Below are 54760 nucleotides of genomic sequence, written 5' to 3' on the forward strand. Positions count from 1 at the left end.
GGGCGACGTAGCTGGCGACCGACTCAGCGGCGCCGTCGACGCCCCGCCCCCTCCCAGCCCGCCAGTGGCCCCAGGCGCGCTCGAGCTCGGCCGCCGCGCGCTGGGCGCAAGACACTAGTTCCGGATCACGCATGACTGTTCCCCCGGATCAGATCATGACCGGATCGGATCCGGTCACAAATAGCATGACCCTGACGAGTAAACAGCCGCGCGGCCACGTCTCCGCGCGGCTTGACCCAGCTTTGATGTTCTCTTAGGCGGGACCCGTGCTGCGCCGCACGATCAGTTCGGGGCGGATCTCACGCAGGCGCGAGACCTTGGCGGGGTCCCCGATCCGGTCGCTCAGCAGCGCCGCCGCCGACCTTCCCATGGTGCGGCGGGGCTGGTCGACCGAGGTGAGCGAGATGTGGTGGGAGGCCGACAGGTGCGTGTTGTCGTAGCCGACCACCGAGAGGTCTTGCGGGACTCGCAGGCCCAGGTCGCTGGCGGCCGAGAGCACGCCGAGCGCGACCACGTCGTTGGCGGCGAAGATCGCCGTGGGCCTGGGGTCGCGGGTGAGCAGCGCCGTTGCCGCCTCCCTGCCACCCTCCTCGGTCGAGTCCGCGGCCTCGACCATGATGTACGGCGCCAGCGAGTGCCTGCGCATGGCCACGAGGTAACCCTCGCAGCGCGACGAGCGCCGGCCCTCGATGTGCGCGATGCGCTTGTGGCCCAGCTCGACCAGGTGGTCGATGGCCAGGCGAGCGCCGAGCTGGTCGTCGTCGACCACGATGTCGACTCCGTCGAGCTCGATGTCACGTTCCCCTACGACGACGGTCGGGGTGTAGGCGGTGGCCTCGATCAGCGTCTCGCTGGTCGGCGCGATGCCCAGGAGGACCAGCCCGTCCACCCTGAGCTCGAGGAAGGCCTCGACGGCCTCGTCCTCGAACGCCGGGTCCCACTGGCTGTTCCCTATGAGCATGCGCAGGCCGTCGCCGTGCAGGCTCTCCTGCAGACCGTCGAGGAACTCTGCGTAGAACGGATTGTGCAGGTCGGCGACGAGCGCGCCCACCAGATGCGTACGGCCTTCGACCAGGCTCCGCGCAACCGCGTTCGGCCGGTAGCCGAGTTCGCGGGCGGCCTGCAGCACGGCCTGGCGCCGGTGCTCGCTCACGTGCGGGGATCCGCGCAGCACGAGAGAGACCAGCGATTTCGAGACGCCGGCTCGTTCGGCGACGTTGCGGATGGTCGGTCTGGGCCGAGGCAGCGTGTCTACCTCTCTGAGCTCGGTAATGGTTGAAGTGTTGACGGGCGGTCCTGACATGTGTCTCCCCCGCGATGCGGATATGGGCACCTGTCTGACCAAACGATCGAGTTCGCCGCAGGGTACGGCCTTCTCACCGTTTGACTCACGGAATCATCGCGAGTTGACCCGGGGAACCGGTGGCACGGCGTCGGCTACTGTGCAGGTGTGACACCCGGGAAGTCAGCCGAGACGGCACGTCCGGCGCGGCGCAGGCTCAGCGTCGACCGGCGTCGCGAGGAGCTGATGGCGGCCGCGCTCGAGCTGTTCAGCACCCGTGACGCGGAAGACGTCTCGATCGACGACGTGGCCTCGGCGGCGGGCGCTTCGCGGGCCCTGGTCTACCACTACTTCGGTGGCAAGCAGGAGCTCTATGTGGCCGCGCTGAAGAGCGCGGCGGAGCAACTGGAGTCCCGGCTTCGCCCTCATGAGGGCGGCAGGCCGCTCGAGGAGCTGGCCTCCGGGCTCAGGCGCTACTTCGACTTCGTCGAGGAGCACGCGGCCGGGTTCGCCGCGCTGCTGCGCGGGGGGCCCGCCAACAGGGTGGGCGAGGTCGGCGAGATCGTCGACGGCGTGCGCCGGCGACTCTTCCGCCTCATCCTGAAGCAGATGCGGGTCGACGAGGCCAGCCCGGTGCTGCGCACGACCCTGCGCTCGTGGATCGCCTCCGTGGAGACGGCCGGCCTCGACTGGCTCGAGCACCGTGACATAGAGCGACCGACGCTGGAAAAGATGCTCGTCGATCACATGGTCGCGCTGCTCGGCGTGGCCGCCGCCTACGACGGCGACGTGGCCACACTGCTGGAGCGCCTCAAGTAGAGAAGGATGGCGCCGGGCGGGCGGCGCCAACTCTCCCATGCGACGTTGTGCCGTCACAGCGGTGGACCAGGCCGTCGGCCTGGCTCACCCTCAACCCCCCTGAGGATTCGTGACGACCCTCACTTACTCCGAGCGCTGCTGCGGAATCCCCGCGAGCAGTGCCCGGACCTCGGTCTCCCGGTAACGCCGATGACCGCCGAGGGTGCGAATCGACGTCAACTTACCCGCCTTGGCCCACCGCGTAACGGTCTTGGGGTCGACCCTGAACATGGTCGCGACCTCAGCGGGCGTGAGCAGTGGCTCGGCCTCGGGTGTACGAGCTGACATTTGTGCGGCCTCTCCTCCGTGTGGACCGGCTTAGCGATCCTGTGACTGCCTTTGCGCGTGTCACGGATGTCCCCCTATGGCACAGAGCGTGCGGCTTTTCTGAGCCATATGCGGCATCACCCGATGTGACCATACCGCCACGCAGAGCGATTGGCGAGCCCTTCTTTGACCCAACTGCCCGCCCCCGCGGCGATGTCACGCTCGGTGATTCTAGCGACACGGTTCGTGGTATCGCAGTGAAAACGGCAAACTACTCAGTTCGCAGAAGAGAGCAGCCGTGAGACGTGACCTACTCATGCAGGTCAGACGGTCGTATTGAGCCTCAGTTGGCAGATTCCAGCTGTTGCATTGACTTCCACCGGAGGATCACCCTCTGGTACATGGCGTAGGCAAGTTCTTCTTGACCCGTGTCCAGGCCGGTCAGAGCGGCCGACAGCTCGGCGACCGACTGGTCGGCCTGCAGAGCGTCGTCGTCCATGAGGTGGACGAGGCCGCCGTAGTCGAGCTCGACCAGCGAGTGCGGGTGGAACTCCTCCAGCCACCTGGCGATGTCCTCCACGTCGAAGTTGGCCGCCACGTCGCCCAGGTGCCTGCGCAGCACGTTGAGCGCCCTGGCCGCCCGCCTCCTGGCCTGTGCCATGGAGGTGACGTAGATGAGGTTGCGTCCGGTAGCGGTCGTCACGTCCTGTCCCGGGTTGGCGGAGCCGAGCACCAGCCAGCGCTCGTTCCCATCAAACGGCACGAACCACGATGGCGGCACATGCCACGCCGTGGTGCGAATGTGCGTACGCAACGCGGACGAACCGGCCTGCCGCTTGTACCGGTCGAAGTCGTCCGCCACCTGGTCGGCGATCCCCTTGGGCACCAGGCGGTCCATCAGCTTCACAGGAGTGGCGCCACGCAGCCTTGAGAACGCCAGCCACGAGCGCAAACGGGTTTGCCAGGGGCAGACATAGAGACGGTCCTCAACACGCCGGAGATAGGCGTTGGGGCTCTCCTGGGCGGGAACGGGTTGAGGGGGCATACCGAGAAGGCGCATGACCGACTCGCCGTGCTCCGCATTGAGCGCGTTCGCGCGGCGCGGGCGGTCCCGTGAGTCGGCGTAGTCGGCCCACACCTTGCGCTCGGGTTCGGCGAACGCGGTCAGTGGCTCATAGACGCGGAGGTAGGCGGCATAGGGCAGCACGGAGGCATCGTGTCATGAAGCGAACCTGCGTGCACCGTTGTGGCTTACTACGCTGTGAGGTGATCTCCGTCGCAAAGGTGCGGCGGACCGGACAGGGAGTCACTACCGTGACCGACGTCTTCGGTTCGTCCCAAAAGGACGTCCACGAGCAGGTCGTGTTCTGCGCCGACGAGCAGAGCGGCCTGCGTGCCATCATCGCCATCCACAACACGGCCCTGGGCCCTGGGCTGGGTGGCACCCGCTTCTATCCGTACGAGAGCGAGAGCGCGGCCCTGGCCGACGTGCTCAACCTCGCCAAGGGCATGTCCTACAAGAACGCGCTGGCCGGGCTCGACCTGGGCGGCGGCAAGGCCGTCATCATCGGCGACCCGGCCCACGACAAGAACGAGGCGCTGCTGCGCGCGTACGGGAGGTTCGTGCAGTCGCTCGGCGGGCGCTACATCACGGCCTGCGACGTGGGCACCTACAGCGAGGACATGGACGTCATCGCCCGCGAGTCACGCTTCGTGACCGGCCGCTCGCCGGCCTACGGCGGGGCGGGGGATTCGTCCATCCTCACGGCGTTCGGCGTGTTCCAGGGCATGCGGGCCTCGGCCGAGCGCGTGTACGGCACCCCGTCGCTGCACGGCAGGCGCGTCGGCGTCGAGGGGGTCGGCAAGGTGGGCCACCGCCTCGTCGAGCTCCTGCGCGAGGACGGCGCCGAGGTCGTGATCTGCGACGTCGCCCCCAAGGCCGTCGAACGGGTACGCCTGCGCCACCCGGAGGTCGACGTGGTGGCCGACGCGGCCGAGCTGACCGGATCCGACATCGACGTGTTCGCGCCGTGCGCGCTGGGCGGCGCCCTCGACGACGCGACGGTCGCCCGGCTCCGGGCGAAAATCGTCTGCGGCGGCGCCAACAACCAGCTCGCCCACCCCGGGGTCGAGAAGCAGCTCGCCGAGCGCGGCATCCTCTACGCACCCGACTATGTCGTCAATTCGGGAGGCGTGATCCAGGTCGCGGACGAGATCGAAGGCTTCGACATGGAACGAGCCAGATCGAAGGCCACCCAGATCTACGACACGACCCTGAAGATCTTCCAAATCGCTGCCGATGAGGGCGTTCCTCCCGCTGTCGCAGCGGATAGGCTAGCCGAGCGCAGAATGTCGGAAGTCGGGCGTATTAGGGGCATTTGGCTGGGCGGCTGACGCCCCACGCCCATACGACGTACCGAGCTGGGCACAAAACAGGTACGGTAATAGGCGAACGATAGGCTGACGCCCAAAGAGAAGCGGCGTCAGTGTGTGGTGCGTTAGCGACGAGGGGTCGGGGACGACCCCACACGAGGGGGTCGAGCCAATGGGGCGCGGCCGAGCAAAGGCCAAGCAGGTCAAGGTTGCTCGCCAGCTGAAGTACAACAGCGGTGGCACGGATCTTGATCGTCTTCGCGATGAACTCGGGGTCGGAGACTCCAGCAGCAATGACGACGCCGACGACCTCAACGATGAGCTGGCGGATCGCTATGCCGATTACGCCGATGACTATGGCGCCGGAGACGACGAGGACGACCGCCCTTCCGGCCGTCGGTAGCCGTTCCTGGTTGACGTGACGGAGGTCGGCGTCCGCGCTGGATCCTCCTTCACGCTCGTCGGGCCCCACGGGCAACCGTGGGGCTTTCGTCACGTGGTCGTCTTTTCCAGGAAGCCCGCGATGACCGGCGCGATCTCCGGCAGCTTCTCCTCCAGCGCGAAGTGCCCGGTGTCGAACACGTGCACCTCCGCCTCGGGCACGTCCCGCCGGTACGCGTGGGCGCCCGCCTCCAGGAAGATCGCGTCTCCCCGTCCCCAGAGCACCAGGGTGGGCGGGCGGTGCAGGCGTAGCCATTCCTGCCAGGCCGGGTAGCGCGCGAGGTTCCCGGCGTAGTCGCGGGCGAGGGCCAGCTGCGCTTCCTTGCGTCCCGGCAGGTCCAGGAAGTGCTGGTCGAGCGTCCATCCGTCGGGCGCCACGAGCGCCGGGTCCGTCGTGCCGTCCTCGTACTGGCCGCGGGTGAACGGCAGCGTGAACAGCTCGCCGGACGGCGTCTTGACGGCCTGGCGCGCCATCTCGGACAGCCCCTCGTCGTACGCGTTGGCGTTCTGCACGATGAGCCCCGCGATCCACTCGGGATGCCGCTCGGCCACCCGGAACCCGACGGGCCCGCCGAAGTCGAACGCGTACAGCACGAACGGCCCGAGCCCGATCGCCTTCACGAACCCCTCTATGACGTCGGCCAGCCGGTCGAAGGAGTACTCGAACCCGTCGGGGGTCCGCGTGTGCCCGAATCCGGGGTAGTCGGGCGCGATGACCCGATAGCGGGTGCCCAGGGCGTCCATGAGCCGCCGGTACTGGTGCGACGCGGACGGGAACCCGTGCAGCAACAGCAGCGGGACGCCGCCCTCCGGCCCCGCCTCCCGATAGAAGACCTCGACCCCGTCGACGTCCACGAACCCGTGCCGCACGTATGGAATCTGCATCTCACATGCCTCTTTCTCTCGAAGACGCATTAGTTATAGACCGAAAGGTCCTAATGGGTCAACCCATGGATGTAGCATTAGCGGCATGGAGTTGCTGACGGGTGAGCCCCTGGCCCTGGACCTGGTCAACACGCGGACCCGCGACCACGACGCGCTGGCCCGGGCCGCCGACTTCGACGACTGGCTGGCCAGGCAGTCTGACCGCCTCACCCTGCCCGACGCACCCTTCCCCGCCGACGACCTGGCCGCCGTCCGCAGCCTGCGCGCTCATGTGGAGGCGGCCCTGGACGCCGCCCGCCAGGCCGTCCCCGCGCCACCCGAGTCGATCGCGGCGATCAACGAGGCCCTGCGGCTCTCCCCGCCGTATCCTCAGCTGGAGGCCCGGGGAGTCGTCTTCGCGAGCGTCACGCGGCGGGACGGCACGGGCGTGAGCCGGCTGCTCACGCAGCTCGCCGAGGCTGCCGTCGACCTGCTGACGGACCCCAACGTGGGCAAGGTCCGCTCCTGCGAGGCCCCCGACTGCCGGATGCTCTTCCTCCCGGCCCACCCCCGCCGCCGCTGGTGCTCACCGACGCTCTGCGGCAACCGGATCCGCGTCGCCCGCTACTACCAGCGACACAAGCCGGATCACTCCCAGACGTAGAGCGCGGCCCCCAGGAGGACGACGGTGAGCGCGCAGGCCCAGCCGCGCACGGCGTTGAAGCGGGTCCAGCGGGGCAAATAGTCCGCCCAGTCGGCCTCGCCCGCGTCGATCGCGTTGTTCAGCGGGATGTTGACCGCTCCCGTCACCATGATCGAGCCGGCGAAGGCGACGACGGCGCCCGCGACGGCCAGGATGCCCGGCAGGCTGCCGGGCCCGGCCACGAACAGCAGGATCCCGGCGATCAGCGCGAGGATCGGCGCCAGCGTGAACGTGGACAGGAACGCCGGATTGAGGATCTTCCGGTTGATGCTCCGCATGACGGCTGCCGCCTGCTCCTTGTCGACGGCGTCGAGGCCCGGCATCACCGACGTCGAGAACGCGAAGTAGACCCCTGCCATGAGGCCGTTGAGCACGAGGGCGAGGATCAACGCGACGGCCGCGAGTACGTCCATGCGGCAATGATCCCGCGCGGGTCAGATCTTTTCCACAGGGTTGTCGCCCGCGGTTGCTAGCCTGCCGGGCATGCTGGAGATCGGTGAGGTCGTGGCCATGCCGCTGCCGCTCGGCGGTTTCGGCGCCTGCCAGGTGACGGCGGCGGGCGGCGAGCTGACGGTGTGCGTGTTCGACTGGCACTCCGACGCGGTGCCCGCGCTCGACGACCTGCGCGGGGCCCACCCGCTGATCATCGACCACCACAGCTGGGAGGGCGTGCCCCAGATCCTGTCCGTCGACGCGTCCGCGCCGCTGCCCGCCGGTTTCGTCCGGCTCGGGTCGCTGCCCGTGGACGCCGCCATGCCGCGCTCGACCAACGCGTACGGCGGGTGGCCCGCCCTGGGTGTGCAGGTCGTCCTCCAGCGGCACTGGGACCTGCGGGTATCCGACGAGGTGAAGGCCGCCTACAAGGGCGCCGCTCCCGGGCAGATCGAGGCCGACTTCGGCGGCCTGCGCATCCGCAGGCCCGCCATGGTGTCCGGGCTCGACCTGCGGGAGCTCCACGGCGAGGTCCGCTGGGCCGGGCTGGACGCGCTGCCCCGGGTGACCTCGCTGACCTGGGCGGGGCCCGACCGCGGCCTGGCCGCCGCCCTCTCGTCCCGGCCGATCATCACCAGCCTGCACTGGGCCGACCCGCCCGCCGAGGTCGATCTGGGCGGGACGCATCTCAACGAGCTGACGTTCGCCGGAGCCTCGCCGCGCCGGCTCGTCCTGCCGCCCACCCTGACCCGCCTGCGCCTGGACGCGGCGCCGCCCGAGCTCGTCACGGCGGCCGCCGGCGGGCGGTGGATCCGCCTGACGACCCGCTCCGGCGTCCCCGCCGGGCTGAGCGGCGTGCGCGAGGTGGCGATGGAGGTGGCGGGCGACCTGCGGCTCTCGGCGCTCGACGGGCTCGCCGAGCTGGAGTCGCTGCGGATCCAGTGGCTGCGCTCCTACGGCGGGCTCGTCGGCGCGACCGCGTTCCCCCAGCTGCACACGCTGGAGCTGGTCGACGCGTACGGGGTCGACGCTTCGATGCTGCCCCCGCCCGGCGGCGCCCTGCGGCACCTCAGCGTCGCCTCGCTCAGGAGCAGCCAGAGCGGGCCGATCAAGCAGCGCTACCGGGGCTCGCAGGTGCAGGTCCGGCTGCGCGGGGCCAAGTCGGACAAGTGGCTGGCCGCCAACATCGACAATCCGCTGCGCAACTGGGTGGACGACGACCGGCGGGCCGGGGCGGCGGCGTGCCGGGCTTACACGACGGCCTCCGAGGCCATCGGGCGGCTCAGCGCCGACGACCCGGGCGGGGTGGCCGACGCCAGGCAGACGCTGCGGGAGTTCGTGGAGAGGCTCAACGACCTCGACGGACGGCACGGGATGATCGACACGTTGCGGCGGGAGGAGGCGGGCGACGCCTTCATGGCGCTGGCGGCGCGGGCCGGCGTGCCCTCGGGCGAGGCCGGGTCATGGTTCGACGAGTGGCGCGACTTCTGAGGCCAGCGTCTGGCCCGCCTCCACGGCCTCACGCAGGCTCCTGGCCAGCGTGTCCGCCTGCTCGGTCAGGTCGCGCAGGCCCTCGGCGTCGCCCGTCTGCGCCAGCAGGTCCCGATATCGGTCGTTGCTGCGCTGCAGCTCCTGGGCGCGCAGGGCCGAGTCGGCCGCCTTGACGAGGCCGGCGTACACCTCCAGCTCCCACACCCGCTCGGTGACCGCCGCCACGGAGCGCCGCAGGGCCTCCTGTTGGGGTTCGAGCACGGCGGCCAGCTCGGGTGTCATCATCTCGGCCCGCGCCTCGGCCTGCTCGGCCCGCAGCTCCGTCTGCGTACGCAGGAGGCGGGCGATGTGCCACAGCCGCTCGGGGAGCACGACGTCGTTGGCGACGGTGTCGAGGAGCCCCAGGCGATTCACCCGGGAGTCGGTCACCTCCATGATCGCCTGCCTGGCCCGGGCCAGCAGGGTGAGGGCCCGGGAGTCCAGCTCGGCGGGGTGGACGTGATGCGCGCCGCCCCTCGGCTCCGGCTCGGGCCGGGAGAGGCCGATGTAGAGCACGGTGACGAGGAAGACCATCAGGCCCGCCATCCCCGCCGACTCGTGGTCGGTCCTGAGGGCCGCGGCGCCGAACAGCGCGCCGCTCAGCCCCGTGACCCCCGCGGCGACGGCGAGCAGGCGTCTCATCCACGGCGGCGGCGCGGGCTCCCGGCGCCCGAGCAACAGCGTCCGGACACCGAAGATCCGCCGCCGCTCCCTCCGGGAGACGGCGGGGTCCACGATCGGTTCGTCCATGCGCGACGCCTCCCCCACTAGGCTGCTCTTCGAGCACACCGCGTGCGACCCCGCCGGATCCACCAGCCCCGTGTGCGGATGTGGTGCAGATGTCGTGCAGCTACGCTTTCAGCCGTGTCCCGACTTCCTGAGCTGTACGTCGCCGTGGACGTGGAGGCCGACGGGCCGATCCCGGGCCCCTACAGCATGATCTCCCTGGGGATGGCCGTGGCCGGGCGGCCCCACCTGACCTTCTACACGGAGCTGCGGCCGATCTCCGACGACTTCGTGCCCGAGGCGCTGGCCGTCTCGGGCCTGGACCGTGACCGGCTGCTGCGGGAGGCGCCCGCGCCCGAGGTGGCCATGGCGGCGGCCGCCCGCTGGGTCGACGGCCTGCGGAAGGTCGGCCGCCCGGTGTTCCTGGCCGCGCCCGCGGTGTGGGACGGGATGTTCGTGCACTGGTATTTCATGCGGTTCGTCGGCAAGAGCCCGTTCGGTGCGACCGGCTCAGGCGTCGACCTGCGGAGCTACTGGATGGGGCAGACCGGCTGCGAGTGGCGCGAGACGGGCAAGAGGACCATGAAGCGGCGGCTGGGGCTCGAGGGGCTGCCGCACACGCATCACGCCGGGGATGACGCGGCGGAGCTGGCGCAGATGTTCGAGGCGGTCATTCTCACGAGATCTTCAGAATCCGCACAGGAAGCTCTGAGGGAGTCCGGAGAGCGTTGAGGGGATCGGAGATTCCCCCTCGCTCGTATCGGACGGTGGTCCCGCATGACCTCGACCTCGGTGAAGCCCGCTGCCCTCTCGACGGGCCGCGCGGTGGTGCGTCTCGGCCTCCTGGGGCTGGTCGCGATCGGCATCATGGGCGCCGCTCTTGAGCTCGCCTTCGAACGCCACTGGCAGAGCCCGGTTCAGCTGATCCCGTGGGTGGCCCTGGTGCTGCTGGGGTTCGCGCTGGTGCTGCTCGCCCTGCGCGACACTCCCCGGGCGGTCACCGTGGTACGGGTGGTCGCGCTGGTGGTGCTGCTCGCGTCCGCGTACGGCGTCTTCATGCACGTGTCCGTCAACCACGGCGCGGGCGCGGCCGATCCCACGTGGGACACCCTTTCCCCGCTCACCCAATGGTGGTACGCGCTCACCAAGTCGGTCGGCCAGGCGCCGCCGCTCGCGCCCGGCATGCTCGCCCAGAGCGCGCTGCTGCTCACGCTGGCCACGCTGACGTCCAAGACCGATCGTCCGTGAACGGCGACTGAACGGCCCCGAATCGGAACCTTTCCCGCATCTTTCGCGTCACACCCACACAAAGCGCGTGTGACTCGTAAGGCTGGTGAGGTTCGAGTGGCGTTAGGTCGTACATTCATAGCGGCGGTCGCGGTGGCGGCCACCGTGTTCAGTGCTGACGGGGCGGCGGCGAAGACGGAGCCCGCGCCCAAGGCGGAGCCCCGGCCGGCCGTCCCGGCGGTGGCCGTGTCCACACCCGCCGCCGCGGTCGCGGCAGAGCCCGAGTGCGTCCGGGTCAAGGGCGCGGAGGCCTGCGTGGGGCCGGACGGGAGCGACCGTCCGGGCATCACGATCGAGGACACGGCGAACGACAAGCGCCACGCCACCGTGGAGTACTACCTCAACGGTTACCTGGGCACCATGTACGTCATCCACAACCTGGGGCGTAAGGGTGAAGTCCGGGGCAACCGAGAGATCGGGAAGATCGTGACGTTCCGGGCGGCGGTTTACGAGGGCAACCACCGGGTGCGGTTCGGGCGATGGAAGACCGTCCGCAACATCACGAAATATCCGATAAAGCGGGAAACGCGGGTCACGACGGCCGCCGCGCGGTCCCGGTCCAAGACGTGCACCTCCACGAAGGGCGCCTCCATCCTGTGCTTCAACGAGCGGAACACGGTCGTCTTCGCCTGTGACACGAGCGCCGACCAGTACCAGGCCCGCGCCGAATACTTCATCGCCGGCGACCCGACCGCCCGTTTCGAGATCCACCAGCTGGCCGGGGTGAACACCTGCGGCAAGGCCGAGCACGGGGACCTCGCCGTCAGCATGTACCGTGCCTCGCTCTTCGACCACAACCGGCGGGTTGCCACCAGGCTGTACAAGTACAACTAGGCGAAGGGCCGGATGATCTCCCGTACGGCCTCGGCGGACTCCCGGGGGTTGTCGTCGTGGGCGAGGCTGCTCAGCAGCTCGCGCAGATGGAACACCCGCATGCGGTCCCGCCAGCCGTCGGCCAGGTGCGCCGCGTCCGCGTACACCTCGAAGAAGCGGTTCGAGGCGACCGGGCGCGGCGAGCACCAGAGCATGCTGAGGTCGGCCTCGGCCCAGCTGTAGGAGACGGCCGGGTCGATCAGCGCCGGATCCCCCGCGCGGCCGGACAGGATGTTCTCGCGCCACAGGTCGCCGTGCGTCAGCACCGGCGGCCGTGGCGGGAGCAGGTCGGGCAGGGCGGCGCACAGGCGTTCGAGCGCCCGCCGCTCCTCGCGGCCGAACGCCGCCTCCACCAGCGGCTCCGGCAGCCAGCGCAGGATCCTGCGCTCGGCGAAGAACGCGTGGCCGTCGGCGTCCCAGGTGTTGTCCTGGCGCAGCCGGCCCAGCCAGCCGTCCCGGTGCCAGCCGAACCTGTCGGCCGCGGTCGTGGTGTGGAGAGTGGCGACGGTGCGGGCCAGGTCCTCCCAGAAGCGCTCCTCCTCGTCGCGGCGCGGTGGCAGGGGTTCGAGCACGAGCAGGTCAGGGGTGGCCGCCAGCACCTCGGGCGTGGTGACGCCGCCCAGCTCGCGCAGCGCCCGCAGCCCCTCGGCCTCCACCTCGAACAGGCCGGGCACGGGGGTGCGCAGGGTCTTCGCGAACACCCGCGAGCCGTCGCGCAGGGTCGCCAGGCCGGCCAGCGCCACCACTCCCCCGCCGGCCGCCTCCGCGGACACGGCGTCGAACCCGGCCTCCCTCAGGCGTGCGAGCAAGAGATCCACGATCGGCCCCCATGAAAGTTTCAACGGTGTTTGACGGGTGAGGCGGCGCACCTCATGATCATGATGCCTCCTGGTCAGGAGGAGGCGTCGAGTGAATTCCGCTATCCATGGCGAGGTACGCCGATGCCCAGACCGCTGTTACGAGCCGCGTCCGCCCTCCTGCTGACGCTGACCGCCCTCAACGCCCCCGCGGCGCACGCCGACGACGTCACCCCGGTAGCGGTGACCGTCAACGCGCGCGCCGCGCTCGCCACCGTCCCCGGAACCGGCATCGGGTCCAACCATGCGATCTGGGACACGAATCTCGGGACCGACGAGACCGCCGACCGGCTCAAGGACGCCGGCGTGAAGATGCTGCGCTATCCCGGCGGGTCGTACTCCGACATCTACCACTGGGCCACCCACACCGCCCCCGGCGGCTACGTGGCGCCCAACACCGACTTCGACACGTTCATGCGCGGCGTGCGGCGTACCGGGGCGCAGGCCATGGTGACCGCCAACTACGGCACCGGCACCGCCGACGAGGCCGCGGCCTGGGTCCGCCAGGCCAACGTCACCAAGGGCTACGGCATCAAATACTGGGAGATCGGCAACGAGAACTACGGCAACGGCCACTACGGCTCCGCCTGGGAGGCCGACGACCACGCCGACAAGAGCCCGGCCGAGTACGCCCGCAACGTCGTGGCCTACGCGGACGCCATGAAGGCGGTCGACCCGACCATCAAGATCGGCGCGGTGCTGACCACGGCGGCCAACTGGCCCGACGCCATCACCGCCGACGGCGACAGCGGCACCTGGAACAAGGTCGTCCTCTCGAACGCCGGATCGAAGATCGACTTCGTGATCCTGCACTGGTACCCCGGCGCCCTCGACAGGACCGGCCACGTGACCGACATGATCCAGCTCACCCGCCAGCAGCTCGCCAAGTACGTGGGCCCCGGCTCGGAGCGGATCGGCATCGCGATGACCGAGTTCAACACCGGGTCCAGCAGCAACGGCACCAACACCCAGCCCGGCGCGCTGGCCGCCGCCGACGCGTACGCGACGCTGCTGGCCAACGGGGTGTTCACGGTCGACTGGTGGAACGTCCACAACGGCATCGGCACGGTCACCCAGGTCGAGGGGCACACCGACTACGGCGACTTCGGCCTGCTGTCGAGCGGCACGTGCACCTCCGACAACAGCGTCTGCGAGCCGGCGCTCAACACGCCCTTCGCCCCCTATTACGCGCTGCAGATGGTGAGCAAGTTCGCCCGGCCGGGTGACCAGTTCGTCCGAGCCGCGACCGACCAGGCCAAGGTCGTCGCGCACGCCGCCCGCCGGCCCAACGGGGACCTGGCGGTCATGCTGATCAACACCTCGAACGACACGTCGTACCCCGTCGCGATCGACTACTCGGGCTACACTCCCGCGGCCGGCGCTCCCACCGTACTGACCCACACCAACGGCGCCACCAGTATCACCACCTCGACCGGCGGGACCGCGGCCAGTCAGACGCTGCCGCCCCTCTCCCTGACCACCCTCGTCCTGCACCCCGCGTCCCCGCAGACCGGCCTTCCCGGCGCCCCCGGCCAGCCGGCGGCCTCGCAGGTGACGGACACGACCGCCACGATCTCCTGGCCCGGCGCCGCCCCCGGCTCGCGCCCCATCGCCAAGTACGAGCTCTACCGCCAGCACGGAGCCGTCAGCGAGCAGCTCGGCGAGACCTCCGGCACCTCGTTCACCGTGAACAACCTCAAGCCGGGCACCCGCTACACGATCAACGTGATCGCCCGTGACAGCGGCGGCGGCCTGTCGTGGGCATCCCCGCCGCTGACGTTCACGACCGGCACACCCGCTTCCAGCTCCTGCTCGGTACGGCTGACCGTCACGACCGACTGGGCCAGCGGCTACGTCGGCGCCATCGACATCACCAACAACGGCGCCCCGGTCAGCGGCTGGACCCTGAACTTCAGCTGGCCCAGGTCGTGGCAGAGCCTGGGCAGCGGCTGGAGCGGCGTCTGGACGCAGACCGGGTCGGACGTGAAGGTCGTCAACGAGGCGGGCAACGGCGCGCTCGCCACGGGGGCCACCGCCACGGTCGGCTTCGTGGGCAACTACTCCGGCCCGAACGTCCTGCCCGCCGTCTTCACCCTCAACGGATCCGTCTGCACGACCCGGTGACAGCGCGTCCGGGGCCGCTTCGGCGGCCCCGGATCTCAGGAGGTCGCGGGGCGCCAGGTGAAGAGGACGAACACCACCAGGAGGGTGGTCATGAGGGCGTCTCCGACGTGCAGGAGGTACAGCCCCACGGGGTACGACTCGTGCAGGACGGAACCGGCGATCATCATGGCCTGGAACCCGAGCCACACCAGGAGTCCGAGCCCCAGGGCCTGGCGCCGCGTGCGGATCTGGAGCCGGTTCAGCAGCACGGCCATGACCAGCACCTCTATGAGATTCCTCCCGAACTGCCCCGCGAGCTCCCAGGGCTGCGGCGCGGCGGTGGGCACGCCGCGCAACGACGCCCACACCCCGCCGAAAACCATGTAGTAGACGGAGCTCGCGACGAGCGTCACCACCGCCGCGGCCCCTACGGCCCAGTAGTTGATTCTGTTCATGCCGGTCATTCTGAGCAGCCGCGCAGGAGGCGAACAAAGGCTGTCTCCGCATGCCAGCGATGAGTCTGGCTCATGGATGGGGTGAGCGGTCCGCCGTTGTTCCAGCGCGGGCATCGGCGAACGATGAAGGGCATGAGGCTCTCAGATCCCCCTTGCCGCCCCGGCCGGCTCTGGTTGACGAACGCCCGGCTGTTCGACGGGACCGGCGGCCCCGTCCGCCCGGCCGCCGGGATCCTCGTCGAGGACGGCGTGGTCGAGCTGGTCGGACGGGCCGGCGACGGCGTGCCCGACGGGGCGGAGGTCGTCGACATGGGGGGCCGTACCGTCCTGCCCGGCCTGATCGACGCCCACGCGCACGTGTTCGCGACGCCGCCCGCGCCCGCCGAAGGGGCCGAGCCGCTGTGGCCGGACGTGACCGCGCACTTCCTGGCCGCGCGGTTGCGGGAGACGTTGCGGATGGGGTTCACGACGCTGCGCGACGTCGGCTCGTACGGCGACGCGGTGGTCACGGCCAGGCAGGCGATGCGGTACGGGGCCTTCCGCGGGCCGCGGCTGCTGACCTGCGGCCGGATCGTGTCGGCCACCGCGCCCGGCGGCCGGTTCTTCGACGGGATGTACCGGGAGGCGGACGGCCCGGACGAGGTGCGCAAGGCCGTGCGCGAGCAGGTGCGGCGGGGCGCCGACTTCATCAAGATCATGTCCACCGGGGCGCGCTCGGTCGAGCTGGAGGACCCCCGGCCCGCGCAGGTGACCGAAGAGGAGATGGCCGCGCTGGTGGACGAGGCGCACCGGCTCGGCTACCGGGTGGCGGCGCACGCGGAGGGGCTGCCCGGCACGGAGCTGTCGATCAGGCACGGCGTGGACACCGTCGAGCACGGCATGTACCTCCACCGGCGTCCGGACCTCCTGGACATGATGGCCGCGGCCGGGCAGATCCTCGTGCCGACGCTGTCGTGCTACTACGGCGTCGCGGGTCTCTCCGAGGATGATTCGCATGGGGGGTGGACGCCGCCGCTGGTGGAGCTCGCCGAGCACAACCTGGCCGAGGCCGGCCGTACGCTCGCGGCTGCCCGTGCGGCCGGCGTGCCGATCGCGCTCGGCCACGACTGGCAGCCGTTCTCCGACGCCGCCGTCGAGGTCGTACGCATGGTCCGACACGGCATGAGCCCCGCCGGGACGCTGGTCGCGGCGACCGCCACGGCGGCCCGCGCCCTCGGGCTGGACGAGCGCCTGGGCACCGTCGAACCCGGCAAGCTCGCGGACCTGGTCGTGGTGGACGGCGACCCGCTGGCCGATCCGGCGGTGCTGTGTGACCGTACGCGGATCTGGCTGGTGCTTCAGCTTGGCGAGCCCGTGGCCGGCCAGGCGCTGGAGGCCCCGCTGAGCCGCCCGGCCACCTCGGCGAACGCGCGGACCGCCGTCGTCTCCCGCTCGGCCGCCCACACCAGCGCGCTCTCCAACGGCGGCAACCCGCGCAGCGGGATCACCGACACCCCGGGATGGGTGTAGTAGTCGGACAGCGAGGCCACCGTCGGATGGACGATCTCGCCGCGGGCCACCAGCGACAGCACCTCGATCATCCGGCCCTCCCGGTGGCGGCGGCCGATCGGGCGCCCCGCCGGGGTCAGCGGCGGGTAGAGCGCCTCCAGCGTCTCGGCCGGCACCATTCCCTCGGCGTCGATCACGTGGTGGTCGCCGAGGTCCTCCACGGTCGCGTAGCCGCGCTCGGCCAGCGGATGCCCGGCCCGCACCACCAGCGCGCGGTCGTCGCGCATGAGGACGGGGCCGACGACCAGGTCGGGGCGGCGGATCGGCAGCCAGTGGGCGACGGCGTCCAGTTCGGCGCGGCGCAGCCGGCCCAGCGCCTCGCCGGGGAACGCCTCGTACACCACGACGTCGCAGCCCGGGTGGGCCGTGGTGAACGCCCGTACGATCTCCGAGAACGCCGGGCCGCCCGCGGCGAAGTTGAGCAGGCTGACCCGCAGCTCACCGGTGATCCCCGACGCGATCTCCCGGGCCTCCGCCAGCGCCAGGTGGATCTGCTCGAACCCCGGCCGCAGCCGGTCGCGCAGCCGCTCGCCCAGCGGGGTCAGCCGCACGCGGCGGGAGGAGCGCTCGAACAGCCGGCCGCCCACGCGCGTCTCCATGGCGCGGATGGTCTGGCTCACGCGCGACTGGGACAGGTACATCCGCTCGGCGGCCCGGCCGAAATGCAGCTCCTCGGCCAGGGTCAGAAAGATCTCGATCTCCCGGAGCTCCACCGCTTCCCTCCGTCCTCCCAGGGAGGACCAGACTAGGGGTGCCCGGCATCCCCGCCTAGCGGCGGCTGTTGAGAGAGCGCGTTCTCATCATTTTCGACATTTACAAAGGGCTCCTCCCATGCCTGGAGGAGCCCTTTGCCGGTCTTGTCTAGGCGCGGGTCCACTTCTGGTTGGCGCTGCCCGCGCAGTCCCAGATCTGCAGCCGGGTGCCGTTGGCCGAGCTGGCGCCGGTCGCGTCGAGGCACCTGCCGGACTGGGGATTGACGATCCGGCCGGTGCCGGAGTCGTAGGTCCATCGCTGGGCGCCGGTGCCGTTGCAGTCGTACAGCTGCACCTTCGCGCCGTTGGCCGTGGCGCCGTCGGTGACGTCCATGCACTTGCCGAGCGCGCGTACCGAGCCGTCGGCGTTCCACGTCCAGCTCTGGGCCGCGGTGTCGTTGCAGTCGTACAGCTGGACGGCGGTGCCGTTGGCCGTGGCGGCGCCGGCCACGTCGACGCACTTGCCGCCGATGCCGGTGATCCGGCCGCCGGAGCCGCTGGTGGGCGGGGCGTAGACGCGGACGTAGTCCACGGACATGGTCTGCGGGAAGGTCGTGGTGCCGTCGGGGTAGCCGGGCCAGTAGCCGCCGACCGCCACGTTCATGATCATGAAGAACGGATGGTCGAAGACCCACCGGTTGCCGCCGAGGTCGGCGGGCGTCCGGCGCTGGTATTCGACGCCGTCGACGTACCAGATGATCAGGTTCGGGGACCAGTCGACGGCGAAGGTGTGGAACGCGTCGGCGAACGCGCCGCTGATCGAGTAGGGGGCGCCGATGCCTCCGGAGCCGAAGTAGCCGGGGCCGTGGATGGTGCCGTGCACGGTGCTGGGCTCGCGGCCGATGTTCTCCATGATGTCGATCTCGCCGCTGTCGGGCCAGCCGACCGGCCCGATGTTGTCGCCGAGCATCCAGAAGGCCGGCCAGATGCCCTGGCCGCGGGGCAGTTTCATGCGCGCCTCGAACCGCCCGTACGCCCTGGTGAAGGTGGCGGCGGTGAGCAGGCGGGCGGAGGTGTACTGGCAGGTGCCGTAGTGGCACTGGTAGTTGGCCGGGTTCTCGCGGCGGGCGGTGATCACGAGGTTGCCGGCGCCGTCCATGGCGGCGTTGCGGGTGCTGTTGGTGTAGTACTGCTGCTCGTTGTTGCCCCAGCCGCTGCCGCCGATGTCGAAGCGCCACTTCGACTGGTCGACGGCACTGCCTGCGGCCCCGTTGAACTCGTCGGACCAGACCAGCGGCCCGGGGGCGGGGGCGGCGCCGGCGGTGCCCGCCAGGGGGGCGAGCAGCGCGACGAGAACGGCGCCGACGGTGAATAACGCTCTGAAATGGGGGGTGCGGACCATACTGATTACCTCATCGGATCCACGGCTTTCGCTTTACGGAAACAATCCGGCAACATCACATCCATTGTCAAGAGAGCGCTCTCTCTTGTGGACAGGACTTTTGGTCAGCCGTTCTCGAGGGTGAGCAGGCCGCGCCGGAAGGCGACGGCGACCGCCGCCGCGCGGTCGTTGACGCCGAGCTTCGTGTAGATGTGCAGCACGTGGCTCTTCACCGTGGCCTCGCTGATGAACAGGCGCGTGGCGACCTCGCGGTTGGTGGCTCCGTCGGCGATGAGCTGGAGGACCTCCAGCTCACGGGCGCTCAGCGGGTCGGCGGGCGCGCGGACCTGGCCGAGGAGCCGGGTGGCGACCGACGGGGAGAGCACGGCCTCGCCCCGCGCCGCCGTACGGACCGCGCGGACGAGCTCGTCGCGGGCGGTGTCCTTGAGGAGATAGCCGGTGGCTCCGGCCTCGATGGCGGGCAGGACGTCCCGGTCGGTGTCGTAGGTGGTGAGCACGAGGACGCGGGCCGCGATGCCCAGCCTGGCGAGCTCCTTGATGGCCGCGACGCCGTCCATCCTGGGCATGCGGAGGTCCATGAGGATCACGTCGGGGTTCAGCGCCCGCGCCAGCTCGACGGCCTGGGCCCCGTCTCCGGCCTCGCCGAGCACCTCGAAGTCGGGGTCGCCGGCGAACATGCCGCGGATGCCGTCACGGACGATGGGATGATCGTCGGCGATCAGCAATCGGATCACAGTCTCAGCCATGCGCCACCGCCGGGACGCTCGCGGAGATCGCGGTGCCGGAGCCGGGCTCGGACTCGATCTCCAGCGTGCCCGCCACGCGGCTCACCCGCTTCCGCATCGAAGTCAGCCCGAAGCCGCCGCCGTCACTGACCCGCTCGGGATCGAACCCGGCGCCGTCGTCGCGCACGTCCAGGGTGACCACATCCTCCATGTACGACAGGGTCAGCCCGACCCGCGACGCGCCGGCGTGCTTGGCCGCGTTGGCCAGGGCCTCCTGCGCGGTGCGGAGCAGCGTCTCCTCGACCTCGGGATGCATGGGACGGACCGTACCAGTGATGGTGAGATCCGCCCGTACGCCATTCAGCTCACCCCACTGCGTGACGACCTCCGCCAGCGCGTCAGGCAGCGGCGCCGCCTCCAGCTGCCCCGGCCCCACCGCGTGCACGGAGCGCCGGGCCTCGGCCAGGCTCTCGCGCGCCAGCCGGATCGCGTTGTCCACGTGACGCCGCCAGTCCTCGGTCCGGTGCGCCGCCTGGAGCTGCGTGATGATGCCGGTGAGGCCCTGGGCGAGCGTGTCGTGGATCTCCGCCGCCATGCGCTGCCGTTCGTCGAGAACGCCTGCCTCGCGGGCCTGGACCAGCAACTGGGCGTGCAGCCCGGCGTTCTCCCTCATGGTCGCTTCGAGCTGCGCCACCATCCGCTTGCGCTCGGCGCTCCGCTCTGCCGTGATCTCGCCGACAAAGCTGAACAGGCCCACCAGGGCCACGATGGCGGCGGTGAAGAACAGATAGCTGAGGACCCCGGTCGGGGTGGGATCGGGCAGACCGCCATTGTAGGTCGCGACGCTGATCGCCGCCGTGGCGGTCACCCCGGCGAACCGCCACTTCCCTTTCAGGTACTGCCACGAGTGGATGTATCCAGCGAAACCGAAGAAGCTCGCGAACCACACCCCCTGCGTACAGAGCGCTCCGATCAGCACGACCAGCCCGGCCACGTACACCACGCCCCGGGGCACCAGCCACATCCAGACGGCCGCGAGCGCCGCCAGAGCGAGCATGACCCACGACGTGCCGTCCATGAGCGTGGAGAGCACCGCGGAGGTCCCGAGCAGAACGTACGGAGCGGCCGCCATCTGGCGCTCCAGCAGCCGCTCCCATCGATCGAGCCGCCCGGTCATACCTCACTACTCCCAGCGGAAGAACTTGGCCGCAGCGATGCTCACGACCACAGCGTACGCGGCCATCACGGCGAGCAGCAGCGGGCTGGGAGCGCCGCCTTCCCAGACGTCCCGCAGGCTCTGCCGGAACGCGCCCAAAGGGGTGTACTCGCCGATGCGGGCCACGAAAGCGGGCATCTGATCCGCGGGCTGGATGAGTCCGGCGAGGTAGGCCATCGGGAAGTACAGCAGGACCCCGATCCCGTTCGCGCTTCGGCCGTTCTTGGCCAGGGCCGCGATGAGCAGGCCGATGGCGAACATGGCCGCCGTACCGACCAGGAAGACCAGCACACCGGGCAGCACCTGGGCGGGCAGGTGGGCTTTCAGCACGGTGCCGGCGACCGTCACCAGCAGGGCGCACGCGGTCATCGCGAGAACGAGCTGCAGGAGCAGTTGCACCACCAGCATGTTCACCGGGCGTACCGGCGTGATGGAGAGCCTGCGCAGGATGCCCCGTTCGCGGTAGGTGGCCATGGTGGTGGGCAGCATGTACAGGCCCACGAGCCCCACGGCGATCGCCAGCGCCATCGGCAGGAGCACCGTGTCGCCCGGCTCGATCGAGCTCCCGAAGACCACCATGATGAACAGCGGGATGAGCAGCGAGAACATCGCTCCGGGCTCGCGGGTCAGCAGCTTCAGTTCGACGATGGCGAGCTTGGTCATGATCTTCCTCCGTCAGTGGATCGGACATTCAGTCGTCAGCGGGTCACGCGTTCAGCAGCCCGGACACTCAGCAACTCGGACGCCAGCTGACCGGACATCAGGGTGCAGACGTCCGCGGGCCGGACATCCGAGAGACGAACGCCGGCGTCGGATATCCGGGAAGCGGACGCCATAGGGCCGAGCCCGACAAAACGGACCGGTCAGGGGTCGAGTCGAAAGAACGGCCGGTCAGGGCCCGAGTCAAACGAGCGGCCGGTCAGGGCGACAAACGCATCATCAAGGGTGCGCTTGTCGATGCGCAGATCACTGACCAGCACGTGGTGGCGAGCGAGCTGCGCGGTAACCGCCGTGGCGAAGTCACCCCTGCCCGTCACGACCACCCGATCCCCCGTCCTGATCACGCCGGTCACCCCAGGCACCCCACCCAGCTCGACCATGTCCCCCGCCATCAGCGTGAACCGCATCTGGTGCTCGGCATCGACCCCGTCGACCAGCCCCGCCGGGGTGTCGAGCGCGACCACCCGACCACGGTCGAAGACGGCGACGCGATCGCAGAGCTCCTCCACCTCATCCATGAAGTGGCTGACCAGCACCACCGTCACGCCGCTCGCCCGCACCCGCTTGATCAGCTCCCAGGTGGTACGGCGAGCCTGCGGATCAAGCCCCGTCGTCAGCTCGTCGAGGAACGCCACCCGCGGATTGCCCACCAGAGCCAGCGCGATGAACAACCGCTGCCTCTGCCCACCCGACAACTTCCCGAACCGGCCGTTGCGCTTGTCCGCCAGCCCCCACTCCTCCAGCAGCTCCCGCCAGTCGCGCGGCTCGGCGTAGAAGGAGGCGTACAGGTCGAGGGCCTCCCACACCTTGATGTTCTCCGGAAGCTGCGTGTGCTGGAGCTGCACCCCGATCTGCTCACGCACCCTGGGCCCGTCCTTGACCGGGTCGAGCCCGAGCACCTCGACCGACCCGCTGTCGGCCCGCCTCAGCCCCTCCACGCACTCCACGGTGGTGGTCTTCCCGGCGCCGTTCGGACCCAGGATGCCGAAGATCTCGCCCTCCTCCACGGAGAACGACACCCCATCCAGAACCGTCAGATCCGCGTACTTCTTGCGGAGGTCTGTGACCTCGATGACTGCCATGGCCCAAGCATCGTTTTCCCGCCCCGGGACCGAATCGATCTGCCGGCCATACTCACCGATGAATGCTGCTGACCCGAAAATCCACCGAACGGTTGATGCGCCCCGCCAGCCGAAGTAGGCCTCCCTCGCAGTACGAGCGCCATAAACACGAGAACGGCTTGAAGACGTAGATAAGCCCTATCCGGCCACCTGCCATGATGAGCAGTCGGCAAGCTGCGCGATCATGTGGTCATGGTCTTTGCCGCCCCTTCCGAGCGCCTCCCCGCAGCACCAGACCTGATCAAGGTGTGGTTCCAGTTCGTGCCTCGGCAAGGCTGGCTTCCCTACGACACCGAAGGGCTCTGGGCCATGCGCTTGAGCGGGGACACCGCCCGTGTGGCCAACGTCCCCTTCCTGCAGGACGGGGTCGCCGAGGGCGACATAGTGCGCTTCATCACCGACGACAAGGGTCTTCACTGGGCCTGTGAGCGGGTGGAAGCATCGGGCAACTGCACGATCCGAGTCCTACCCGTACCTGATGGACCGCTGGGGCGCAGCGCACAGGCTGTGCACGAGCAGTTGGCCTCGTTCGGCCTGGGCGGGGAGTCCTTCAGCTCAGAGCTTCCCCTGGTCGCCTTCACCGTTCCCGCCAACGCGGACCTTGGGCAGATCAAGGCGCTGCTGACACGCGGCCAAATGGATGGCTGGTGGCACTTCGAGGAGTCCTGCATCACCGACGCCTGGCGAAGCGCCTAACGGCCGGTTTGCTCACGGGCCTTGTCCAGATAAGTCAACGTTCCACAGCGCAGGCAGTTCGCTCCCGCAGAAGACGCAGACGAAGTCGTCCTCTCGCACGATGTTGCGCTCGCGACAGGCCGGACAGCGCCGGAACACCACCTGGTTCGTGAAACCGGTCGGATACCTCAGGCCGGCACGGTCCAGGGCCTGAGCGACCGCCGGCCATGAGCTCGTGTCCGGGCAGTACCCGGTCGAGTGATTACTGACCTCGCCGACCACCCAGCAGCCGTCCTCACGGCTGAACCCGATCTCGCCGGCGCTCAGTACCGGGCCGCCGGCGGCACACGCGACATGCTCGCTGCGGCGTGGCGCCAGCCGCAGTACGCCATCCGTGCCGACCACGAAGGTGCACGGCTCGGCCAGTTCCGCAGCCGATCTCTCCGCGACCCAGCCGGCGAAGTCAGTCCCTGAACGAATCGGGCGGCCTTCGCTGCCCGACCGGACCGCTGCTTTCACGTCGGCCGGTCCCACGTACCGATAGCTCCGCCCCCCGTCGTTCATACGAGCCAACCTAGGACAGGCCAGAAGGTGACCAGGATGAAAGGTCTCCGAGCGCAAGCCCTGAAAGCAAGCCTGCCGACCGCTCGCTTTTCAGCCGGAGCAAACGTCCTGTTCGACTGTTGGGAACCGTGGTCAGGCGTGTGGAAGGCCGCGGCAGCGATTCCCAGCCGCGACTACGAGAACCGAGACCGGCGGTCGTCACCGCCTCGCCGCTCAGGGATCTTCCCGGAGAACACCGCCAGCCTCGCCGTGCACGCCAGGGCCGGGTCCCCTTGGCCGGCGCTCGCGAACATATCTGCCGTCACCGCCTGAACGGAGGTGGCCCGGTCAGGGGCGTGGCCATGACCAGCGCGGAGCGGCGGGGGCCCGATTCAGGAAATACCTGACATTTTTGCTGAGATGGCCGGCGACTATCGAGTAGCACTAACAAAGGGATATGCAGAGGGAAAAAGGTGTCAATCGCCGCTTGTGGCTCCAGTGGACGGAAACCGAACCCCCCGAAGAATAGTCTGCCGGGCGCACTCGAACGAGACTCGCCCGATTCGGAGAAATGCTCAAATTTCGGGACTGTAGTACGTTCCGGGGGAGAATATGCCTAAGTTTCCTAGTATTGTCTGGTTCCTTGCGGTCGGTGCCGCGCTGACTGGTGGGGTCATGCCTGCGGGCACTCCTGCCATCGCCGCATCCACCGTCACGAGCCACGCAACTCAGAATCCGGATCCGCTGGCCACCGTGCCGGCGCCGCGGGGTGATCGGACCGCCGCAGCGATGCGGGAGTACCTCGGGGACCTGGCCCGGAGGAAGCAGTTCACCGGCTCGGTGCTGGTGCTGCGGCGTGGGGAGGTGCTGGTGCGTACCGCTGCCGGCGCGGCCGACGCGGAGAGACACATCCCCAACCGGCCGGACACGATCTTCCGCATCGCCTCGGTCACCAAGGAGTTCACCTCGATGCTCGTCCTGAAGCTGCGCGACCGCGGGTTGCTCGGCCTGGACGACCCGATCTGCCGGTATCTCGTCCCGGCATACATCGAGACCTGCCCGCAGGCGTGGCGGCCCGTCACGATCCGCCAGATCCTCACGCACACCTCCGGCATCGTCAATATCCAGGACCTGCCGGGCTTCTATGCCATGCTCTCGCAACCGACCACGACCCGGGAGCTCATCCAGCGGTTCGTGCACAGGCCGCTGGACTTCAAGCCCGGGACCAACTGGAAGTACAGCAACGGCGGCTACGTCCTGGCAGGGGCGATCATCCAGGCGGTGGCCCGCAAGCCGTACGGCACCGTACTGCGTGAAGAGATCACCGGCCCGCTGCACCTCCGGCACACCGGCTACAGCAGGGGCAATCCGCCCCCCGGATACGCGAAGGGCTACTTCACGGTCGGATCGCCGGCCCCGCCCACCAACGGCTCCCAGGCGTTCTCCGCGACCGGCATCTACGCCACCGTCGACGACATCGCCCGCTGGGACCGGTCGTTCGGCGCGCATCTGGTGGCGCCGCCCGCCACCGTCAAGCAGGCGTTCACGCCGCAGGCGCCGTGTCCCCCCAACGGCTGCCTCAACCTGCCGTCGAAGGCGTACGCCTTCGGCTGGGCCGTCGACCGGCTCCACGGGCACCGGCTCCGCTACCACCACGGACTTCTCCAGGGCTACGCGGCGATGAACATGTACCTGCCCGATGACGACATCGAGGTAGTCGTGCTCAGCAACGTGCAGGACACCGACACTTACGGCATCGGCCGCCGGCTCGCCACGATGGCCCTCGAGTCTTCGAACGCGGGACGGTCCTCGTGACGATGGGAAGCCCGGCGATGGCGTGGGGGTGCTGATCGGACGCTGCGGTGCCGTTATCGCCTGAGCAAGAAACCTTGGAAACGAGCTGAGGCGCCGCCCTCTGAGGGTGGCGCCCATTCCGGAAGCTACCAACGCCTCTCCGGCACCGTCCACGATCGCCGGCGCCACAGTGGCCGACGTTGCTGTCAGCGGCTACTCGGGATGGTCCCGCAGCCATGCTTCGGCTTTGACGAAGGCGAAGTGCTCCGCCGAGACACCTGCGCCGCCGTGGGAGCGCCGTCGCGGATCGACTCCATCGGCGAGGAGGAGCGCCGTCAGGCCGACATGAAGACGATCACCTGCGTGCACGTGGCCGTCTCCTCATGAACACTCGCGCCTTCATCGAGAAGCTCCTGGAGTCTCCGCATCCTCCGACTCGACAGCGAGATGCGCGGGACTCATGTCCTGGTCCATCGCCCGACGACGTTGCTGTCGCCAACACAAAAACGCCCCGGAGCGATAATCGCTTCGGGGCATCTTGGCTGTTCAAAGATGGTGGTCAGGGGCAGGGTCGAACTGCCGACCTTCCGCTTTTCAGGCAAGCCGAGCACCCGCTCTCGCTGGGCTCTGGACGGCGCTGACCAGGCTCAGCCATCCCCAAGCGTCCGTCAACGTCCGCGATCGTCTGCCGCGGTTGTCACTCAGTTTGTCACTCAGTCACTCCACCAAAGAGGGTAAGCATTCACCGTCTGACGTTCCGGAGCCGGTCGTACCGTTGCACACCTCTGATCGATCACACAGCGCGATCAACAACCCGAAACGTACAGGCCGTGAATGCTGCCCCATGGTGACCAGCTTGCCGTGTCACCGCGACACCCTCGCCTCTATTTCAGCGTTTCGTAAATCCCCTTCGCCGTCATAGACGGCACCGGCCGACCGGACGCCGCCTCATCGGCGAAATCAAACCTGCTCAGCTCCGCAGTTCCCGTCCCCGCCTGGTAAGACAGCAGATAACACTTACCGTACAGCTCGAACGGAGCGAGCGTCGTCCACCCCGTCGCCCAGTTCTGCTGCCACACATTGCTGTACGAGCCGTCCTCGCCGAACTTGTCAAGACTCGCTTCGCCCGACCCGTTCTTGTACGACAGGAGGTAATACTCGCCGTACGCCTTGAAGGGGACGAGTGTCGTCCACCCCGTCGTCCACCCCTGCTGCCATATCCCGCTGTATGAGCCGTCCTTGTGGAACTTGCTGAGGTCCGCGTTTCCCGACCCGTTCTTGTACGACAGGAGGTACGGCTCGCCGTATAGCTCGAACGGAGTGAGTGTCGTCCACCCCGTCGTCCACCCCTGCTGCCACACCCCGCTGTATGAGCCGTCCCTGCCGAACTTGTCAAGACTCGCTTCGCCCGACCCGTTCTTGTACGACAGGAGGTAATACTCGCCGTACGCCTTGAAGGGGACGAGTGTCGTCCACCCCGTCGTCCACCCCTGCTGCCATATCCCGCTGTATGAGCCGTCCTTGTGGAATTTACTGAGGTCCGCGTTTCCCGACCCGTTCTTGTACGACAGGAGGTACGGCTCGCCGTATAGCTCGAACGGAGTGAGTGTCGTCCACCCCGTCGTCCACCCCTGCTGCCATATCCCGCTGTATGAGCCGTCCCTGCCGAACTTGTCAAGACTCGCTTCGCCCGACCCGTTCTTGTACGACAGGAGATAATACTCGCCGTATAGCTCAAACGGAGTGAGCGTTGTCCAGCCTATCGTCCACTGTTCTTCCCAAACTTGGGTTATTTGCATAATGGGAGTTTTACTTGATGGTCGGACGGGTGTCAACCGGCATGAGCGATCGGCATGATCCGCCTTTCCCGGTCGAGTGAATCCGATGTAAGCATTCACGTCGTGCACAGGCCCGCGGAGGAGGTCTGTGACTCCCCAACGCCACCCGGCCGTGCTCACCAGTTATGATCACGACCGGGTGGCCTGACAGCAGTCTTGCAGGCTCCCCAGGTCACAGCAGGTGACCTGGGCCCAGTGCAGACACGAGTTTCGGTCAGGACATTCGGGGGATGAGTCCGGCGGTCGCGGCGGCCCGCCAGGGCCGAACCAGCTGTAACACCAGGGCGCCCCCCAGGGTGTTACAGCCGGTCTTCCGCGCGCAGCGCGCTCAGAAGGGCGTGCGAAGCACCATTGACTGGTCGGAGCGTAGTCCGCTTCCCTGGGATCGCGACTTGGGAGCGGCTGTTGAGGTCGTCACCGTCTCATAGAGATAACAGGGACAGCCCTCCAGAAGGTCTGCCCCTTGTCTTGGACTGCGTTCGTACTGGTCACAACAGACTCAGGGACAGTAGGGACGGCAGGGACACTGACTGTCGAAGTCGCATGTGACCCAACTAAGTGACCGCCGGCGCCCAAGTCGTGCTCACCAGTTGTGAACACGACTGGGTGGCACCGCCGCTCACCGCGGCACGCTAGGCAGCTCAGCCGTGCCGACGTTTGTTACGCGGTTATGGTGAGCAGGTCGAGACAGTCCTCGGCGGTCACCGCGCAGGACCCATATCGATGGTGTAACTGATCTCGTAAGCCCACTCAACTACTCCCCCTTCGGCGAGGTTCGGATTGTTGTCTCCGAACTTCCACGTGAACTCGTAGCGCCCATCCGGATAATCGGCTACAGACACCCTCTTATACAGTATCCCGAGGACCTCATCCTTATCGAGGCTCGCCCGAGCCCTGACCAGCGCTGCCGGTGTGGCGGCGAGAATCGCCCCGGCAACCGCGCCCTTGGCGACGTGTCTTCTGGGCAGTGGATCGATCGCATGGTAGATGTCGTCCGCCAGCGCCCCCATCAACGCCAAGTATGTGTCTTTGTTGTCTTGGAAGTCACTTTCATTGGGGTCCGTGCTGCGGACGACTAGGCCAAATTCGAGGACGTCATCGACACTGAGTTCGCCCCGGAAGATCACGCCCTTGTCTTCCGAGATCATCTTTTTCTGGCGGCTGTGGATCTCGACCGGCCCGATCACACGCGGGTCGAAATAGCCGGACCCGGGCTCCATGGCCACTGCGCCAGCGAAGTAGACATTATCGGTGCCGGTCATGTCTAGGGTGTCGCCGCAGTACATACTCGTCAGCCTGATGACGACCCACTTCTGATAGCCGTTCGACTCTGCCATGAGTTCCTCCTGTCAAGAAATCGTCCGAAGCGTCTGCCTGCGGTCGGCCTCCCGTGGGCCCCATCCGGCGCTGAACCGTGCCCAGGCTGACCTGACGGGGACCGATGAAGCCGGACCCTCCGATTCCGCGAGCGGCAAGAGCCATTCTCCCGTAACCCAAGGGCTTACATGATCGTCCCCGGCGTGGCCGAGAATGGCAAGGAGTACCCAATCGATGACCTACCGAATCCCCTCGTTGGGGGCATAGCCCTGCGTGCTCACCTCTCGCAGGCAACAGATGCCGGGGCTGCCATCGCTCAGCTGGCGGCAGCCCGGCTGATCACCTCGTCACGGCAGCCGCGGGCAGCCTACTTGTCGGACATGGCTTACCGCCCTTCAAGCGGCTGACCAGCCCGAACGCTTGACAACCCCAAATAACCATCGCTGCCGTCACGCGCGGGGATTGCCCATCCCTTCCCTGAGCGTCTCCCTAAGGGCCCACGTACTTCATGCCATGAAGCTCCAGCACCTGGGCGGCTGCCAGCGTGCGAGGGTGGTACCGGGGCGTGTCCCATGGAACGAAGACGTTGTGTGCGGTCAGGATCGGTTCACGGAAGATTCCCGGCCGGTAGAGGTCAGCCAGGACGCCGACGGTCTCGACAGCCTTCACGGTGTACTGGGTGAAGTCCGCCCGGAGCATGGGGCATTGCTCCAGAGCTTTGGGGACACAGCTCCAGCACGTCGGCGGAGCGTTGGTCCGGCCGCTGTCCAGGCCGGTGCGCTCGAACACGGTCTTGGTCAGTAGCCACGGGATCAGGCGCGACTCCGGGTCTACCGCCGGACCGCCGCACACCTGGCAGAGCAGCTTGTTCATGCACCGCCACTGTCGCCGCGTGTTGAGCTTCCTCATGCGCTCGGAACCGCGCAGAGCGGGCTTGTCCAGCAGGTCGCGCACCCTGGCGCGGAGGACGCCTGACTCCCAGGACTTGGCGGCGGGAGGCCTGATCCAGTCGCCAGGGTGGGATGGCTGGTAGGCCAGGCGCAGTCGGCCCGCGCAGGGCTCGAAGGCGATCGGCTCTGTCACCAGTTCGTTGGCGAAGGCGATCGTGTACGGGATGGTCGTGTACCCGGTCATGGCTGAACTTCTCCGTGTGGAGTTGGTCACCGAGCGCTCATCATTGCGCTATTACGTAATAGCCTAAAGGTGCAGAAGCGCTATAGCGCGAGAATCATGGGGACGGTGCAGGTTGATCCGAACTCATTCACGCCGCTCTATCGGCAGGTGGCCGACCTTCTGCGTGCCCAGATCGAGGGAGGCGCGCTACAGCCTGGAGACAAGCTCAAGAACGAAGACGCCCTGGCCGAGGAGTTCGGCACCGGCAAGGCTACTGTTCGCCAGGCGTTGCGGTTGTTGCGTGCCGAAGGGCTCATCGACACGGAGAACCGGCGGGGAAGCACCATACGGACGCCGCCGGAGCTCACGGTGGTGAGCCTGGAGAAGCCAGCGCGGATCACGGCCCGGATGCCGACTGTCGCGGAGCGCACAACCCTGGGCCTCCCCGAAGGTGAACCTGTACTGGTCGTCACCTACACCGACGGCCGCACCGTGGTCCTTGCGCGGTCGGCGATCGATGCTGGTCCGGCCATGAACGATCACGTCGACGAATGAGGCCCTGAGATGCCTTGAGGAGCTGACATCCCGCACGAGGGACCTCGCCAGATGGACTCTCATGCGCGCCCAGGCTTGGTCAGTGCATCCGCCAGCTCTTCGATACTGGTCACAAGGAGATCGGCTCCTGCATCACCCAGACGGTCGAGCTTCCCCGGCCGGTTGGCGAAGCCGACGGCGACCACACCAGCCAGCTTGGACGCCTCGACGTCCGTCACCGAGTCCCCGACGAGCAAGGCGGACGACGGCTCCGCATCGAGGTGGCTGAGGGCCTGTTCGAGCAGGTAAGGGCTCGGCTTCATGAGCGAGGGGTCCGCCGCCGCTCGCGCCGAGACGTACTGCACCAGGCCGCCAAATCCCTCGCGATCCAGAAAGGCCGTCACCGCGGCCACCGAGTTGTTACTGACGATGGCCACGAGCAGGCCCTTGTCGTGCGCCCGCTCCATCAGATCCGCCGCGCCCGGAGTAGGGCGAGCTGTCCCGGCCGCCTTCACTTCCAGGTCCATGAGCGCCCTCAGAGCAAGCTGATTCAGCTCGTCGCCGAGGGAAGCGCTGAGCCGGAACACCTCCAGAGGGTCATCCGTAGCGCGAGCCTGCGCCGGGAGCTTCGCGCCAGCCTCCTCCAGCGTGGCGCGGAGGCTGGCCGCGACGGTGGACGCCGGCAGTCCTGCGAAGATGTCGCAGACCGGCCCGTCGAAGTCGAGCAGGAGGCACCGCGCCTCACCCATGACGGCCCGTACGGCGTCAGGGCCCGAGAGCGCCATCACGACACCTCGTGCCCGACGCTGTTCCACACCGCGTCGAACCACACGGAGGACTGCTGCACGTACTGGGCCGACGTCGAATCGGGACCGTCGCTCAGCGCGAAGTGGAACAGCTCGGTGTCCTTGCCCATCAGGTCGTACATCGTGACCGGCGCCCCGCCCAGCGCCACGGTGTGCTCCGCCACGGCGTAGTAGCCGAAGAACGCCTCTTCCCCGTTGATCACGTACATCTTGAACCGGGGCGGTTCCCCGCTGATCCGAACGTCGGCGGACGCATGCGGCACCAGGCCGAGGTCTCTCAGCTCGTGGACCGAGTCCACGATGGCCTGAGCATGCCGGGAGATGATCTTCTCGGCGCGCTGTCTGAACAGCGGTTCATCCTCCCCGTTGTCGGTCCTGCAAGGGAGAGACCACGGCCGGCCGGTGTCGGGGAGGAGGAGCCGGATGGAGATGCGTTCCGGAGTAAGGCGGCCCGCCCGGATGTTGTCGAGCGCTTCCATCACCGCCCCGTGCAGCGTCTCTCCGGAGAACCCGGCGAAGTCGATGGAGACCTCCGGCCGTTTGAATGCTTCCTCGATGTGAGGTCGCAGGCCGACGGGGCGGGCGGTCTTCTCGCGGACGAACACGCCGCTTCCCTGCCGGGAAACGATCAGGCCCTCTTCCCGGAGTAGGCGGATGGCTTGCTGGATCGTCTGGCGCGCAACGCCGAAGGTCTTGGCGAGTTCCGGCCCGGAGGGGAGCTTCTCCCCTGGCGCGAACTTTCTCGTGAGGATGGCCGCTCTGAGCTGCGTCGCGACCTGCTGAAAGGGCGGACGAGGGTCGTCCGGATCGAGTCTCATGCCTCGATCGTAGCGGCACCTGAACAACTTTGCTAGGCAAGTTAGGCATGACGCTTGACATGACTAGCCAGCCCATCCAACATGATGCTTGTACAACCTGCCTAGCCAACCTGGTCAGGCGGGGAGTGTGACGGGCGACTTGGTGCTCTACCTGGCCAAATCGCTCCATTGCGCAGCCGGAAGACCTGGGAAGGCGCCGACATCGGCGCACGCCGACGGGCTGGAGCACTCGCGCATTTGAGAACTGAATCCGGGCTACCGCCTCCCACCGAAAAGGCGGCCCACGCAGGGACATCTGCCCTGCTGCACATCCGCTGATCCATCAAGCACCGGGGCGGCCCTCATCCGCCAAGACACGAGCCGCCCCGGTTCCTCCTCAAGAGAGGTGTTCTCATCATGACCCACGACGTGCAGTTCTTCTGCGTCGTCTGCGAGGGAGTCGAGGAGTGCCCGTCCGGCGCTGAGCCTCCCATCCCGCCTGTCTGTCCTACCTGCGCTCGGCTGACGCTCGCCGACCTCCTGAACGGTCTGGCGGTGCGGGCATGAATCGTTCCGCCGACCCGCTGGGCGCGGTGTTGGCCGCCGGTCCCGCCTGCGGCCCGGACACCGCCGACCTGTTCATCGGCATCGACGAAGAGACCTTCGACGAGTGCCAGGAGCGCGAACGGCACGCCAAGGCCATCTGCCGCCGCTGCCCGGCCCTGGTGGAGTGCCTGGCCTACTCGCTGGTGCTCGACCCGAGCGACGGCGTCTGGGCTGGGCTGAGCCCCGAGGACCGCAACGGCATCACGGCTGAGGCGGTGGCGTGATGGCCGGCCGCTTCCAGTGCTCCGACTGCACCCGCCGTTCCCAGAGTCCGTACGGCTGCCGCCACTGCGGCACCGCTGCGGCCCTTCAGGTGCAGCTCTGCCGTACCCACGGCCCGCGCACGCACGGCGGCTGCCTGGTCTGCCGCACTCTCGCCCGCTCCCAGGCCAGCCGCTGAAAGGAACGACCCGTCATGAGCATCATCGGCAATCCCGACCCGTCCCACGAGCCGACTCCTGAGGAGATGGCCAGCGCGCTGGCCGACCTGGAAGCGCTCGCCAACCAGAGCTCGGTCACCGTCTCGCCGCCCCGGCCGCCGGCGACCGGTGAGACCAAGCGCGTGCGAAAGCTACGCGCCGAGGTGGCCGAAGCGCATCTACTGGCCGACCTCCAGGACGACGACGCCCCGCTGCTGCTGGACACGCCCAAGGTGCGCAAGCGCCGCAAAGCCGCCCAGCAGGCCGCGCGGCTGCACGCCCTGGCTCAAGACCCTGAGATGCGCGCCTGGCAGGCCGCCCGGATGCGGCGCCTGCTGGTCACCGCCGCACTCGTCTCGCTCACACTCGCGCTGGCCTGGTCAACCGCGGGTGTGCAGCACTTCGCGGCCGACGGTGCCGCGCCCTGGTCCCCGGCCTGGATCTTCGCCTGGCTGGTCGAACCGTTCCTGTCCCTGGCCCTGCTGGTCGTGGTGGGCGCACGCGCCTATCTCGGCACGCGCGGCCAACCGCTCGACGACCCCAAGCTCGTACGGATCGAGTGGCTGTTCCTGGCGCTCACGCTCGCCATGAACGCCTGGCCGTACCTGCCGCTGGTGGCCGCCGACTTCTCACTGTCCCGGCTCGTCCTGCACGTCCTGGGGCCGATCGTCTCGGTGGCGGTCGTCACCGCACTGCCCATCATCCTGGCCGCGTTCTCCGGCCTTGATCACAGCTCGTCCGGTACCCCTACCACGCCTTCGTACAGGGTGAACGCCGCGACGCTCGACAAGCTGACCATCAAGGCTCGCCGCCTGATCGTCACCGGACAGCTCTCCGTCGACTCCGGCGCGGACAAGTTCCGCCGCGCCCTGGGATGCGGCATGGACACCGCCCGAGCCGTCCGCGATGCCCTGCGCAGCAACCCCGCCTGAAAGGAGGAATGCCGTGCTGAACATCGCCGTCGTCGTCACGGCCAGTTGCCTGGCCATCCCGGTGGCCACCTTCATCCGCATGTTGGTGACCGGCCCGCGCACGCGGGCTCAGATCCACATGGCTTTCCAGACCCTTTCGACCAACACGCAGGGCGCGACCTCATCCGCCAAGACTCCGGTCGCGCCCCGCAACCCCGCCCTTAGCAACGGCAACGAGGTGCCTTCATCATGACCCAGAACCCGCACGAACCGGAAAACCAGCCCAGCGACGCTCCGGCGACTGGTCTGAACGGTTTCCGCTTCGCGGGCCAGCCCGACCCGGAGGCCGAAGACAACAGTGGCCAGGTCGTGCCGCTGGACAGCCGCCGCAAGGTGCGCCCGTCCAGCGACATCGAGCCTGCTGAGGAGGACGACTTCTTCGATCACGAGACCGTCGCCACCGAAGACCGGACCCTTGGCGGTCCCGTAGACCCGCCGGACGATGACGTGACGTACGTGACCCGGAAGGTCCAGCGCCGGGCACCCATCGTCCCTGCCGCGCTTCGTACCTGGCGCGGCATCCGCGCGATGATCGCCTGGCAGGCCAGAGACGCCAGTTATGTGATCGGCTACCACGCCGTGCGTTCGCCGAAGTACGCGGCCAAGACGCTCTGGTACGCCGTCCCCGGCCTGTTCGGCACCCTTGGCCGCCTGCTGCACTGGGCCACGGCCGAAGAGGGCAACTGGGCTCTGCGCCAGTATGCCGCCGACCGGAACGACCCCGAGACCTGGCTGAAGCTCGACAAGCAGCGCCAGCGACAGTCCCGGTGGCGCTGGTTCGTGCTCGCCGGAGGCGGCATCGTGGCCGCTGTCGGGCTGCTCGTGTTCGCCCTGGCCGACCTGCCGACGTGGGTACGGTGGGCGGCCCTGGCCGCCGTGCTGCCGGTGCTCGCACGGGCCGGTCGCCCGGCGGACGCACCCATCACGGACCGCGTCTCCGAGGGACCGCGCTACCGCAAGCTCACCGCCGAGTTGGTCCGCCGCGCTCTGCTGCACTGCGGCATCGCCGGGATCAACCAGGCCGTTAGCAAGGACCCGAACGCCATCAGCTTCCCGCAGGAGATCCACCGCGACGGCCCCGGCCACCTGGCCATCATCGACCTACCCTACGGGGTGGAAGCCGCCGACGTGGTGGCCAGGCGCGGTCGCCTGGCGTCCGCTATGCGCCTGCCAACGGATCAGGTCTGGCCCGAGCCCGGTGTCGGCCACCCCGGTCGCCTGGCGCTCTGGGTCGGCTACCAGCCCGCGTCCGAGATGAAGCAGCCCGCCTGGCCGCTGCTGCGTGACGGCAAGGTGGACGTCTTCAAGCCCTTCCCGTTCGCCACCACCCCGCGCATGGAGACCGTCAACGCCTCCCTGATGTTCCGTAACTGGCTCGTGGGCGGCCAGCCTGGGTCCGGCAAGACGTTCGCGTTGCGCCTGGCCGTGCTGGCTGCCGCTCTCGACCCGCGCGCCGAGCTGCGCATCTACGAGCTCAAGGGCGTCGGCGACTTCAAGGTCCTGGAGCCGGTCTGCACCGAGTACGGCAACGGCTTCGACGACGAGACCAAGGCGCGCTGCGCGGGCATGATCCGCTGGCTGTACAAGGAGTGCGAGCGCCGGTCGAAGCGCATCGCGCACAACGCCGCGCTGGGCAAGGCCCCGGAGAACAAAGTCACTCCGGAACTGGCCAGCCTCAAGGGATCGGGGCTGCACCCCCTGATCGTCGCCATCGACGAGATCCAGGAGCTGTTCCTCGACCCCAAGCACGGCAAGGAAGCCGGTGACGTCTGCGAGAAGGTCATCAAGCTTGGCCGCGCCCTGGGCGTGATCCTGCTGATCGGCACCCAGATCCCGGACAAGGACAGCCTGCCGACCGGCATCACCCGCAACGTCAACACCCGCTACTGCATGTCGGTGGCCGACCAGGTCGCCAACGACATGATCCTGGGCACCTCGATGTACAAGAACGGCTACCGCGCCACCGTTTTCCAGCCGGTCGTCGAGGCCGGATGGGGCATCCTGGCCGGTCTGGGCACCCCGGCCGCCCGCCGCTCGTACGAGGTGAACTCTGACGACGCTCAGAAGGTCGTCACCCGCGCCATCGCGCTCCGCACCGCCGCCGGGACGCTGCCCGAACCCGACACCCAGACCCGCCAGGACGCGCCCGCGTACGACCTGCTGGCCGACCTGGCGAAGGTCTGGCCCGCCGGGGAGAACGGTGCCTGGAACGAGACCCTGTGCGGCTATCTGAGCGAGCTGCGGCCCGACGCCTACAACGGCTGGGCCTCCGAACAGCTCACGACCGCGCTCAAGCCGTACGGCGTGACGGTCGCTTCCATCGGCCGCCGGATCGACGGCAAGCCTGTCACCCGGCGTGGCATTCGCTTCGACGATCTGGCCGACGTCATCGCGGAGCGTAACCGACGGAACGGCTCTGGCTGACCGTCCGGAGGGTGCTAGCGCTAGCTGCTCACCCTGCTAGCGCTAGCACCTGCGCTAGCACCCAAAAACCTGGACTGATCAGGCCGCTAGCGCGCTAGCGGCCCTATCCGACGACACCCAAAAACTGGCCCTGGAGGCTGTCATGGACCCCGTCGCCTTCCTCGCTATCACCACCGCGACCCTGGTCGCGTTCGTCACCTTCCGTTACTCCATCGCTTGCTGGATCCGCCCGTTCGGCACCTGCCGTAAGTGCCACGGCAAGCGCCTCTTGCCCAACCGCATCGGCCGCGGCGCCCATGAGTGCCGCCGCTGCCAGGGCACCGGCCTGCGGCTCCGCTGGGGACGCCACGCCTACAACTTCGCCCGCCGCCTCTACACCGACGGCACCCGATGACCATCCACGAACAGGAGAGCGCCATGACCGTTGACCCGATCCGCTACGCCCTGGCCGCCGCCGCTCGTGGCTGGCACGTCTTCCCGCTCGCTCCGGGCGGGAAGGAGCCACCCCGCGGCTTCACCCGCTGGGAAGAGCGTGCCACCGTACGACCCGACATCATCCATGCCACCTGGCGCAAGCCGTACAACGTGGGGGTGGCCTGCGGCCCTTCGGGGCTCGTGGTCATCGACCTCGATCTGCCGAAGCCCGGCCAAACGCCGCCGCCGGAATGGGATCGGCCCGGCATCCACGACGGTGCTGATGTGCTCGCGGCCCTGTGCGCCGCGCAGGGGCAGGAACTGCCCCTGGAGACCTTCCAGGTGCGGACCCGGCGCGGCGGCCTGCATCTCTACTTCAGTGCCCCGGCTGACGTGCTTCTGGCCAACACCCAAGGCGCGCTGGGCTGGCTGATCGACACGCGAGCAGTCGGCGGCTACGTCGTCGGTCCCGGTAGCCACGTTCACGCCAGCGACGGCCACGGCTCGTACGAGGTGATTCACTCCTCGCCCGTCGCTCCGCTGCCTTCCTGGCTAGCGGAGCTGCTGCGGCCCAAGCCGCTACCCGCGCAGCGACCTGTCTCGATTACTCTGGCCGCCGACCGTCACGGCTCCTATCTACGCGCGGCGATCGCCAGCGAGTTGGAACGGGTAACCAGCTCCCCGCCGAATGGGCACAACACCGCGCTCTATCGCGCGTCCGTCGCGCTCGGACAGCTCGTGGCCGGCGGCGAGCTGCCCGAGGCCGACGTCACAGGCTGGCTGGCCAACGCCGCTCAGCAGGTCGGCCAGCCCTACGGCGCGGCCATGCGCACCATCGCCAGCGGACTACGGGCAGGTGCGCGCCGCCCGCGAACGGTGGCCGCATGACGAGCGAGCGCCCATCTCATCTGCGCCTGGTCGCGGGTGATGCGGTCCACGTGCCCGGCGACGAAGGAGCCTCGCCGACGCCGTTCCGCACCTCGTGGACCGCTGACGAGCTGATGTCCGTGACCTTCCCGCCGACCAAGTGGGCCGTGCCCGGCGTCATCGCCGAAGGGCTCAACCTGCTGGCCGGTCCGCCCAAGGTCGGCAAGTCCTGGCTGTCACTCGCCACGGCCGTCGCCGTCGCCGGAGGAGGGAAAGCCCTGGAAGCCATAGAAGTAGAGCCCGGCCCGGTGCTGTACCTGGCGCTGGAGGACACGCCGCGCCGTCTCCAATCCCGCATGGGCAAGATCTTGGGAGACAAACCCGCACCACGCGGCCTGACCTTGGCCACCGCGTGCGAGACCCTCCCAAGAGGCGGAGACCAGGCCATCGCCCGATGGCTGGAACGCAACCCCGGCGCGCGCATGGTCGTCATCGACGTGTTCGCCAAGATCCGGGGCACCACCCCGCCCGGCCTGTCCGCCTACGACGCCGACTACACCGCCATGAGCCGAGCCAAGAACCTGGCCGACACCTACGGCGTGGCCGTCGTCCTGGTCCATCACGTCCGCAAGATGGGCTCCGACGACTTCCTGGAACAGGTCTCCGGCACCAACGGCCTGGCCGGTGCCGCCGACGCCACCTTGGTGCTGAAGCGCCAACGCGGAACCGCCGACGGGGTACTGCACGTCACCGGCCGCGACGTCGAAGAGGCCGAATACGCCATGGCCTTCCAGCCCGCCGCCGGGGTGTGGCACCTGCTGGACGGCCCGCCGGAGGATCACACGCTGGGGGAGACCCGCGCGGCCATCGTCCGCTACGTCCGCGCCAACCCGAACAGCACGCCCAAGGCCATCGCCGACGGCACCGGCCTGTCCTACGAGAACGTCCGCAAGACGTGCCCGCGCATGGCCACCGACGGCCAGCTCTGCGTGGACGCAGCCGGACGCTACCGCCTTCCAGGGACAGAGTCCCCCGGAAGGGTCCCTGCTGTCCCCGCCGTCCCTGAGTCGCTTCTGAACAGTGCAAATGCAGCCGATCAAGAGGGACATCTCACCGCGCCCAGTGTCCCTGCTGTCCCTGGTGAGGAGAGCCGCCTATGAGCCCCGTCGCGCTCAACGACACCCAGCTCTACCGCGTGAGCGACGCCATGTGCCTGCTGCGCATGAGCCGGACCGTCATCTACGAGCAGATCCGCACCGGCCGCCTTCGGTCGGTCAAGCAGGGCCGCGCCCGCCTGATCACCGCCAATGCCATCCGCGCCTACATCGCCCTCCTAGAGAAGGAAGCAGAGGAAGCAGCCTGATGACCAAGCGACGCAGCAGAGGAGACGGCGGCCTCCACTGGGACGACAAGCGCCAGCGCTGGATCGCCACCGCGAGTCTCGGCTACGCCCCGGACGGCAAGCGCATCATCAAGCGTGGCAGCGGTAAGACCAAGACTGAGGCCAAGACCAAGCTCAAGGAGGTGCTACGCGATTACGAAGACGGCCTGGTGATCGCCTCAACGGACAGCACCGTCAAGGACGCCGTGACGTACTGGCTGACCAACGGGCTGAAGGGCCGCTCTGAGAAGACGATCAAGACCTACACCTGGTACGCGAATACGCACGTGATCCCGTCGCTCGGCGCTCGCAAACTTCGGGACCTGTCAGTGGAAGACGTCGACCGCTGGCTGTCGAGCAAGACCGGAATTCTCGGTACCCGATCGCTCAAGCTCATTCACAACATCCTTGATCGCTCCGTACGCAACGCCATGCGCCGGGACGTGGTCAAGCGGAACGTCGTGGAGCTGTGCGAGGTCCCCGTAGGCAGGCCCGGCAGACCGTCCAAGGCACTCACGCTCGACCAGGCCGAAGCGGTGCTCAAGGCTGCCGAGACAGCGACGTGCCGCATGCGCGCCTACGTCGTGGTCTCCCTACTCACAGGCGCTCGAACGGAAGAGCTCAGGGACCTTCGGTGGAATCACGTCGTGGCATACGACGCCACCCGAAAGTCCTGGCAGGCCGTAACCGACGTTGGCTGGGAGCATGACCAGTTCGCCCTCTACGTGTGGCGTTCGGTGCGGAAGTCCGGCGATACCAAGACCGTCAAATCGCGCCGTTCCCTGCGGATTCCGGTTCGCTGCGTGACAGCACTCAAGGCGCTGCTCGACGAGCGTGCCAATGGCGAGAGCGTCGGCAAGTTCAGCGAGAGTCGAGTATTCGGCACCAGGAACGAGACCGCCATGACTGCGGAGAACGTTCGGCGGGATGTTCGAATTGCTCTCAAGAGCGCCGAAGGCATCGACCCGGCGGAATGGACACCCCGGGAACTGCGGCACAGCTTCGTCTCGCTGCTCTCAGCTCATGACGTCCCGATCGAGCACATCTCACGGCTGGTCGGTCACACGAACACCCTCGTGACCGAGGTGGTCTACCGCAAGCAGATCCGACCCGTCATGCAGGAAGGCGCGACGGTGATGGACGAGATCTTCCCGCTCGCTCCGGAACCGTAGTCACGCACTTAGACACGCAGACACAAATATGCCCCGTCCATGTGATCATGGGCGGGGCATTCCTGCTGGTAAATAATGGTGGTCAGGGGCAGGGTCGAACTGCCGACCTTCCGCTTTTCAGGCGGACGCTCGTACCAACTGAGCTACCTGACCCAGAGCGGTCCTGACGGGACTTGAACCCGCGACCTCCACCTTGACAGGGTGGCGAGCACTCCAAACTGCTCTACAGGACCTTGCGTTTCTTGCTGTTCTTGCCGTTTGCGCTCGTTTAGCTTACCAGCTTTTCGGTGGTCTTCGACCAGCCGTTTTCCGGTGCGCTAACCGCTCGCAGTGCCCCCAACGGGATTCGAACCCGTGCCGCCGCCTTGAAAGGGCGGTGTCCTAGGCCGCTAGACGATGGGGGCTCAGGATTCCCTGTCGCCTTCCGTCGGAGACCTCTGAAGCATAGGGGACGATTGCCCCTGATGCCAAAGTGGCTTACCGGCGGACGGCGATTGTGTGCCAGAGATCGGTCCCGTTGGCGACGGGGCGTTCGTTGGCTCCGGGGAAATCATACGTTGTGGGTCGGGCTCCACGTGACGCTGGATGTACACCGACTGCTCCCCCAGCCCTCCCAGCGTGATGTCGTCCCATGCCTGCATGCGCTTCGTCTCCCTGTCGAAGTACAGGACCGAGGCCTGGACCGGCGTGGGCTGGGCGTGTTCGAGTGCGCGCAGGCCGGCGCCGCCGGTCGAGCCCTGGACGAGGAGGCGGGTGCCCGAGGGGAGCATGGACGTCTTGCGGGCGTGGGTGTGGCCGGCGAGGATCATGGGGGCCGCGCCGGAGAAGCCCTTGCCGACGTCCGGGTCGTGTACGGCGATCACGTCCGGTTTGTTCACCTTGGCGAGGTGGGAGCGGGCGTAGTCCCCGAGCACGGCGGGGTCCGAGTCGGCGGCCACGGACTTGTCCGGGGTGAAGCGGGGGTCGCCCAGGCCGTAGATCTTCAGGCCTGCCACGGTCTCGGTGGTGTTGTCCAGGACCACGGAGTTCTTCTGCTTCTCGACCGCTTTCTGGGTGGTCATGGAGTCGTGGTTGCCGCGTACGTACACGTACGGGACCCCGAGGCGGCCGATCTCGTCCACGAACTTGTTCTCGGTCTTGGTGCCGTGGTCGGAAATGTCGCCCGTGTCGATGATCATGTCCACGCTGAACTGGTCCTTGAGGGAGCGGATGACGTTCCAGGCGATGGGGTTGATGTGGATGTCGGAGACGTGCAGGACCCGGATGGTCTTGGGGTTGGCGTCGTACAGCGGCAGGGTGGACACCGTGTCGTACAGCTTGGAGACGTTTGTGACGAGTTTGGTGAGTTGCGACCGGTACGACTCGAAACGGGTCACGATCGACTCGGCGCTGCCCACGAGCGACGGGGCGGCGGCGACGAGGCCCGAGTAGCGGGGCTCGATGAGAGAGCTGGGACGGAACGTGAGGGCCGCGAGGACCCCGGTGCCCGCCAGCGCCACAGAGGCGGCCAGAAGGCCCAGCAGGGCCACTCTGGGGCGCCTGAAGACCATCAGGACCGCGATCAGCGCCCCGGCCCCCGCGCAGAGCAGCGAGCGGATCACCAGCGCGCGTACGCCGTCGAGGAGGTCGTCCTCGATGAGCCCCGGCAGGCGGTCGGCCAGGCGCGGGTCCTCGATGAGGGATTTGGCGCGCTCCTGGTCGATGTTCTCGAGCGTGATGCGCAGCCGCAGCGGCGCGTCGTGCGTGCGGAACGTGAGCGTGCCGAGCGGGCTCGCGTCCACGATCGTCTCGCCGCTCCAGGCCGGCCGGAGCGACATGCCCGTCTCCACGGGCCCGATCTGAGCTCGTACGGTGCCGCTGAGGAAGATGCCCAGCCAAGCACCGACCGCGGCCACGAGGAGCACCGCCGCGGCCCTCGCCACCCTGGACCTAATGACTGCCTTTGACCTGTGAACGAACTTCATACGCTTTCTTGCCTACCCGAGGGACGGGGCAGAATGGCAAGTGTGATCGAGGTTTCGCGGGAGAAGTTCGAGGAACTCGTGGCCGAGGCATTGGACACGATCCCCCCGGACCTCACGCGCGCCATGAGCAATGTCGTCGTCACGGTCGTCGATGACCCGCCGGAGCCCCACCTGCTCGGCCTGTACACCGGTGTCCCCCTTACGGAACGCGGCGACTGGTACTCAGGGGTCCTGCCCGACCGCATCGAGATCTACCGCAATCCGATATGCCAGATTTGCGATACGGAGGACGACGTCGTCGACGAGGTCCGCATCACGGTCATCCATGAGGTCGGCCATCACTTCGGCATCGACGACGCTAGACTTCACGAGCTGGGCTGGTAACCCTTTGCTTTTGGTTGGCTTCTTTGGGTTGCGGCTTGCCATAATGATCGGGCACCTTAGGTGACGTAGCGAACACTGTAAGTCAGGCACAGCGGAGTCCAATGGGGGCCATGCGGGCAGGTCGTCCGCCGGGACGGCATCGCCGTGCTGAAGGGCACGCCACATATCGGGAAGTCATCGCACTCAGGGAGTTCAGGGCACTCTGGTACGGGCAGGGCCTTTCCCTCCTTGGCGACCAGCTCGCCCAGGTGGCACTCGCCGTACTCGTCTACGACCGCACCCAATCACCGCTGGCCACGGCGGCCGTGTACGCGCTGACGTACCTCCCGTCGATCGTGGGCGGGCCGCTGCTGGCGGGGCTGGCGGACCGGTTCGCGCGCAGGGCCGTGATGCTGACCTGCGACCTGATCCGGGCGGCGCTGGTGGCCGCGATGGCGGTGCCGGGCATGCCGTTCTGGGCGCTGTGCGCGCTCGTGTTCCTGGTGGTGCTGCTCAGCGCGCCGTTCTCGGCCGCGCGGGCGGCGCTGCTGCCCGAGGTGCTCGAAGGCGACCGGTACGTCATCGGCTCGGCGATCCAGAACATGACGAACCAGGCCGTACAGATGCTCGGTTTCGCGGCAGGCGGAGCGGTCATCGCGACCATGGGCCCCTACCGGGCGCTCGCTCTGGACGCCGCGACGTTCCTCGGCTCCGCGCTGATCCTCGTCTCAGGGGTACGGCGCCGGCCCTCCGCGAGCCATGACGGCTCGAAACCGTCCATGTGGACGATGACCAGGGCGGGAGCCCGGCTCGTGTTCGGGTCGCGGAAACTGCGGACGCTTGTCCTGTTCGCGTGGTTGTGCGGCTTCTATATCCTGCCTGAGGGCATCGCCGTGCCGTACGCGGCCAAGCTCTCCACGGGGACCCTGTTCGCCACGTGGACGCTGCCGGTTCCGGTGATCACCGGGCTGCTGATGGCGGCGATGCCGACCGGGACGGTGCTGGGGGCGTTCCTTTTCAGTAGGTTCGTGCCGCCGCCGCGGCGGCTGCGGCTCATGGGGTGGCTGGCCATGCTGAGTTGCGCGCCGCTCATCGTGACGGCGCTCCGGCCACCGCTGGAGGTGGTGCTCGCCGCGTGGGTTCTGTCGGGGGTCGGCGGGGCGTACCAGCTTGCGGCCAATGCCGCCTTCGTTCAGCGTGTGCCGGCCGAACGTCGCGCCCAGGCGTTCGGCCTCGTGCAGTCGGGGCTGATGGCCGTACAGGGGATCGGGATCTTGGTGGGCGGGTTCGCGGCGGAGAGACTCGGTCCTGAGCCGGTGGTCGCGCTGGCCGGATTCACCGGGCTGATCTGCGCGGCCGTGCTCGCCCTGTTCTGGACCGAGCCTCGCGAACGCGTGCCCGCCGCGGCCTGATCACGACTGCGGCTTCTGCTCGCCGCTCCAGTCCGTCCTGCTACGGTCCTGCTGCTTGTTGATCAGGTCCTGTACGATGGAGCTGTCGCTGTCCTCGTCGGGCATGAGGAGCCAGCCGATCGCGTACACGCCGACGCCCAGCCCGCCGAACAGCGTTGCGATCGCCAGTGCGATGCGCACCAGGTTGGCGTCGATCCCGACGTACTCGCCGATGCCGGAGCAGACGCCCGCGACGATCCTGCCCTTGTGGGTCCGACGCAGCTTCTTGACGTTGTATTCGCTCATGTCTCAAGACTGCCCGTGGACCCGGTATTAGCACATCAGGATTCCCCCTGGTAGAACCCTGGTAGCCCCCTATGTGACGAAGGGACCCGCGATGGACGACCTGCTGCGCCTGGACGACCGGCTCGACGCCGACCAGCGGCTGATCCGCAACACGGTCAAGTCGTTCGTCACCGACCGCGTCCTGCCGTACGTGGGCGATTGGTTCGAGGAGGCGGTCTTCCCGGCACGCGAGCTCGCGCCCGAGCTCGGCGCCCTCGGGCTGCTGGGGATGCATCTGCAGGGCTACGGCTGCGCCGGGACGGACGCGGTGTCGTACGGGGTGGCCTGCCGCGAGCTCGAGGCCGGCGACTCGGGGCTGCGTTCTTTCGTGTCGGTCCAGGGCTCGCTGGCCATGTTCCCCATCTGGCGGTATGGCTCTGACGAGCAGAAAGAGGAGTGGCTGCCGCGGATGGCGGCCGGTTCGGCGATCGGCTGCTTCGGCCTGACGGAGCCGGACCACGGCTCCGACCCCGCCAATATGCGGACTTATGCCAAGAAAGACGGATCCGACTGGATCCTCAACGGCTCCAAGATGTGGATCACCAACGGCTCCATCGCCGACGTCGCCGTGGTCTGGGCGCAGACCGACGAAGGCATCCGCGGCTTCGTCGTACCGACCTCCACCCCCGGCTTCTCCGCCCCTGAGATCCACAAGAAACTGTCCCTTAGGGCCTCGGTCACCTCGTCCCTCTATTTCGACGACGTACGCCTGCCCGCCTCCGCCGCCCTCCCCGGCGTCGTCGGCCTCCGCGGCCCCCTCTCCTGCCTCTCAGAGGCCCGCTTCGGCATCATCTGGGGCGTCGTGGGCGCCGCCCGCGCCTGCCTGGAGGCCGCGGTGGACTACGCGAAGACCAGGGTCCAGTTCGACAAGCCGATCGGGTCGTTCCAGCTGACGCAGGAGAAACTCGCCTGGATGTACGTCGGCACCGCCCAGGCCCAGCTCACCGCCCACCATCTGGGCACACTGAAGGACGCCGGCCAACTGGAGCCCCGGCAGATCAGCTTCGGCAAGCTGGCCAACGTACGCGCCGCCCTGGACATCGCCCGCCAGGCCCGCTCCATCCTGGGCGGGAACGGAATCACCCTGGAGTACCCTGTGATCAGGCACATGAACAACTTGGAGTCTGTGCTGACGTACGAGGGCACTCAAGAGATCCACACGCTGGTGCTGGGGGAGGCGCTGACGGGTCTGGCCGCTTACCGATGATGTAGGCGTCGCGGACAGGGCGGTAATCTCTGTACCCTTGCTGTTGCGAGGGGCGTTAGCTCAATTGGCAGAGCTGCGGACTTTTAATCCGTAGGTTCCGGGTTCGAGCCCCGGGCGCCCTACCACTCCGACCTGGGGTTTCCCGCGGTTCTGTAGTCGAGTCGTCTGATCGTGAGTCACGGTGAGACACATGTGAGTCACGTACCAGGGCGGGCGTTGTTGACCTTGCGCGCGGTCTTGCGAGCCGCTTTGAGGACCAGCCGGGCAGTGGCCCGGGCGCTTTCGTGATAAAGCTGCGGCAGCACCGACGTGTACGTGCCGGCGGTGAGCACGATGCTGGCATGACCGAGCAGGCCCTGCACCACCCGCAGATCCGCTCCTGCCGCCAGGGCCAGCGTCGCGGCTCCATGTCTCAAATCGTGCAGCCGCACCGGAGGAAGGCCGCTGGCCATGACCAGCTTGTGGAAGCGGTGGGTGAGGTAGTTGGGATCAATTGCCCCGCCGTTCTCGCGGGTGAACATCGGGGTTGACGGCGACCAATCGATGCCCAGTTCATCGCGCTGCACTTGTTCGTGGCGGTACAGAAGCCGGAGAGTGTCGAGGTCCAGAGCGATCCCACGCTGGCTGGAGGCGCTCTTCGGCGGACACGGCAACAGGCCGTGGTCGGTGTGGACAAGCTGGCAGGCAATGGTGAGTTCGCGCCGGTCGGTGTCAAGGTCGATCCAGCGCAGGCCGGCTGCCTCGGCGCGCCGCAGACCGCGCAGAGCGATCAGCCACCACAGCGCGAATAGCCGGTCATCACGGACGAAGGCGAGGAACTCGGTCAGTTGCTCGATCGTCCACACCGCCACAGCGGGGCGCTCGCCGGTGCGCCTCCACGCGGCCACCCGCCGTGGGGTCCACACCATGGGGTGGACGTGGCGTGGCGACGGTAGCCGTAGCCCCCGAGCCGGGTTGTCATGAATCACGTCTTCCCGGACGGCTTCGTTCAAGGCGGCCCGCAGCGTCGCGCGAATCCTTTCCAGGGTGGCCGCGCTGATCGGCTTGCCGTAACGGGTGTGGCGCTGGGCCACACTCGAGAACATCCTCACGACGTGCCGCCTCGACAGCCCGCGAAGCGGGATCAGGCCGAGATACGGGATCAGGAACAGCCGGACGTGATCGCGGTAGGCCTTGTACGTGGTCGGCCGGATCCGCTGCTCAGCCACCGACAACCAGTAGCGCAGCCATTGGGCGACGGTACAGTACCCGGTCACCGGGGCTCCCTCCAGCGACTGAGCGATATCGCGGGCGGCCTGCCGCGCTACCCCGGCCGTGGGGAAGCCGCCACGGCGCAGTCGCTGCCGCCGTCCGGACACGTCCGTCACCTGGACGGCGAAATACCAACTGCCATGGGCAGGATCGGCCAGCCGGGCGCAGCGGTTTCCCAGCCGCTTGCCTGTCACCGCGTCGGCGCAGCCACAACGCCGATACACCACGTGGCGATCTTGAACGCATGTCATCGCCCTAACTCCACGCTTGGGTCACGTGAGATGACGGCAACAACAGCATCTACGTCCAACGAAGATCAGGTAGATCTCCTAGCCTCGATCTTTCTCGACCTTGAGTCGGTCGTCCATCGCCCCGGCCGAGCGCCACAGACAGCAGCAGCTCCTGGCCCTGCTCCACCAAGACCCCAACCGCCCCTGACCAGCCCGGGACATCGCCGGCCACCTCGGCGATGTCACCCTCAACACCATGTACCGGCAACTGTCTCGCTGGGCCAGCGGCCAACTCATCCGCAAGATCGGGCCGGGTATCTACACCGCCCAGCCAGTGTCTTCAGCACTCTTGCCAACAGCCCAAAAGCCTCAACTGCCTGGCCTTGGGCGAGCCCCCATCCGCTGCTACCGGAATCGTCTGCCGTTCCGTCCCGACCGACGACCGGCAAACGGTGCGGTGATGGTCACGGGGATGCCTGAGGGAGCTTGGGCGCCCGTGATACGCCTCAGCTCGGCCTCGCCCGACCGGACCTCGCTGGTCTGCGGGACGATACCGGCGTCGGCCATCAAGCGGGTCATGTCACGGCGCTGGTTGGGCAGCACCAGGGTGACGACGCTGCCGGACTCGCCGGCGCGGGCGGTGCGGCCGCCGCGGTGCAGGTAGTCCTTGTGGTCGTTCGGCGGGTCGACGTTGACGACGAGGTCCAGGTTGTCGACGTGGATGCCGCGGGCCGCGACGTTGGTCGCCACCAGCGCCGTGACGTGGCCGCTCTTGAACTGGTCGAGGGTGCGGGTGCGCTGGGGCTGGGACTTGCCTCCGTGCAGCGCGGCGGCGCGCACTCCGCTGTTCAGCAGCTGTTCGGTGAGCCGGTCCACAGCGTGCTTGGTGTCCAGGAACATGATCACCCGGCCGTCGCGAGCAGCGATCTCCACAGTGGTGGCCTGCTTGTCGGCGCCCTGGACGTGCAGCACGTGGTGCTCCATCGTGGTGACCGCGCCCGCCGAGGGGTCGACAGAATGGACCACCGGATCGTTCAGATAGCGGCGGACCAGCAGATCGACGTTGCGGTCCAGAGTGGCGGAGAACAGCATCCGCTGGCCGCCTGGGCGCACCTGGTCGAGCAGGTGGGTGATCTGCGGCATGAAGCCCATGTCGGCCATCTGGTCGGCCTCATCCAGCACGGTGATGCCGACCTGGTCCAGGCGGCACTCGCCACGCTCGATGAGATCCCTGAGCCGTCCCGGGGTCGCGACGACGACCTCCGCGCCGTTGCGCAGCGCCTGGGCCTGGCGGCCGATCGACATGCCGCCGACGACCGTGGCCAGCCGCAGCTTCAGTGCTTGGGCGTACGGTGTGAGCGCATCGGTGACCTGCTGGGCCAGTTCCCTGGTGGGGACGAGGATCAGGGCAAGCGGTCGCCGCGATTGTGCCCGCTGTCCGGAGGTGCGGACGAGCAGGGCCAGGCCGAAGGCGAGTGTCTTGCCCGACCCGGTGCGCCCCCGCCCCAGGACGTCCCGGCCGGCCAGGGAGTTCGGCAGCGTGGCCGCTTGGATCGGGAACGGTTCGTTCAAGCCCAGGCCGGTGAGCACCTTCAGCACTGCGGGCGGCATGCTCAGCTCAGCGAATGTCGCAGCTGCGGGTAGGGCCGGGGTGACGGTGACCGGCAGCGCGAACTCTCCCTGGAGCGCGGCGGGACGCCGCCCGTTGCCGCCCCGGCTGGAGGGGCCTGAACGGCCCTTGGCCGGAAAGCCGAATCGGCCGCCCCTGCTTCGGGCGGAGCCGCCCGTACGGGGCGAAGAGTTGCGATCGTGCGCGCGAGTTGCGTGGTTCATGCAGAACCTTCCTCGATGCGGCACGTGTCAGGTGGTTCTCGGTGCGATGAGCGGCACAAGAACAGCGAGCACGAGCCGAAGAAAAGACGAGTCGAACCGGCGGAAACGGCCTGGCTCGTACGTCGAAATGGTCGGCTTTCGCCGAAGAACGCGGTTGTGCTGCCGCGCCGTAGAACTGGAGCGGGGCCTGTGCCCGAATCGGAGCCATCGGTGGTGCATCCGGTGTGCGGCGGAAGAACAGACACGCTGTGCTTCTCGGGTTGTGAGGCCATCACGGCACGATGGATGCCACAAAAGCAACGCGCCGGGGCCGCGCCCTGCTGGCGCGGGCCCCGGCTACGTGGTGCGTCAGTGTCAGGCGGGAACGATGTTCTCGGCCTGCGGGCCCTTCTGGCCCTGCGTGACGTCGAAGGCCACCTTCTGGCCCTCGCGCAGCTCACGGTAGCCGCCGTTGGCGACGATGTTGGAGTAGTGCGCGAAGACGTCGGCGCCGCCGCCATCCTGCTCGATGAAGCCGAAGCCCTTTTCCGCGTTGAACCACTTCACGGTGCCAGAAGCCATGTTGATCTCCTTTGATAGGTGCAAAGCCGAAATCCGCATCGAACGGATTCCGCGTCGCCGCGATAGGACCACACCCGGAGATGACCGGAAAACAAAAAATGCACCTGAGGCTACATACCGTCAGGTGCACACAAGTCTTTATGGGTACCACAACTGCAACTAGGTTCAATCTAGCACACGTGTGGCCGTGCTGCGCATGCCCCCGCCAACGTCGGCATCATCCGCGCGCCATTGCCGCCTTGACCCGCAAGTTCCAGGTTCAACTGCGCTGTTGCCCGCACCGCGCCACCCCTTTCGGCCAGGCAATCTCCTCGTCCTGCAGCTCATCGAGATTCAGGCTGGGAAAGGCTTACGGTTCCGGGCCCGCAAGTGTCCCGGCCAGCGCGGCCTGCCTGTACGGCCGAGCAGACCAGCAGGTCGGCGCGGTACCCGGCGGCAGCGGGCCGCTCGCCGGTCGAGGATCAGCTAAGCGCGTAGCGCCTGCACCCGCATTACCAGGCGGCACCGGCCAGGACGGACGAACCTTCCAGCCGGAGCAGCCCCGGCGCTGGTTAGCGCGCCACCCAGCGCCCCGCCACGGCGTTCTTGGCGGCGGGCCAGATGTGCCGCGCGCCAGCGGCCAGCTGGCGTAGCCCGCCGCCAGCGCCGCGCGGGTGATGACGCAGCAACGAGGCGAACTCGGCAGCGGCCAGGCCGAGCAGGACCAGGTAGAGCGCGATCTCCAGGACCGTGACGGCCGCGATGCCGAAGATGATGAAAGTGATCACCAGGGTCGCTCTATGCGGAGCCGTGGCAGGGTTTTCGCTAGGTTCATCGAGCCGAGTCTAGATTCGTTCCGCGCCGAGGCCGGTAGGGCCTGCCGCCAGCCAAAACGACCTTTGCCGCGCCTGTCATGATCCTTGGCCTGGCCGGGGTTTACCCGGCGACCAGCTGCGCGGAGCCTCTCGGCACGGCGCCCGACGGGCCTGCCCCGCCGGTCACCGCCGGGCCGGGAAGCAGCCGGAAGATCCGATCCAGGCCGGTGCGGTGCAGCAGCCGCGCGCACCGACCCTGCACCCCGGCCAGCACCAGTCGACCGCCGAGCTCGCGCGCCCGCCGCTCCACCGCCGATCAGCGCGCCCACGCCTTCGAAGTCGCAGAACGCCAGCCGTGACAGATCCACCACCACCGCGGCGGGCCGGCCGACCAGGACGTGGTCCGCCTCCTGGGTAAAGCCGGCGGCCGTCGTGGTGCGCAGCTCACCCCGCAGGCCCATCACCGGGCACACCGCCGAATGCCACACCACGATCGCCAGCCCATCTCCCCGCCCCTGATCGCCCCCTCGCTCTTGGCTTCCATCATGACCCTGGTCGTGCTCGCTCATCGCCATCACCTCGCCCCCGACCCTGCCCGCTTCTCACGTCGATCATGTGGCGGGAGGGCAACTTCCTACCTGACACGCCGAAGGAAATCTGTAGTCGCAACAGTAGACATTCGTGCGGGGGGCGGCTAGAGTTCCTTACATCGCAAGAGACAGATCCACGAGGGCAGCGCATGACGAGCACCACGATGAACTGCCCGGACGGACGTGGACGCAGGAGTACAGAACGAAGTGAAGGCAGAAGGTCGGATTGCCGGGGCCAGCGCAGTTGAACAGGGCCCGGGTGATGGACGCGCTGCCGTTGCACAAAGCCGACACCAGAGGTCGGGGTGTCGAGGTACGGATACATCGGAAGGGAGTGTTGAACGCCATCAGGATCGCCCGTCGCCGGCTGCAGATTGCCGCACGGGTACCGCAGCTCCACGAACAGGACGGTGGTCTACGGTCACGCTTATGCGATCCCCGCATCCCGCCCCATCGAGCGGCCAGATGCGGAACAAGTGGACCGGCCAGCAGGCCGGTCGATGGTGTTAAACCTCATGCGGGCCCCGGCGCATCATGGCGCCGGGGCCCCTGTCTGCATTCGGAAGGTTGCATGGATCGAACACCTCAGGCATTGACCACCATCTCCAGGCGGGAGCAGCCCCACCCAACCGGCGCTCACCCGGCCGGCCAGCCAGCCGAGGCGGTCAGTAGCCTCGGGCAGCGGCTCGACGATGAGGACTACCCCGCTTACAGTATGGGCCGGGCCGCCGAGATGCTCGGCGTCACCCCGGCGTTCCTGCGCAGCCTCGGCGCCGCCAAGCTGATCGAGCCGCTACGCAGCGAGGGCGGTCACCGCCGCTTCTCCCGATACCAACTGCGCCTGGCCGCCCGCGCCCGCGAACTCGCCGATGCCGGCACCCCGCTGGAGGCGGCCTGCCGCATCATCATCCTGGAAGACCAGCTCGCCGAGGCGCTGCGCATCAACGAAGAACTCCGCCAGCGCCACTGACCGCTCCCGGCCCCCGGCCGCACCCGGGGGCATCAGGACCGGCCACGCCCGGCAGCCCACCACAGCCCATGACGGCAAGGCCCGCGCGGCGCCGGCCGTCGAAGCTGACCGTCGAAGCTGACCGTCCCTTCCCCCAGGAAAGACGTCCCGTGACCGAGGACCACCGTTCCGCCGAGCGCTTCACCGTCTCCATCGCCGTGCACGAGGACTACATCGTGGCGCGCGCGGCCGGCGAACTCGACTACCAATTCGCCGGCCTGCTGCACCGCCAGGTCAAAGACCCCTGGGAGGTCGCCCCGTCCAGCGTGCTGGTGATGGATCTGAGCGGCGTTACCTTCTGCGACTCCATGGGCGTCGGCGTCCTGGTACTGCTGCTGGAGCAGAGCCGTCGGCAGCAGGCCGGCCTGGTGCTGACGCAACTGCCGGCCAGGCTGGAACGCATCTTGTCGATCACCGGCCTGCGCACCGTCTTCCAGGTAGCGCCATCGCTCGAGCAGGCCATCCAGACTGTGACCGCAACACCGACCGCACCATCACCCAAGCCGCAGGAAGCGGGCTGACCGTCCGCCCCCGGGCCGTCCGATCAGGCTCGCTCAGGGCCGTGCCCCGGGGCGGCGATGGGTTAAGGGCGGTCAAGATCTCCCGGAGAGCACATGGAGGCGCCGGGAGAACCGCACGTGCCGACACCCCCTTCTGCCGCACGCAGCCCGGCCCCTCCGATAACCGGTCATCTGCGTGCGGTGGGAGGACACCGACCAGGGTGTCTGGATCACCGTGTCCGATGAGGGCGTCTTCGAAGTCGGCTCGACGATCGACGATCGCGGGCGTGGCCTGCGGATCGTCCTCGCAGTGGCCGACGAGGTGACGATCCGGCCGCGCCGGCACGGCGAGCAGGGCACCGCGGTCCGGCTACGGGTGCCCGTCCGCACCACGCACGCGAGCGCGGCAGCGGCTGATTCGGCCCCGCCGCAGGTGCTCCTCGTGGATGGTGGACAGGTTCGCCGGCCGATCGTTGTCCTCGTTCCTGGAGGCCGAAGGCCACCCAACGGTGGTGACGGGATCGGCAGAGGACGGCCGCGCCGCGTCGGTGAGCCCACCTCGGTTGGCGATCGCCGACCTGATGACCTCCAACGGGCTGACCGTCCAGCTCTGCGAGGACCTGACGCAGGCGGGAGTTCCGGTCCTGGCCATGTCGATCCTTCCGTCGCCTGCGAACCTGCGATCGAGCCGCTTCCTGCGCAATCCGGTGCATCCGCTGCAGGTGCTGGTGGCGGTGCGGCTGCTGATCGAGCCGTCTGCCACAGGTGTCGCCTCGGAGGTACCCCATGCCTGAGCGGCGGCTGGCGAGCGGGCAGCCCAGACTCGACGTGATCCTCGGCGGTGGTCTGATCAACCCGTCGATCGCTCTCATCGCGGGCCTGCCGGGCAGCGGCAAGACCGTACTGGCGCAGCAATACGCGTTCGCGAACGGGACCGAGCAACTACCCGCGATCTACTTCAGCACCGTCGCGGAACCGCTGAGCAAGATCCTGTACTTCGGCGAAGCCCTGGCGTTCTTCGCCCCTGACCGCGTCGGCCGGTCGGTGCTGTTCGAGGACCTCAGCGGCGAGCTCGACGACGGGCCGAGCGGCAGCCATGTTCGCTTCTGATCATCGACAGCTTCCGGGCGCTGCGCTATCGCGGGGGCCCGCCAAGCGCAAGGACGCGCTGCTGTTGCGGGCGGTCGAGGAAGACGGCGCGAAGGTCCAGTGGGAGTGCTGCGCGAGTTCGGCGGCGGAATTACCGGCCGGGAGGTGGAGACGGGGCGGACGATCGCCGAACTGCTGGACGCCGCCGCCGCCCGCCGCCACGTACGCGAGCAGCAGGAGGCGGCCCGGCGCGCCGAAGAACAGGCCCGCCGGGAACAGGAGCGACGGCAGTACGACCAAGCCGTCGACCTCCTACGCGACCTGCACGCCCTGGCCCTCCGCGACGAACACACCGGCGCCTTCACCCAGCGCCTCACCCACCTCCGGAAACGACATCAGGGCAAGCCCAGCCTCATCAAGCGGCTCAACGACGCCGGCCTCACAGCCGAGTAACCAGCCCTTCCATACCTGGCGACCAGCGATCCGCACCAGCGGGATTCACGTGGCCACACTGCCCGGCCAGCCGAGAAGTGCGCATGGTAAGGGATGCCAACCGTTGCACGGTTGCTCGGTGGATGCTCATCGGCACCTGATACGGCATACCACCGGGCGGCATCCTCGGACATTTTGAGCACGGGCAACGCATGACATCGCGGCACAAAAGGACACGATTCGATAGTGGGCGGCATTGAGAACTGACTTTTAATCCGTAGGTTCCGGGTTCGAGCCCCGGGCGCCCTACCAGTACATCCCTTGGTCAACTAACCATCCGGCAAAGATCGACAACGGCCGTGCCGGACCAATGCCGGACCATCCCCCTAACGATCATGACGGCGAGGCGCCCTCGCCATGGACCAGCGCGACCACCTCGCCGCCCCCCGCCGGCCGGTCGCCAGTCTTCCCAGACGCCCCGCCCCTCCTCTTGCGAGGGATGATCGCCACCGTGGCCTCCGCAGCCGCCTCCGCCAGCTCCGGCACAACGCTCGTGTAGACGTCCTGAGTGAAGGCGTACTGCGAGTGGCCGAGCGTCTCCGACACCACCTTCTTGTCCACCTTCGCCAGCAGCATGAACGTGGCCGCACAGTGCCGCAGGTCGTGCAGGCGGATCGGCGGCAGCCCGGCCTGGCCGACCAAGACGTCGAAGTGGTCGCCGATGTAGTCGATCCGCAGCGGCGCGCCGAGCTCGTCGGTGAACACGCGACTGGACTCGACCCACTTCTCCCTCGCCGCCAGGCGCTCACGCGTCTGCCGCGCCTTCCACGCCTTCCACGCCTTCAGCAGGCGTACGTTCTCGTCGTCCAGCGACACCGTGCGCCAGCTCGACTCGCTCTTGAGGCTGACGTCGTCGTCGACCTCGTCGCCATCGTCGTCGCCCAACAGCAGGGCCAGGGTCTTGGTCTCCAGGTCCACGTTGGGCCACTCCAGTCCCCATACCTCGCCGCGCCGAAAGCCCCTCGTGGCGACCAGGTGATAGAGCGGGTACAGCC

Annotated in this window: 59 protein-coding genes, 5 tRNA genes and 1 pseudogene (2 of these 65 cut by a window edge); 32 read left to right on the forward strand and 33 right to left on the reverse strand. The window is 68.1% G+C overall.

The genetic code is table 11. From position 1 onward, the window contains the following. Positions 1 to 133, reverse strand: partial view of a hypothetical protein gene (locus ACIBI9_RS50285; RefSeq protein ID WP_185069048.1) — the 5' portion only. Its footprint begins 116 nt before the window's first position; only the first 133 of its 249 coding nucleotides appear in the window; its start codon is at positions 131 to 133; its stop codon lies beyond the left edge, outside the window. 120 nt (positions 134 to 253) lie between these two features. Next, complete coding sequence (locus tag ACIBI9_RS50290) at positions 254 to 1303, reverse strand: LacI family DNA-binding transcriptional regulator (RefSeq protein ID WP_350737465.1); 1050 nt, start codon at positions 1301 to 1303, stop codon at positions 254 to 256. 147 nt (positions 1304 to 1450) lie between these two features. On the opposite strand from ACIBI9_RS50290, the gene ACIBI9_RS50295 reads away from it, so the two are divergent. Continuing rightward, positions 1451 to 2101, forward strand: a complete 651-nt coding sequence (locus ACIBI9_RS50295) for a TetR/AcrR family transcriptional regulator (protein WP_397234142.1) — start codon at positions 1451 to 1453, stop codon at positions 2099 to 2101. Positions 2102 to 2224: 123 nt separating this feature from the next. Here ACIBI9_RS50295 and bldC read toward each other — a convergent pair whose 3' ends face one another. Next, positions 2225 to 2428, reverse strand: a complete 204-nt coding sequence (gene bldC, locus ACIBI9_RS50300; RefSeq protein WP_013133571.1) for a developmental transcriptional regulator BldC — start codon at positions 2426 to 2428, stop codon at positions 2225 to 2227. 322 nt (positions 2429 to 2750) lie between these two features. Beyond that, entirely contained in the window at positions 2751 to 3614 is an 864-nt protein-coding gene (locus ACIBI9_RS50305; protein WP_397234144.1) for a hypothetical protein, read from the reverse strand. Between the two features lie 107 nt (positions 3615 to 3721). Here ACIBI9_RS50305 and ACIBI9_RS50310 point away from each other — a divergent pair, with 107 nt between their 5' ends. Next, positions 3722 to 4801, forward strand: a complete 1080-nt coding sequence (locus tag ACIBI9_RS50310) for a Glu/Leu/Phe/Val dehydrogenase (protein ID WP_397234146.1) — start codon at positions 3722 to 3724, stop codon at positions 4799 to 4801. Positions 4802 to 4952: 151 nt separating this feature from the next. Continuing rightward, on the forward strand, positions 4953 to 5183 hold the full coding sequence (locus ACIBI9_RS50315; protein ID WP_394501085.1) for a DUF3073 domain-containing protein: 231 nt from the start codon (positions 4953 to 4955) through the stop codon (positions 5181 to 5183). Positions 5184 to 5272: 89 nt separating this feature from the next. Here the strand turns inward: ACIBI9_RS50315 and ACIBI9_RS50320 are convergent, their stop codons facing one another. Then, a complete protein-coding gene (locus ACIBI9_RS50320; RefSeq protein WP_397234148.1) occupies positions 5273 to 6106 on the reverse strand; it encodes an alpha/beta fold hydrolase in 834 nt (277 codons plus the stop codon). An 85-nt stretch (positions 6107 to 6191) separates the two neighbouring features. Between ACIBI9_RS50320 and ACIBI9_RS50325 the strand changes: the two genes are divergently transcribed. Further along, complete coding sequence (locus tag ACIBI9_RS50325; protein ID WP_397234150.1) at positions 6192 to 6749, forward strand: CGNR zinc finger domain-containing protein; 558 nt, start codon at positions 6192 to 6194, stop codon at positions 6747 to 6749. Here the strand turns inward: ACIBI9_RS50325 and ACIBI9_RS50330 are convergent. After that, entirely contained in the window at positions 6734 to 7201 is a 468-nt protein-coding gene (locus tag ACIBI9_RS50330) for a DUF1772 domain-containing protein (protein WP_397234152.1), read from the reverse strand. The two genes, ACIBI9_RS50325 and ACIBI9_RS50330, sit on opposite strands and share 16 nt — an antisense overlap. Before the next feature lie 70 nt (positions 7202 to 7271). Between ACIBI9_RS50330 and ACIBI9_RS50335 the strand changes: the two genes are divergently transcribed. After that, complete coding sequence (locus ACIBI9_RS50335; protein WP_397234154.1) at positions 7272 to 8711, forward strand: hypothetical protein; 1440 nt, start codon at positions 7272 to 7274, stop codon at positions 8709 to 8711. On the opposite strand, the gene ACIBI9_RS50340 is transcribed toward ACIBI9_RS50335, so the two are convergent. Then, positions 8682 to 9500, reverse strand: coding sequence for a hypothetical protein (locus tag ACIBI9_RS50340; RefSeq protein WP_397234156.1), 819 nt, complete (start codon positions 9498 to 9500; stop codon positions 8682 to 8684). The two genes, ACIBI9_RS50335 and ACIBI9_RS50340, sit on opposite strands and share 30 nt — an antisense overlap. Positions 9501 to 9614: 114 nt before the next feature. Here ACIBI9_RS50340 and ACIBI9_RS50345 point away from each other — a divergent pair, with 114 nt between their 5' ends. From ACIBI9_RS50345 to ACIBI9_RS50355, 3 genes are all read left to right on the forward strand, one after another. Further along, positions 9615 to 10208 (forward strand): exonuclease, encoded by a 594-nt coding sequence (locus ACIBI9_RS50345; RefSeq protein ID WP_397234158.1) that lies wholly within the window; start codon positions 9615 to 9617, stop codon positions 10206 to 10208. A gap of 45 nt (positions 10209 to 10253) precedes the next feature. Further along, the gene (locus ACIBI9_RS50350) at positions 10254 to 10724 is read left to right on the forward strand and encodes a hypothetical protein (RefSeq protein ID WP_397234160.1); all 471 of its coding nucleotides are present in this window, start codon (positions 10254 to 10256) and stop codon (positions 10722 to 10724) included. A 144-nt stretch (positions 10725 to 10868) separates the two neighbouring features. Then, positions 10869 to 11597, forward strand: coding sequence for a hypothetical protein (locus tag ACIBI9_RS50355; RefSeq protein WP_397234162.1), 729 nt, complete (start codon positions 10869 to 10871; stop codon positions 11595 to 11597). On the opposite strand, the gene ACIBI9_RS50360 is transcribed toward ACIBI9_RS50355, so the two are convergent. Further along, a complete protein-coding gene (locus ACIBI9_RS50360; RefSeq protein ID WP_397234164.1) occupies positions 11594 to 12445 on the reverse strand; it encodes a fructosamine kinase family protein in 852 nt (283 codons plus the stop codon). The two genes, ACIBI9_RS50355 and ACIBI9_RS50360, sit on opposite strands and share 4 nt — an antisense overlap. 132 nt (positions 12446 to 12577) lie before the next feature. Between ACIBI9_RS50360 and ACIBI9_RS50365 the strand changes: the two genes are divergently transcribed. After that, positions 12578 to 14617, forward strand: a complete 2040-nt coding sequence (locus tag ACIBI9_RS50365; protein ID WP_397234166.1) for a cellulose binding domain-containing protein — start codon at positions 12578 to 12580, stop codon at positions 14615 to 14617. A 35-nt stretch (positions 14618 to 14652) separates the two neighbouring features. On the opposite strand, the gene ACIBI9_RS50370 is transcribed toward ACIBI9_RS50365, so the two are convergent. Next, complete coding sequence (locus tag ACIBI9_RS50370; protein WP_397234168.1) at positions 14653 to 15051, reverse strand: DUF1761 domain-containing protein; 399 nt, start codon at positions 15049 to 15051, stop codon at positions 14653 to 14655. 309 nt (positions 15052 to 15360) lie between these two features. Here ACIBI9_RS50370 and ACIBI9_RS50375 point away from each other — a divergent pair. Further along, positions 15361 to 16377: pseudogene (locus tag ACIBI9_RS50375) on the forward strand (amidohydrolase family protein); the annotation flags it as partial. 11 nt (positions 16378 to 16388) lie between these two features. Here ACIBI9_RS50375 and ACIBI9_RS50380 read toward each other — a convergent pair. The 6 genes from ACIBI9_RS50380 to ACIBI9_RS50405 all read right to left on the reverse strand — a co-directional run bounded on the left by ACIBI9_RS50380 (position 16389) and on the right by ACIBI9_RS50405 (position 22436). Then, positions 16389 to 17312: a LysR family transcriptional regulator gene (locus ACIBI9_RS50380; RefSeq protein ID WP_397234170.1), complete on the reverse strand. Its 924-nt coding sequence runs from the start codon at positions 17310 to 17312 to the stop codon at positions 16389 to 16391. Between the two features lie 148 nt (positions 17313 to 17460). After that, positions 17461 to 18693 (reverse strand): RICIN domain-containing protein, encoded by a 1233-nt coding sequence (locus tag ACIBI9_RS50385; protein ID WP_397234172.1) that lies wholly within the window; start codon positions 18691 to 18693, stop codon positions 17461 to 17463. 104 nt (positions 18694 to 18797) lie between these two features. Beyond that, entirely contained in the window at positions 18798 to 19439 is a 642-nt protein-coding gene (locus ACIBI9_RS50390) for a response regulator (protein WP_397234173.1), read from the reverse strand. Continuing rightward, entirely contained in the window at positions 19432 to 20595 is a 1164-nt protein-coding gene (locus ACIBI9_RS50395; RefSeq protein ID WP_397234175.1) for a sensor histidine kinase, read from the reverse strand. Before ACIBI9_RS50395 ends, ACIBI9_RS50390 begins: the two co-directional genes overlap by 8 nt. A gap of 6 nt (positions 20596 to 20601) precedes the next feature. Continuing rightward, positions 20602 to 21297, reverse strand: a complete 696-nt coding sequence (locus ACIBI9_RS50400; RefSeq protein ID WP_397234177.1) for an ABC transporter permease — start codon at positions 21295 to 21297, stop codon at positions 20602 to 20604. A gap of 200 nt (positions 21298 to 21497) precedes the next feature. After that, positions 21498 to 22436, reverse strand: coding sequence for an ABC transporter ATP-binding protein (locus ACIBI9_RS50405; protein WP_397234179.1), 939 nt, complete (start codon positions 22434 to 22436; stop codon positions 21498 to 21500). A 231-nt stretch (positions 22437 to 22667) separates the two neighbouring features. Here ACIBI9_RS50405 and ACIBI9_RS50410 point away from each other — a divergent pair, with 231 nt between their 5' ends. After that, the gene (locus tag ACIBI9_RS50410) at positions 22668 to 23171 is read left to right on the forward strand and encodes a DUF4265 domain-containing protein (protein WP_397234181.1); all 504 of its coding nucleotides are present in this window, start codon (positions 22668 to 22670) and stop codon (positions 23169 to 23171) included. 12 nt (positions 23172 to 23183) lie between these two features. Here ACIBI9_RS50410 and ACIBI9_RS50415 read toward each other — a convergent pair whose 3' ends face one another. Beyond that, positions 23184 to 23714, reverse strand: coding sequence for a hypothetical protein (locus ACIBI9_RS50415; protein ID WP_397234183.1), 531 nt, complete (start codon positions 23712 to 23714; stop codon positions 23184 to 23186). A 768-nt stretch (positions 23715 to 24482) separates the two neighbouring features. Between ACIBI9_RS50415 and ACIBI9_RS50420 the strand changes: the two genes are divergently transcribed. Both ACIBI9_RS50420 and ACIBI9_RS50425 read left to right on the forward strand, forming a co-directional pair. Continuing rightward, a complete protein-coding gene (locus ACIBI9_RS50420; protein WP_397234185.1) occupies positions 24483 to 25508 on the forward strand; it encodes a serine hydrolase domain-containing protein in 1026 nt (341 codons plus the stop codon). Between the two features lie 240 nt (positions 25509 to 25748). After that, positions 25749 to 25874: a hypothetical protein gene (locus ACIBI9_RS50425; RefSeq protein WP_397234187.1), complete on the forward strand. Its 126-nt coding sequence runs from the start codon at positions 25749 to 25751 to the stop codon at positions 25872 to 25874. A gap of 166 nt (positions 25875 to 26040) precedes the next feature. Here the strand turns inward: ACIBI9_RS50425 and ACIBI9_RS50430 are convergent. The 4 genes from ACIBI9_RS50430 to ACIBI9_RS50445 all read right to left on the reverse strand — a co-directional run bounded on the left by ACIBI9_RS50430 (position 26041) and on the right by ACIBI9_RS50445 (position 29776). Then, positions 26041 to 26108: transfer RNA gene (locus ACIBI9_RS50430), tRNA-Phe, on the reverse strand. A gap of 263 nt (positions 26109 to 26371) precedes the next feature. Beyond that, positions 26372 to 27286, reverse strand: coding sequence for a hypothetical protein (locus ACIBI9_RS50435; RefSeq protein WP_397234188.1), 915 nt, complete (start codon positions 27284 to 27286; stop codon positions 26372 to 26374). Positions 27287 to 28026: 740 nt separating this feature from the next. After that, positions 28027 to 28662 (reverse strand): hypothetical protein, encoded by a 636-nt coding sequence (locus tag ACIBI9_RS50440; RefSeq protein WP_397234190.1) that lies wholly within the window; start codon positions 28660 to 28662, stop codon positions 28027 to 28029. Between the two features lie 469 nt (positions 28663 to 29131). Next, on the reverse strand, positions 29132 to 29776 hold the full coding sequence (locus ACIBI9_RS50445) for a hypothetical protein (protein WP_397234192.1): 645 nt from the start codon (positions 29774 to 29776) through the stop codon (positions 29132 to 29134). A gap of 69 nt (positions 29777 to 29845) precedes the next feature. Between ACIBI9_RS50445 and ACIBI9_RS50450 the strand changes: the two genes are divergently transcribed. Beyond that, a complete protein-coding gene (locus ACIBI9_RS50450; RefSeq protein WP_397234194.1) occupies positions 29846 to 30310 on the forward strand; it encodes a GntR family transcriptional regulator in 465 nt (154 codons plus the stop codon). Positions 30311 to 30369: 59 nt separating this feature from the next. Here the strand turns inward: ACIBI9_RS50450 and ACIBI9_RS50455 are convergent, their stop codons facing one another. Together ACIBI9_RS50455 and ACIBI9_RS50460 are read right to left on the reverse strand one after the other, a co-directional pair. Further along, positions 30370 to 31074, reverse strand: a complete 705-nt coding sequence (locus tag ACIBI9_RS50455; protein ID WP_397234196.1) for an HAD family hydrolase — start codon at positions 31072 to 31074, stop codon at positions 30370 to 30372. Further along, a complete protein-coding gene (locus tag ACIBI9_RS50460; protein ID WP_397234198.1) occupies positions 31074 to 31913 on the reverse strand; it encodes a GntR family transcriptional regulator in 840 nt (279 codons plus the stop codon). The genes ACIBI9_RS50455 and ACIBI9_RS50460 overlap by 1 nt, the downstream gene beginning before the upstream one ends. Positions 31914 to 32455: 542 nt before the next feature. Here ACIBI9_RS50460 and ACIBI9_RS50465 point away from each other — a divergent pair. From ACIBI9_RS50465 to xerC (ACIBI9_RS50505), 9 genes are all read left to right on the forward strand, one after another. After that, entirely contained in the window at positions 32456 to 32722 is a 267-nt protein-coding gene (locus ACIBI9_RS50465; protein WP_397234200.1) for a WhiB family transcriptional regulator, read from the forward strand. A 191-nt stretch (positions 32723 to 32913) separates the two neighbouring features. Further along, positions 32914 to 33849 carry a hypothetical protein gene (locus ACIBI9_RS50470; RefSeq protein WP_397234202.1) on the forward strand — a complete coding sequence of 312 codons (936 nt, stop codon included), beginning with the start codon at positions 32914 to 32916 and terminating at the stop codon, positions 33847 to 33849. 13 nt (positions 33850 to 33862) lie between these two features. Continuing rightward, positions 33863 to 34081 carry a hypothetical protein gene (locus ACIBI9_RS50475; RefSeq protein WP_397234204.1) on the forward strand — a complete coding sequence of 73 codons (219 nt, stop codon included), beginning with the start codon at positions 33863 to 33865 and terminating at the stop codon, positions 34079 to 34081. Continuing rightward, positions 34078 to 36312 carry a cell division protein FtsK gene (locus ACIBI9_RS50480; RefSeq protein ID WP_397234206.1) on the forward strand — a complete coding sequence of 745 codons (2235 nt, stop codon included), beginning with the start codon at positions 34078 to 34080 and terminating at the stop codon, positions 36310 to 36312. The genes ACIBI9_RS50475 and ACIBI9_RS50480 overlap by 4 nt, the downstream gene beginning before the upstream one ends. Before the next feature lie 142 nt (positions 36313 to 36454). Beyond that, positions 36455 to 36706: a hypothetical protein gene (locus ACIBI9_RS50485; RefSeq protein ID WP_397234208.1), complete on the forward strand. Its 252-nt coding sequence runs from the start codon at positions 36455 to 36457 to the stop codon at positions 36704 to 36706. 23 nt (positions 36707 to 36729) lie between these two features. Then, a complete protein-coding gene (locus ACIBI9_RS50490) occupies positions 36730 to 37614 on the forward strand; it encodes a bifunctional DNA primase/polymerase (RefSeq protein ID WP_397234210.1) in 885 nt (294 codons plus the stop codon). Continuing rightward, positions 37611 to 38753, forward strand: a complete 1143-nt coding sequence (locus ACIBI9_RS50495; protein WP_397234211.1) for an AAA family ATPase — start codon at positions 37611 to 37613, stop codon at positions 38751 to 38753. The genes ACIBI9_RS50490 and ACIBI9_RS50495 overlap by 4 nt, the downstream gene beginning before the upstream one ends. Beyond that, positions 38750 to 38956, forward strand: coding sequence for a helix-turn-helix domain-containing protein (locus ACIBI9_RS50500; protein WP_397234213.1), 207 nt, complete (start codon positions 38750 to 38752; stop codon positions 38954 to 38956). The genes ACIBI9_RS50495 and ACIBI9_RS50500 overlap by 4 nt, the downstream gene beginning before the upstream one ends. Continuing rightward, positions 38956 to 40146: a tyrosine recombinase XerC gene (gene xerC / locus ACIBI9_RS50505; protein WP_397234215.1), complete on the forward strand. Its 1191-nt coding sequence runs from the start codon at positions 38956 to 38958 to the stop codon at positions 40144 to 40146. Before ACIBI9_RS50500 ends, xerC (ACIBI9_RS50505) begins: the two co-directional genes overlap by 1 nt. 76 nt (positions 40147 to 40222) lie before the next feature. On the opposite strand, the gene ACIBI9_RS50510 is transcribed toward xerC (ACIBI9_RS50505), so the two are convergent. The 4 genes from ACIBI9_RS50510 to ACIBI9_RS50525 form a co-directional block, all read right to left on the reverse strand. Beyond that, a tRNA-Phe gene (locus ACIBI9_RS50510) sits at positions 40223 to 40299 on the reverse strand. A gap of 5 nt (positions 40300 to 40304) precedes the next feature. Continuing rightward, a tRNA-Asp gene (locus ACIBI9_RS50515) sits at positions 40305 to 40379 on the reverse strand. 98 nt (positions 40380 to 40477) lie between these two features. Next, a tRNA-Glu gene (locus ACIBI9_RS50520) sits at positions 40478 to 40550 on the reverse strand. After that, a complete protein-coding gene (locus ACIBI9_RS50525) occupies positions 40551 to 42068 on the reverse strand; it encodes a metallophosphoesterase (RefSeq protein ID WP_397234217.1) in 1518 nt (505 codons plus the stop codon). It abuts the tRNA gene before it with no gap. Positions 42069 to 42143: 75 nt separating this feature from the next. Between ACIBI9_RS50525 and ACIBI9_RS50530 the strand changes: the two genes are divergently transcribed. Both ACIBI9_RS50530 and ACIBI9_RS50535 read left to right on the forward strand, forming a co-directional pair. Continuing rightward, positions 42144 to 42494, forward strand: coding sequence for a metallopeptidase family protein (locus ACIBI9_RS50530; RefSeq protein WP_397234219.1), 351 nt, complete (start codon positions 42144 to 42146; stop codon positions 42492 to 42494). 110 nt (positions 42495 to 42604) lie between these two features. Beyond that, positions 42605 to 43885 (forward strand): MFS transporter, encoded by a 1281-nt coding sequence (locus tag ACIBI9_RS50535; protein ID WP_397234221.1) that lies wholly within the window; start codon positions 42605 to 42607, stop codon positions 43883 to 43885. On the opposite strand, the gene ACIBI9_RS50540 is transcribed toward ACIBI9_RS50535, so the two are convergent. Continuing rightward, positions 43886 to 44170, reverse strand: a complete 285-nt coding sequence (locus ACIBI9_RS50540) for a PspC domain-containing protein (RefSeq protein WP_397234223.1) — start codon at positions 44168 to 44170, stop codon at positions 43886 to 43888. It lies immediately after the preceding gene. Positions 44171 to 44261: 91 nt separating this feature from the next. Between ACIBI9_RS50540 and ACIBI9_RS50545 the strand changes: the two genes are divergently transcribed. Both ACIBI9_RS50545 and ACIBI9_RS50550 read left to right on the forward strand, forming a co-directional pair. After that, complete coding sequence (locus ACIBI9_RS50545; protein WP_397234280.1) at positions 44262 to 45416, forward strand: acyl-CoA dehydrogenase family protein; 1155 nt, start codon at positions 44262 to 44264, stop codon at positions 45414 to 45416. A 49-nt stretch (positions 45417 to 45465) separates the two neighbouring features. Next, positions 45466 to 45541 (forward strand) — tRNA-Lys (locus tag ACIBI9_RS50550). Between the two features lie 72 nt (positions 45542 to 45613). On the opposite strand, the gene xerC (ACIBI9_RS50555) is transcribed toward ACIBI9_RS50550, so the two are convergent. The 5 genes from xerC (ACIBI9_RS50555) to ACIBI9_RS50575 form a co-directional block, all read right to left on the reverse strand. Further along, positions 45614 to 46894: a tyrosine recombinase XerC gene (xerC, locus tag ACIBI9_RS50555; protein ID WP_397234225.1), complete on the reverse strand. Its 1281-nt coding sequence runs from the start codon at positions 46892 to 46894 to the stop codon at positions 45614 to 45616. Positions 46895 to 47302: 408 nt separating this feature from the next. Then, positions 47303 to 48730 carry a DEAD/DEAH box helicase gene (locus ACIBI9_RS50560; protein ID WP_397234227.1) on the reverse strand — a complete coding sequence of 476 codons (1428 nt, stop codon included), beginning with the start codon at positions 48728 to 48730 and terminating at the stop codon, positions 47303 to 47305. A gap of 354 nt (positions 48731 to 49084) precedes the next feature. Further along, positions 49085 to 49291: a cold-shock protein gene (locus ACIBI9_RS50565; RefSeq protein ID WP_020545593.1), complete on the reverse strand. Its 207-nt coding sequence runs from the start codon at positions 49289 to 49291 to the stop codon at positions 49085 to 49087. 551 nt (positions 49292 to 49842) lie between these two features. Next, positions 49843 to 50058, reverse strand: a complete 216-nt coding sequence (locus ACIBI9_RS50570; protein ID WP_397234229.1) for a hypothetical protein — start codon at positions 50056 to 50058, stop codon at positions 49843 to 49845. Between the two features lie 148 nt (positions 50059 to 50206). Beyond that, a complete protein-coding gene (locus tag ACIBI9_RS50575; protein ID WP_397234231.1) occupies positions 50207 to 50395 on the reverse strand; it encodes a hypothetical protein in 189 nt (62 codons plus the stop codon). A 995-nt stretch (positions 50396 to 51390) separates the two neighbouring features. Here ACIBI9_RS50575 and ACIBI9_RS50580 point away from each other — a divergent pair. From ACIBI9_RS50580 to ACIBI9_RS50600, 5 genes are all read left to right on the forward strand, one after another. After that, a complete protein-coding gene (locus ACIBI9_RS50580; RefSeq protein ID WP_397234282.1) occupies positions 51391 to 51645 on the forward strand; it encodes a MerR family transcriptional regulator in 255 nt (84 codons plus the stop codon). A gap of 149 nt (positions 51646 to 51794) precedes the next feature. Next, positions 51795 to 52205 (forward strand): STAS domain-containing protein, encoded by a 411-nt coding sequence (locus ACIBI9_RS50585; protein ID WP_397234233.1) that lies wholly within the window; start codon positions 51795 to 51797, stop codon positions 52203 to 52205. A gap of 452 nt (positions 52206 to 52657) precedes the next feature. Then, on the forward strand, positions 52658 to 52978 hold the full coding sequence (locus ACIBI9_RS50590) for a hypothetical protein (protein ID WP_397234235.1): 321 nt from the start codon (positions 52658 to 52660) through the stop codon (positions 52976 to 52978). Next, positions 52971 to 53294 (forward strand): ATPase domain-containing protein, encoded by a 324-nt coding sequence (locus tag ACIBI9_RS50595; RefSeq protein ID WP_397234237.1) that lies wholly within the window; start codon positions 52971 to 52973, stop codon positions 53292 to 53294. Before ACIBI9_RS50590 ends, ACIBI9_RS50595 begins: the two co-directional genes overlap by 8 nt. Before the next feature lie 105 nt (positions 53295 to 53399). Then, positions 53400 to 53726, forward strand: a complete 327-nt coding sequence (locus tag ACIBI9_RS50600; protein WP_397234239.1) for a hypothetical protein — start codon at positions 53400 to 53402, stop codon at positions 53724 to 53726. A 372-nt stretch (positions 53727 to 54098) separates the two neighbouring features. On the opposite strand, the gene ACIBI9_RS50605 is transcribed toward ACIBI9_RS50600, so the two are convergent. Then, positions 54099 to 54760, reverse strand: the 3' portion of a protein-coding gene (locus ACIBI9_RS50605; protein WP_397234241.1) for a tyrosine-type recombinase/integrase. The gene runs 385 nt beyond the window's last position; 662 of the gene's 1047 nt are visible here — the last part of the coding sequence; its start codon lies beyond the right edge, outside the window; the stop codon is at positions 54099 to 54101.

Source organism: Nonomuraea sp. NPDC050451 (assembly GCF_044458585.1).

What these genes read in the sequence shown, in the direction of transcription:
- ACIBI9_RS50485 (WP_397234208.1), top strand. Translation starts at nt 36,455, where the DNA reads ATGGACCCCGTCGCCTTCCTCGCTATCACCACCGCGACCCTGGTCGCG.
- ACIBI9_RS50535 (WP_397234221.1), top strand. Translation starts at nt 42,605, where the DNA reads ATGCGGGCAGGTCGTCCGCCGGGACGGCATCGCCGTGCTGAAGGGCAC.
- ACIBI9_RS50455 (WP_397234196.1), bottom strand. Translation starts at nt 31,074, where the DNA reads ATGGCGCTCTCGGGCCCTGACGCCGTACGGGCCGTCATGGGTGAGGCG.
- xerC (WP_397234215.1), top strand. Translation starts at nt 38,956, where the DNA reads ATGACCAAGCGACGCAGCAGAGGAGACGGCGGCCTCCACTGGGACGAC.
- ACIBI9_RS50330 (WP_397234152.1), bottom strand. Translation starts at nt 7,201, where the DNA reads ATGGACGTACTCGCGGCCGTCGCGTTGATCCTCGCCCTCGTGCTCAAC.
- ACIBI9_RS50385 (WP_397234172.1), bottom strand. Translation starts at nt 18,693, where the DNA reads ATGGTCCGCACCCCCCATTTCAGAGCGTTATTCACCGTCGGCGCCGTT.
- ACIBI9_RS50530 (WP_397234219.1), top strand. Translation starts at nt 42,144, where the DNA reads ATGGCAAGTGTGATCGAGGTTTCGCGGGAGAAGTTCGAGGAACTCGTG.
- ACIBI9_RS50350 (WP_397234160.1), top strand. Translation starts at nt 10,254, where the DNA reads ATGACCTCGACCTCGGTGAAGCCCGCTGCCCTCTCGACGGGCCGCGCG.
- ACIBI9_RS50335 (WP_397234154.1), top strand. Translation starts at nt 7,272, where the DNA reads ATGCTGGAGATCGGTGAGGTCGTGGCCATGCCGCTGCCGCTCGGCGGT.
- ACIBI9_RS50410 (WP_397234181.1), top strand. Translation starts at nt 22,668, where the DNA reads ATGGTCTTTGCCGCCCCTTCCGAGCGCCTCCCCGCAGCACCAGACCTG.
- ACIBI9_RS50470 (WP_397234202.1), top strand. Translation starts at nt 32,914, where the DNA reads ATGAGCATCATCGGCAATCCCGACCCGTCCCACGAGCCGACTCCTGAG.
- ACIBI9_RS50495 (WP_397234211.1), top strand. Translation starts at nt 37,611, where the DNA reads ATGACGAGCGAGCGCCCATCTCATCTGCGCCTGGTCGCGGGTGATGCG.
- ACIBI9_RS50595 (WP_397234237.1), top strand. Translation starts at nt 52,971, where the DNA reads ATGCCTGAGCGGCGGCTGGCGAGCGGGCAGCCCAGACTCGACGTGATC.
- ACIBI9_RS50390 (WP_397234173.1), bottom strand. Translation starts at nt 19,439, where the DNA reads ATGGCTGAGACTGTGATCCGATTGCTGATCGCCGACGATCATCCCATC.
- bldC (WP_013133571.1), bottom strand. Translation starts at nt 2,428, where the DNA reads ATGTCAGCTCGTACACCCGAGGCCGAGCCACTGCTCACGCCCGCTGAG.
- ACIBI9_RS50465 (WP_397234200.1), top strand. Translation starts at nt 32,456, where the DNA reads ATGAATCGTTCCGCCGACCCGCTGGGCGCGGTGTTGGCCGCCGGTCCC.
- ACIBI9_RS50320 (WP_397234148.1), bottom strand. Translation starts at nt 6,106, where the DNA reads ATGCAGATTCCATACGTGCGGCACGGGTTCGTGGACGTCGACGGGGTC.
- ACIBI9_RS50405 (WP_397234179.1), bottom strand. Translation starts at nt 22,436, where the DNA reads ATGGCAGTCATCGAGGTCACAGACCTCCGCAAGAAGTACGCGGATCTG.
- ACIBI9_RS50395 (WP_397234175.1), bottom strand. Translation starts at nt 20,595, where the DNA reads ATGACCGGGCGGCTCGATCGATGGGAGCGGCTGCTGGAGCGCCAGATG.
- ACIBI9_RS50490 (WP_397234210.1), top strand. Translation starts at nt 36,730, where the DNA reads ATGACCGTTGACCCGATCCGCTACGCCCTGGCCGCCGCCGCTCGTGGC.
- ACIBI9_RS50415 (WP_397234183.1), bottom strand. Translation starts at nt 23,714, where the DNA reads ATGAACGACGGGGGGCGGAGCTATCGGTACGTGGGACCGGCCGACGTG.
- ACIBI9_RS50460 (WP_397234198.1), bottom strand. Translation starts at nt 31,913, where the DNA reads ATGAGACTCGATCCGGACGACCCTCGTCCGCCCTTTCAGCAGGTCGCG.
- ACIBI9_RS50500 (WP_397234213.1), top strand. Translation starts at nt 38,750, where the DNA reads ATGAGCCCCGTCGCGCTCAACGACACCCAGCTCTACCGCGTGAGCGAC.
- ACIBI9_RS50545 (WP_397234280.1), top strand. Translation starts at nt 44,262, where the DNA reads ATGGACGACCTGCTGCGCCTGGACGACCGGCTCGACGCCGACCAGCGG.
- ACIBI9_RS50290 (WP_350737465.1), bottom strand. Translation starts at nt 1,303, where the DNA reads ATGTCAGGACCGCCCGTCAACACTTCAACCATTACCGAGCTCAGAGAG.
- ACIBI9_RS50435 (WP_397234188.1), bottom strand. Translation starts at nt 27,286, where the DNA reads ATGCAAATAACCCAAGTTTGGGAAGAACAGTGGACGATAGGCTGGACA.
- ACIBI9_RS50365 (WP_397234166.1), top strand. Translation starts at nt 12,578, where the DNA reads ATGCCCAGACCGCTGTTACGAGCCGCGTCCGCCCTCCTGCTGACGCTG.
- ACIBI9_RS50540 (WP_397234223.1), bottom strand. Translation starts at nt 44,170, where the DNA reads ATGAGCGAATACAACGTCAAGAAGCTGCGTCGGACCCACAAGGGCAGG.
- ACIBI9_RS50440 (WP_397234190.1), bottom strand. Translation starts at nt 28,662, where the DNA reads ATGGCAGAGTCGAACGGCTATCAGAAGTGGGTCGTCATCAGGCTGACG.
- ACIBI9_RS50400 (WP_397234177.1), bottom strand. Translation starts at nt 21,297, where the DNA reads ATGACCAAGCTCGCCATCGTCGAACTGAAGCTGCTGACCCGCGAGCCC.
- ACIBI9_RS50580 (WP_397234282.1), top strand. Translation starts at nt 51,391, where the DNA reads ATGGGCCGGGCCGCCGAGATGCTCGGCGTCACCCCGGCGTTCCTGCGC.
- ACIBI9_RS50480 (WP_397234206.1), top strand. Translation starts at nt 34,078, where the DNA reads ATGACCCAGAACCCGCACGAACCGGAAAACCAGCCCAGCGACGCTCCG.
- ACIBI9_RS50340 (WP_397234156.1), bottom strand. Translation starts at nt 9,500, where the DNA reads ATGGACGAACCGATCGTGGACCCCGCCGTCTCCCGGAGGGAGCGGCGG.
- ACIBI9_RS50325 (WP_397234150.1), top strand. Translation starts at nt 6,192, where the DNA reads ATGGAGTTGCTGACGGGTGAGCCCCTGGCCCTGGACCTGGTCAACACG.
- ACIBI9_RS50560 (WP_397234227.1), bottom strand. Translation starts at nt 48,730, where the DNA reads ATGAACCACGCAACTCGCGCGCACGATCGCAACTCTTCGCCCCGTACG.
- ACIBI9_RS50445 (WP_397234192.1), bottom strand. Translation starts at nt 29,776, where the DNA reads ATGACCGGGTACACGACCATCCCGTACACGATCGCCTTCGCCAACGAA.
- ACIBI9_RS50370 (WP_397234168.1), bottom strand. Translation starts at nt 15,051, where the DNA reads ATGAACAGAATCAACTACTGGGCCGTAGGGGCCGCGGCGGTGGTGACG.
- ACIBI9_RS50420 (WP_397234185.1), top strand. Translation starts at nt 24,483, where the DNA reads ATGCGGGAGTACCTCGGGGACCTGGCCCGGAGGAAGCAGTTCACCGGC.
- ACIBI9_RS50565 (WP_020545593.1), bottom strand. Translation starts at nt 49,291, where the DNA reads ATGGCTTCTGGCACCGTGAAGTGGTTCAACGCGGAAAAGGGCTTCGGC.
- ACIBI9_RS50315 (WP_394501085.1), top strand. Translation starts at nt 4,953, where the DNA reads ATGGGGCGCGGCCGAGCAAAGGCCAAGCAGGTCAAGGTTGCTCGCCAG.